Source organism: Coprococcus intestinalis, from assembly GCF_023656595.1.
In the GTDB taxonomy this organism is placed as follows: domain Bacteria; phylum Bacillota; class Clostridia; order Lachnospirales; family Lachnospiraceae; genus Coprococcus_A; species Coprococcus_A intestinihominis.
Map to the genome: position 1 here is coordinate 1 of NZ_JAMOKJ010000004.1, position 57671 is coordinate 57671.

At 43.7% G+C, this 57671-nt stretch carries 53 protein-coding genes and 1 other RNA gene (1 of these 54 running past the window's edge); 13 read left to right on the forward strand and 41 right to left on the reverse strand.

Features of this window, described 5'->3' with window-relative positions; all coding sequences use genetic code 11:
* Window positions 1-181: 181 nt before the first annotated feature.
* Window positions 182-934 (reverse strand): tRNA lysidine(34) synthetase, encoded by a 753-nt coding sequence (locus NBH03_RS04130; protein WP_250797422.1) that lies wholly within the window; start codon window positions 932-934, stop codon window positions 182-184.
* A gap of 433 nt (window positions 935-1367) precedes the next feature.
* On the opposite strand from NBH03_RS04130, the gene NBH03_RS04135 reads away from it, so the two are divergent.
* Window positions 1368-2420 (forward strand): tyrosine-type recombinase/integrase, encoded by a 1053-nt coding sequence (locus tag NBH03_RS04135; RefSeq protein ID WP_250797434.1) that lies wholly within the window; start codon window positions 1368-1370, stop codon window positions 2418-2420.
* Window positions 2421-2435: 15 nt separating this feature from the next.
* On the opposite strand, the gene NBH03_RS04140 is transcribed toward NBH03_RS04135, so the two are convergent.
* The 3 genes from NBH03_RS04140 to NBH03_RS04150 all read right to left on the reverse strand — a co-directional run bounded on the left by NBH03_RS04140 (window position 2436) and on the right by NBH03_RS04150 (window position 5039).
* On the reverse strand, window positions 2436-2906 hold the full coding sequence (locus NBH03_RS04140; RefSeq protein ID WP_250797435.1) for an HD domain-containing protein: 471 nt from the start codon (window positions 2904-2906) through the stop codon (window positions 2436-2438).
* A 94-nt stretch (window positions 2907-3000) separates the two neighbouring features.
* Complete coding sequence (locus NBH03_RS04145; protein WP_250797436.1) at window positions 3001-4368, reverse strand: sensor histidine kinase; 1368 nt, start codon at window positions 4366-4368, stop codon at window positions 3001-3003.
* A complete protein-coding gene (locus NBH03_RS04150; protein WP_250797438.1) occupies window positions 4365-5039 on the reverse strand; it encodes a response regulator transcription factor in 675 nt (224 codons plus the stop codon). The genes NBH03_RS04145 and NBH03_RS04150 overlap by 4 nt, the downstream gene beginning before the upstream one ends.
* A 150-nt stretch (window positions 5040-5189) precedes the next feature.
* On the opposite strand from NBH03_RS04150, the gene NBH03_RS04155 reads away from it, so the two are divergent.
* The 3 genes from NBH03_RS04155 to NBH03_RS04165 all read left to right on the forward strand — a co-directional run bounded on the left by NBH03_RS04155 (window position 5190) and on the right by NBH03_RS04165 (window position 8629).
* Window positions 5190-5876 carry a polyphosphate polymerase domain-containing protein gene (locus NBH03_RS04155; protein WP_331476057.1) on the forward strand — a complete coding sequence of 229 codons (687 nt, stop codon included), beginning with the start codon at window positions 5190-5192 and terminating at the stop codon, window positions 5874-5876.
* Window positions 5877-5954: 78 nt separating this feature from the next.
* Window positions 5955-6647 carry a DUF4956 domain-containing protein gene (locus NBH03_RS04160; RefSeq protein WP_250797445.1) on the forward strand — a complete coding sequence of 231 codons (693 nt, stop codon included), beginning with the start codon at window positions 5955-5957 and terminating at the stop codon, window positions 6645-6647.
* A gap of 83 nt (window positions 6648-6730) precedes the next feature.
* On the forward strand, window positions 6731-8629 hold the full coding sequence (locus NBH03_RS04165; protein WP_250797447.1) for a carbohydrate-binding domain-containing protein: 1899 nt from the start codon (window positions 6731-6733) through the stop codon (window positions 8627-8629).
* An 18-nt stretch (window positions 8630-8647) separates the two neighbouring features.
* On the opposite strand, the gene xerD is transcribed toward NBH03_RS04165, so the two are convergent.
* The 9 genes from xerD to NBH03_RS04210 all read right to left on the reverse strand — a co-directional run bounded on the left by xerD (window position 8648) and on the right by NBH03_RS04210 (window position 17364).
* Entirely contained in the window at window positions 8648-9532 is an 885-nt protein-coding gene (xerD, locus tag NBH03_RS04170; protein ID WP_250797448.1) for a site-specific tyrosine recombinase XerD, read from the reverse strand.
* 292 nt (window positions 9533-9824) lie between these two features.
* Entirely contained in the window at window positions 9825-10322 is a 498-nt protein-coding gene (locus NBH03_RS04175) for a hypothetical protein (protein ID WP_015514215.1), read from the reverse strand.
* A gap of 126 nt (window positions 10323-10448) precedes the next feature.
* The gene (proC, locus tag NBH03_RS04180; RefSeq protein WP_250797450.1) at window positions 10449-11243 is read right to left on the reverse strand and encodes a pyrroline-5-carboxylate reductase; all 795 of its coding nucleotides are present in this window, start codon (window positions 11241-11243) and stop codon (window positions 10449-10451) included.
* A gap of 15 nt (window positions 11244-11258) precedes the next feature.
* Window positions 11259-11987: a YebC/PmpR family DNA-binding transcriptional regulator gene (locus tag NBH03_RS04185; protein WP_015514217.1), complete on the reverse strand. Its 729-nt coding sequence runs from the start codon at window positions 11985-11987 to the stop codon at window positions 11259-11261.
* A gap of 65 nt (window positions 11988-12052) precedes the next feature.
* Window positions 12053-13357 (reverse strand): hemolysin family protein, encoded by a 1305-nt coding sequence (locus NBH03_RS04190; protein ID WP_215689315.1) that lies wholly within the window; start codon window positions 13355-13357, stop codon window positions 12053-12055.
* 100 nt (window positions 13358-13457) lie between these two features.
* The gene (locus NBH03_RS04195) at window positions 13458-13805 is read right to left on the reverse strand and encodes a type II toxin-antitoxin system PemK/MazF family toxin (RefSeq protein WP_117526902.1); all 348 of its coding nucleotides are present in this window, start codon (window positions 13803-13805) and stop codon (window positions 13458-13460) included.
* A gap of 85 nt (window positions 13806-13890) precedes the next feature.
* Window positions 13891-15069, reverse strand: coding sequence for an alanine racemase (gene alr, locus NBH03_RS04200; protein ID WP_117540105.1), 1179 nt, complete (start codon window positions 15067-15069; stop codon window positions 13891-13893).
* 27 nt (window positions 15070-15096) lie between these two features.
* Window positions 15097-16620, reverse strand: a complete 1524-nt coding sequence (locus tag NBH03_RS04205) for an NAD(P)H-hydrate dehydratase (RefSeq protein WP_250797451.1) — start codon at window positions 16618-16620, stop codon at window positions 15097-15099.
* Between the two features lie 81 nt (window positions 16621-16701).
* Complete coding sequence (locus tag NBH03_RS04210; RefSeq protein WP_208728615.1) at window positions 16702-17364, reverse strand: redox-sensing transcriptional repressor Rex; 663 nt, start codon at window positions 17362-17364, stop codon at window positions 16702-16704.
* A gap of 278 nt (window positions 17365-17642) precedes the next feature.
* On the opposite strand from NBH03_RS04210, the gene NBH03_RS04215 reads away from it, so the two are divergent.
* Window positions 17643-19580 carry an ABC-F family ATP-binding cassette domain-containing protein gene (locus tag NBH03_RS04215; RefSeq protein WP_250797453.1) on the forward strand — a complete coding sequence of 646 codons (1938 nt, stop codon included), beginning with the start codon at window positions 17643-17645 and terminating at the stop codon, window positions 19578-19580.
* Here NBH03_RS04215 and NBH03_RS04220 read toward each other — a convergent pair.
* From NBH03_RS04220 to mnmM, 5 genes are all read right to left on the reverse strand, one after another.
* Complete coding sequence (locus NBH03_RS04220) at window positions 19577-20494, reverse strand: S8 family peptidase (RefSeq protein WP_250797459.1); 918 nt, start codon at window positions 20492-20494, stop codon at window positions 19577-19579. The genes NBH03_RS04215 and NBH03_RS04220 overlap by 4 nt on opposite strands.
* A gap of 170 nt (window positions 20495-20664) precedes the next feature.
* Window positions 20665-22410, reverse strand: coding sequence for a pyruvate kinase (pyk, locus tag NBH03_RS04225; RefSeq protein WP_215689311.1), 1746 nt, complete (start codon window positions 22408-22410; stop codon window positions 20665-20667).
* A gap of 51 nt (window positions 22411-22461) precedes the next feature.
* Window positions 22462-23370 (reverse strand): sugar phosphate nucleotidyltransferase, encoded by a 909-nt coding sequence (locus tag NBH03_RS04230; RefSeq protein WP_117540093.1) that lies wholly within the window; start codon window positions 23368-23370, stop codon window positions 22462-22464.
* A gap of 117 nt (window positions 23371-23487) precedes the next feature.
* On the reverse strand, window positions 23488-23721 hold the full coding sequence (locus tag NBH03_RS04235; protein WP_117526912.1) for a helix-turn-helix transcriptional regulator: 234 nt from the start codon (window positions 23719-23721) through the stop codon (window positions 23488-23490).
* A 133-nt stretch (window positions 23722-23854) separates the two neighbouring features.
* The gene (gene mnmM, locus NBH03_RS04240; RefSeq protein ID WP_250797464.1) at window positions 23855-24442 is read right to left on the reverse strand and encodes a tRNA 5-(aminomethyl)-2-thiouridylate-methyltransferase MnmM; all 588 of its coding nucleotides are present in this window, start codon (window positions 24440-24442) and stop codon (window positions 23855-23857) included.
* A gap of 75 nt (window positions 24443-24517) precedes the next feature.
* On the opposite strand from mnmM, the gene NBH03_RS04245 reads away from it, so the two are divergent.
* A complete protein-coding gene (locus tag NBH03_RS04245) occupies window positions 24518-24754 on the forward strand; it encodes a hypothetical protein (RefSeq protein ID WP_015514227.1) in 237 nt (78 codons plus the stop codon).
* Window positions 24755-24845: 91 nt separating this feature from the next.
* Here NBH03_RS04245 and NBH03_RS04250 read toward each other — a convergent pair whose 3' ends face one another.
* Complete coding sequence (locus NBH03_RS04250; protein ID WP_015514228.1) at window positions 24846-25028, reverse strand: hypothetical protein; 183 nt, start codon at window positions 25026-25028, stop codon at window positions 24846-24848.
* Window positions 25029-25166: 138 nt separating this feature from the next.
* Between NBH03_RS04250 and NBH03_RS04255 the strand changes: the two genes are divergently transcribed.
* Both NBH03_RS04255 and NBH03_RS04260 read left to right on the forward strand, forming a co-directional pair.
* Complete coding sequence (locus NBH03_RS04255; RefSeq protein WP_250797466.1) at window positions 25167-25691, forward strand: hypothetical protein; 525 nt, start codon at window positions 25167-25169, stop codon at window positions 25689-25691.
* A gap of 13 nt (window positions 25692-25704) precedes the next feature.
* A complete protein-coding gene (locus tag NBH03_RS04260) occupies window positions 25705-25986 on the forward strand; it encodes a hypothetical protein (RefSeq protein ID WP_015514229.1) in 282 nt (93 codons plus the stop codon).
* A gap of 124 nt (window positions 25987-26110) precedes the next feature.
* Here the strand turns inward: NBH03_RS04260 and leuS are convergent, their stop codons facing one another.
* The 3 genes from leuS to fusA form a co-directional block, all read right to left on the reverse strand.
* Window positions 26111-28510, reverse strand: a complete 2400-nt coding sequence (gene leuS / locus NBH03_RS04265) for a leucine--tRNA ligase (RefSeq protein WP_117526917.1) — start codon at window positions 28508-28510, stop codon at window positions 26111-26113.
* Window positions 28511-28603: 93 nt separating this feature from the next.
* Window positions 28604-29134, reverse strand: coding sequence for a hypothetical protein (locus NBH03_RS04270; protein ID WP_227081130.1), 531 nt, complete (start codon window positions 29132-29134; stop codon window positions 28604-28606).
* 210 nt (window positions 29135-29344) lie between these two features.
* Complete coding sequence (fusA, locus tag NBH03_RS04275) at window positions 29345-31450, reverse strand: elongation factor G (RefSeq protein WP_117526921.1); 2106 nt, start codon at window positions 31448-31450, stop codon at window positions 29345-29347.
* Between the two features lie 284 nt (window positions 31451-31734).
* Between fusA and NBH03_RS04280 the strand changes: the two genes are divergently transcribed.
* On the forward strand, window positions 31735-32832 hold the full coding sequence (locus tag NBH03_RS04280; protein ID WP_250797472.1) for a prephenate dehydrogenase: 1098 nt from the start codon (window positions 31735-31737) through the stop codon (window positions 32830-32832).
* A 48-nt stretch (window positions 32833-32880) separates the two neighbouring features.
* Here the strand turns inward: NBH03_RS04280 and NBH03_RS04285 are convergent, their stop codons facing one another.
* The 11 genes from NBH03_RS04285 to pheS all read right to left on the reverse strand — a co-directional run bounded on the left by NBH03_RS04285 (window position 32881) and on the right by pheS (window position 44439).
* Window positions 32881-33462, reverse strand: coding sequence for a TetR/AcrR family transcriptional regulator C-terminal domain-containing protein (locus tag NBH03_RS04285; RefSeq protein WP_250797478.1), 582 nt, complete (start codon window positions 33460-33462; stop codon window positions 32881-32883).
* A 211-nt stretch (window positions 33463-33673) separates the two neighbouring features.
* On the reverse strand, window positions 33674-35080 hold the full coding sequence (locus NBH03_RS04290) for a radical SAM/SPASM domain-containing protein (protein WP_250797483.1): 1407 nt from the start codon (window positions 35078-35080) through the stop codon (window positions 33674-33676).
* 17 nt (window positions 35081-35097) lie between these two features.
* On the reverse strand, window positions 35098-35670 hold the full coding sequence (locus NBH03_RS04295) for a manganese efflux pump MntP (protein WP_250797484.1): 573 nt from the start codon (window positions 35668-35670) through the stop codon (window positions 35098-35100).
* Window positions 35671-35820: 150 nt separating this feature from the next.
* Window positions 35821-37377, reverse strand: coding sequence for an ABC-F family ATP-binding cassette domain-containing protein (locus tag NBH03_RS04300; RefSeq protein ID WP_250797485.1), 1557 nt, complete (start codon window positions 37375-37377; stop codon window positions 35821-35823).
* Between the two features lie 29 nt (window positions 37378-37406).
* Window positions 37407-37907 carry an SEC-C metal-binding domain-containing protein gene (locus NBH03_RS04305; protein WP_117526929.1) on the reverse strand — a complete coding sequence of 167 codons (501 nt, stop codon included), beginning with the start codon at window positions 37905-37907 and terminating at the stop codon, window positions 37407-37409.
* A 135-nt stretch (window positions 37908-38042) separates the two neighbouring features.
* Window positions 38043-38474 carry a hypothetical protein gene (locus tag NBH03_RS04310; RefSeq protein ID WP_331476046.1) on the reverse strand — a complete coding sequence of 144 codons (432 nt, stop codon included), beginning with the start codon at window positions 38472-38474 and terminating at the stop codon, window positions 38043-38045.
* Window positions 38423-38668 (reverse strand): hypothetical protein, encoded by a 246-nt coding sequence (locus tag NBH03_RS16190; RefSeq protein ID WP_442872332.1) that lies wholly within the window; start codon window positions 38666-38668, stop codon window positions 38423-38425. Before NBH03_RS16190 ends, NBH03_RS04310 begins: the two co-directional genes overlap by 52 nt.
* 66 nt (window positions 38669-38734) lie before the next feature.
* Entirely contained in the window at window positions 38735-39667 is a 933-nt protein-coding gene (locus tag NBH03_RS04315; RefSeq protein WP_015514239.1) for a hypothetical protein, read from the reverse strand.
* 259 nt (window positions 39668-39926) lie between these two features.
* Complete coding sequence (gene queA, locus NBH03_RS04320; RefSeq protein WP_117526933.1) at window positions 39927-40952, reverse strand: tRNA preQ1(34) S-adenosylmethionine ribosyltransferase-isomerase QueA; 1026 nt, start codon at window positions 40950-40952, stop codon at window positions 39927-39929.
* A 13-nt stretch (window positions 40953-40965) separates the two neighbouring features.
* Complete coding sequence (gene pheT, locus NBH03_RS04325) at window positions 40966-43398, reverse strand: phenylalanine--tRNA ligase subunit beta (protein WP_250797486.1); 2433 nt, start codon at window positions 43396-43398, stop codon at window positions 40966-40968.
* 21 nt (window positions 43399-43419) lie between these two features.
* The gene (pheS, locus tag NBH03_RS04330) at window positions 43420-44439 is read right to left on the reverse strand and encodes a phenylalanine--tRNA ligase subunit alpha (RefSeq protein ID WP_015514280.1); all 1020 of its coding nucleotides are present in this window, start codon (window positions 44437-44439) and stop codon (window positions 43420-43422) included.
* 526 nt (window positions 44440-44965) lie between these two features.
* Here pheS and NBH03_RS04335 point away from each other — a divergent pair.
* A complete protein-coding gene (locus NBH03_RS04335) occupies window positions 44966-45814 on the forward strand; it encodes a YihY/virulence factor BrkB family protein (protein WP_250797488.1) in 849 nt (282 codons plus the stop codon).
* A 39-nt stretch (window positions 45815-45853) separates the two neighbouring features.
* On the opposite strand, the gene NBH03_RS04340 is transcribed toward NBH03_RS04335, so the two are convergent.
* Together NBH03_RS04340 and ssrS are read right to left on the reverse strand one after the other, a co-directional pair.
* The gene (locus tag NBH03_RS04340) at window positions 45854-47869 is read right to left on the reverse strand and encodes a SpoIID/LytB domain-containing protein (RefSeq protein ID WP_250797492.1); all 2016 of its coding nucleotides are present in this window, start codon (window positions 47867-47869) and stop codon (window positions 45854-45856) included.
* A gap of 153 nt (window positions 47870-48022) precedes the next feature.
* A non-coding RNA gene (ssrS, locus tag NBH03_RS04345) (6S RNA) lies at window positions 48023-48205 on the reverse strand.
* A 126-nt stretch (window positions 48206-48331) separates the two neighbouring features.
* On the opposite strand from ssrS, the gene NBH03_RS04350 reads away from it, so the two are divergent.
* Window positions 48332-49159, forward strand: a complete 828-nt coding sequence (locus tag NBH03_RS04350; protein ID WP_215689303.1) for a glycerophosphodiester phosphodiesterase — start codon at window positions 48332-48334, stop codon at window positions 49157-49159.
* Between the two features lie 80 nt (window positions 49160-49239).
* Here NBH03_RS04350 and thrC read toward each other — a convergent pair whose 3' ends face one another.
* Window positions 49240-50727: a threonine synthase gene (thrC, locus tag NBH03_RS04355; protein WP_250797496.1), complete on the reverse strand. Its 1488-nt coding sequence runs from the start codon at window positions 50725-50727 to the stop codon at window positions 49240-49242.
* Between the two features lie 172 nt (window positions 50728-50899).
* Here thrC and NBH03_RS04360 point away from each other — a divergent pair, with 172 nt between their 5' ends.
* On the forward strand, window positions 50900-51544 hold the full coding sequence (locus NBH03_RS04360) for a TIGR01906 family membrane protein (protein ID WP_250797497.1): 645 nt from the start codon (window positions 50900-50902) through the stop codon (window positions 51542-51544).
* 78 nt (window positions 51545-51622) lie between these two features.
* Window positions 51623-52207 (forward strand): cytidylate kinase-like family protein, encoded by a 585-nt coding sequence (locus NBH03_RS04365; protein WP_250797500.1) that lies wholly within the window; start codon window positions 51623-51625, stop codon window positions 52205-52207.
* 111 nt (window positions 52208-52318) lie between these two features.
* Here the strand turns inward: NBH03_RS04365 and NBH03_RS04370 are convergent, their stop codons facing one another.
* The 5 genes from NBH03_RS04370 to NBH03_RS04390 all read right to left on the reverse strand — a co-directional run.
* Window positions 52319-54262, reverse strand: a complete 1944-nt coding sequence (locus NBH03_RS04370; RefSeq protein ID WP_250797503.1) for a hypothetical protein — start codon at window positions 54260-54262, stop codon at window positions 52319-52321.
* Window positions 54263-54300: 38 nt separating this feature from the next.
* A complete protein-coding gene (gene pgsA / locus NBH03_RS04375; protein ID WP_015514288.1) occupies window positions 54301-54846 on the reverse strand; it encodes a CDP-diacylglycerol--glycerol-3-phosphate 3-phosphatidyltransferase in 546 nt (181 codons plus the stop codon).
* Entirely contained in the window at window positions 54830-56170 is a 1341-nt protein-coding gene (rimO, locus tag NBH03_RS04380) for a 30S ribosomal protein S12 methylthiotransferase RimO (protein WP_250797903.1), read from the reverse strand. Before rimO ends, pgsA begins: the two co-directional genes overlap by 17 nt.
* A gap of 29 nt (window positions 56171-56199) precedes the next feature.
* The gene (gene folD / locus NBH03_RS04385) at window positions 56200-57054 is read right to left on the reverse strand and encodes a bifunctional methylenetetrahydrofolate dehydrogenase/methenyltetrahydrofolate cyclohydrolase FolD (RefSeq protein WP_250797509.1); all 855 of its coding nucleotides are present in this window, start codon (window positions 57052-57054) and stop codon (window positions 56200-56202) included.
* A gap of 136 nt (window positions 57055-57190) precedes the next feature.
* Window positions 57191-57671, reverse strand: partial view of a formate--tetrahydrofolate ligase gene (locus NBH03_RS04390; RefSeq protein WP_117526958.1) — the final stretch only. The gene runs 1190 nt beyond the window's last position; only the last 481 of its 1671 coding nucleotides appear in the window; its start codon lies off the right edge, out of view; the stop codon is at window positions 57191-57193.

Here is a 57671-nt window from a genome sequence, read left to right on the forward strand (position 1 = left end):
GATTATTACACTGAAAGGTGTGTTACATGTTAAGTTGATTGAACCGCCGTGTACCGAACGGTACGCACGGTGGTGTGAGAGGTCGAAAATTCCTCATCAAGAGGAATTTTCTCCTACTCGATTACTTTCTGTAGGAAACCGGACGGCTGTGTATGCATTCGGAAGGTTATGTATTGAATGATCAATGTTCCGGACTGTGATAACGCGGATTTGGCATTGACTGCGGCCAGTCGGAGATATTGCCGTTCAGAATCGCGGTGAACATTTTATCGATCGCTCCCGGATTTTCTCGGTTGATCTGATGCATCAGATTTTTGGTATATTCGCGGCGGGTATGGCCATTGGCGGGACATGGACTTTTGGCGACAGGAAGATTTTGTTTTCGGGCAAAGCCGATGATATCCGGTTCGGTCATGTACAGCAGTGGACGGATAACCGTCAGGCCGGTTCGTTCGAGTTTTGTAACCGGAGGGAATGCATAGAAGTGGCCCTCGTAGATGAGAGACATCAGCATGGTTTCTACCAGGTCATCGCGATGATGTCCGTAGGCGATTTTATTGCAGCCGAGTTCCAGTGCCTTATTGTTCAGCGCACCCTTGCGCATTTTGGCACATAGCGAACAGGGGTTCTTTTCGTGACGTTGGTCGAAGATAATCGGGCCGATTTCTGTGGATACAATGGTATAAGGAATATTTAATTCATTACATAAACTTTTAACGGCATCCATATTGAAGTTACCGAGACCAAGGTCAACAGTTATAGCTTCAAGTTCAAAATGCTTTGGATAAAAGCGCTGAAGGCCTTTTAAGGCATATAACATAGTTAAACTGTCTTTGCCACCGGATACGCCGATGGCGATTTTGTCACCTTCATCGATCATTTTCCAGGTATCAATGGCCCGGCGTGTATAGCTGTATAATTGCTGCAGTTTCATAGTTTTAGATTGTTCCTTTCAATTGAGAGTACATGATGCCATATGGTGAATCATAGCAGTATGTGACAATTCATATTTAATGTATTTATAATGACAGCATTATTCTGTACATTGCATTTTACCGATTCTTTGATTATACACAGCTAAAACAACCTTGTCAAAGACAAATAGAAGTGACAGATATCATGTCGCAAAATCAATATTTTACGACATGATATTGCCTTTTAAAGGAGTTTAAGGTATAATGACTTTATTCAATCCAAAAAAGACGTTTTGATTGACATAATATTTTTATGGTAAACTGTTTTATATCTATTGCAATTATTTGCATGTTTTGAACAGTTTCATATTTGTGTACTGCTTCTTTGACTGTATAGCGCAGGCAGAATAATTTTAATGAATTATAGTGAGTAAATTTTTGGAGGTTTAACGGATGGCTGAATTATCATATAAGGATCAACAGGATTTAAAGAACATTGAAAAGATTCGTGAACATTTACAGATTTTGCCAAGATTCTGCGGTGAATACTTCAGATCTCTGGAAATCCGTAAAAGCACAAATACCCGTAAGAACTACGCTTATGATCTGGGTGTATTTTTTTATTTTCTTAAGACCAATAATCCCTATTTTAAGGATAAAGACATATATACGCTGCCTATTGAGGTCCTTGATATGATCACGGCTATGGATGTTGAGGAATATCTTTCTTATCTTGAATCTTATACAAAGGATGGCAAATTGTATACAAACCGTGAGGAAGGCAAGGCGAGAAAACTTTCATCACTGAAGTCTTTCTATGACTATTATTTCAAGAAGAACCTGATTAGGACCAATCCGCCTCGTCAGGTAGATGTGCCAAAAATCAAGAATAAGAATATTATCCGTCTGGATCCGAATGAAATTGCGCAGCTCCTGGATGAGGCGGAATCCGGTGAGAAATTATCCGGACGCCAGCTGGCGTCCCATGAGAAAACAAAAGTTCGGGATGTGGCAATTCTGACATTGCTTTTGGGAACAGGCATTCGTGTGTCAGAGTGTGTCGGTTTGAATCTTGAGGATGTGGATTTTAATAATGGTGCCATTCGAATCATTCGAAAAGGTGGTAATGAGGCGTTGATATACTTTGGTGATGAGGTCAGTCAGGCGCTGGAGGCTTATATGAACGGACCGAGAAAGACAGCCGAGCCTGCTGCCGGACACGAAGAAGCGCTCTTTATTTCTTTAAATAAGACACGTATTACAACTCGGTCTGTTGAGCGGCTGGTGAAGAAATATTCAAGACTTGTCACCACAGTTAAAAAAATAACCCCTCATAAGCTTCGAAGCACCTTCGGTACAGCGCTTTATCAGGAAACGGGGGATATTTATCTTGTGGCGGATACCCTTGGACATAAGGATGTCAACACCACCAAGAAACATTATGCAGCCATCGATGAACATAGACGCCGGATGGCTGCTAATGTTGTCAAACTCAGGGAAAGCTGAGTTTGATACAGGATGTTAAGAATTGCTCCTATCTGACAGATGCGATTTTTTAGTTGTCAGAAACGGGAACATCTCTTCCACTGCGCAGACTTTATCGGCCAGGCAGACAAGCCAGGCCTCTCTGGATGCAGGAATTTGGGTGATATTCAGAGGCCACATATGGCTTCTGATAATCTCCTTTTCCAGATTGTTCAGAGGATAAACTTTCTCAGCATTTCTGATGGCAATGCTGGCATGCCGTGTTCCATGATGCCATGGCCCGAGATGCTCGTCCTTTATGTCATACAGATAATAGTCATGAAACATACAAGCTACAGCCAGCGCTTTTTCATTGACTGTGATATGCCATTTCTCTGCTAATTGATAGCTCATAACAGCGACATGTCTGCAATGCTCATAGGTTGTTGTGAACCGATGTTGTTTGAATTTTTTTAGCTGCTGCAGACAGTCTTTATGCAGCAGTTCATTTAAAATGTCCCAGTACATATAATCACTTCTTTTTACTAATCTACTAACTAATAGAATTAAAAATGTCCGATCGTTTGGTAGCAGAAGTCTTCATCGAAACAGATAGTCATTATTAGGATGTTCTGCCGGAGCGGATCGGCAGCAATACGGACAATTGAATCTTGTGGTCATTCACTGCGGCGGCGGATATTTTTCCTTTATGCATTTGTACAACCGCCTGAGCGATGGATAAACCAATGCCGTAACCGCCGGTTTCAGAGTTTCTGGAAGTATCCATGCGGTAAAATCTGTCAAACAGATGTGTCAGTTGTTCCCTATTAAGCGCGTCTCTGGTTGTATTCACGACAAGCAGCCGGATATATTTGCCTTTTTTTTCGAGATTTAACTGAATGTAGCCGTTTTCATCGGAATATTTCAATGCATTATCAAGGAGAATGGAAGTCAGCCTGCGGATATTGTTTTCGTCCCCGTAAAAAGACAACATGGGTTGTATCTTCAGTGTAAGCTGTTTGGATTCTGTTCGAGCAAGCGCCTGAAAAGAGGCGGCAGTTTCACTGATCACTTCTGACAGTGGAAAATCGATCATCTGCGTCTGATTCTCTCCCTCTTCCATTTTGGCCAGATAGATGAGATCCTTTGTCAATTTGCTGAGACGTTCCGTCTGGATACGAATATCATCAATCCATTCATTGGGACCTGTATCCATTTCCAGGACTTCCGTATCTGCATTGATAATGGTAATCGGTGTTTTGATTTCGTGACCGGCATCCGTAATAAAACGTTTTTGTTTTTCATAGTTTTCGGAAAAAGGCTTGATGATATGCTTGGACAGTAAAATCATCAGTCCAAGTACCATCATCAGTCCAAGGCCGGATACGCCGCAGCTGATAAGCAGGACATTGCGAAAACTGTTAAGGCTTCTGCTGCAATCCAGGAAAATGATGCGGGTGTGGCTGTCACTGTCTGTTTCTGTCCGAAGATAACGATAAGCACTGAAAAAGCCTGTTCTCTTGCCGGACTGTAAGATCTCTTTCGCATACTCTCCTGCTTCTGAACTGTTTACAGCGGCAATTTTGCCTGTGTCTGTTGAGAGAACTGTTCCGTTTTCATCCAGAAGAACCGAGAAAAAACGGGATTCATAGGGAAGTTCCGGGGACTGCAGACGGGGATTGTTATTTCCCTTTGGAGGCTCTGCCTGTGTCACGTCGGATGCATTCTCTATTGAATCGGATTCACTGCCAGGGCCATTCGGCGAAAAAACGGGCGCTGTAGCTTCAGGGGATTGTTTGGTAATATCCGTCTGTGTGTTCTGTTGAGGAAACCGGCCGTTGTTGTCCTGAAGAATCGTCAGAATTCCGTCCGCATCTTGTACAATGCCGTGATAATTCAAAATGTTCACGATGCCAATGATTATGGTGATGACGATAAACAGAGATATCATGGCGGCTGAAATCAGTTTAAAACGCAGTTTTCGAATCATTGGATCTCCTCCAGCCTGTATCCGGCGTTGCGGATGGCACGTATACGGACGGAAGCATTCAGTGCAGTCAGCTTCTTGCGCAGGTAAGAAATATAGACCCATATGACACTCGGGTCTGCATCACTCTCGTATCCCCATATCTTTTCAAAAAGACGGTCAGATGAAATAACCTGTCCGGGGTTGGCCATTAAAAGTTCAAGCAGCTGAAATTCCTTATTGGTCAGCTGATATGAGCCTGAAGGTGAAGATAATTCAAAGGAAGTCTGATTAAGTGACAGATTGCCGAAAGACAGGGAGGATGTATTCTGCGTCATTTGTGTACGGGTCATGGCTCTGATGCGCGCCAGTAATTCCGGTGCAGCGAAAGGCTTTGTCAGATAATCATTGGCTCCGCTGTCCAGACCGAGAACGCGGTCATCGATTTCAGCCTTGGCGGTCAGCATCAAAACAGGTGTGTTGATGCCCTGACGACGTATTTCTTTTAGGACAGTCAGGCCGTCTTTTTTTGGCATCATAATGTCAAGAATGGCGCCGTCATAAGTACCGCATTCAAGGTAAGCAAGGGCTTCCTCACCGTCATAGACAGCATCCACTTCATAATGATTATTTTTCAAAATGGCGGTAATGGCCCTGGAGAGGGATTTTTCATCTTCTGCAAAAAGTAACCGCATGATGTTTATCTCCTTCATTTCTTTTTCTCAATGATAGGTCATTTGAGCGGGAATGTCAAATTATTTTCTTTTTTTAGTTTCATTTAAGGTTCGCACTGTACAATAATGTCATCTTAAAAAACGGAGGCGTTGATATTATTGAAAAATCAGATGATATTTAAAAGATATGAAATCAAATACCTGTTGACGTCAGAACAAAGACTGTCTATTCAGGAGGCAATGAAACCTTATATGCAGCTGGATGATTTTGGACATTCGGTGATCAGGAATATCTATTTTGATACAGATAACTACAGACTGGTCCGTCGCTCCATAGAAAAACCTGTTTATAAAGAAAAACTCAGAATGCGCAGTTACCGGAAAGCCGGGCAAAATGACAATGTATTTCTGGAACTGAAGAAAAAGTATCAGTCTGTTGTTTATAAACGAAGAATTCTGCTGCCGCAGAATGAAGCTTTTGGTCTGATTAACAATCCATCCGACATTCAAACAGATTCCCAGATTGAAAAGGAAATCATGTATTTTTGTGACTATTATCAGTCACTGAGGCCGGTGGTCTACATTTCTTATGAGCGTGAAGCCTATTACGCTACGAATGGCAGTGATTTTCGTGTTACTTTTGATGAACAGATTTTGAGCCGGACAGATAGGCTTTCCCTGGATGAAGAACCAGGTGGTCAGCCTATTCTGGCAAAAGGGATGTCGATTATGGAGATTAAAACACCGGGCGGTATGCCTTTGTGGATGACACAGTGTCTGACAAAGCAGCATCTTTACAAAATATCCTACTCTAAATATGGAACAGCTTATCAGCAAATGCTGATGGCAGCAGTGTAAAGAATTTCTGCCTGTAATAATTTCAGCAGTACATAAAAAATAAAAAAACAAAATAGCATTTTCAGGAGGATTTAATAAGTGGGAACATTATTTAGTGGAATTTTTGACAGTGAACTGGTGAGTGTGATCTCCTTTTCGGATTTTATGCTCTGTATGATGTGTGCGCTTGTTGTAGGGTTGATTCTGGCAGGAATGTATATGTATAAGAATCGATATACAAAAAGTTTTGTGGCAACCCTTGCACTGCTGCCGGCTATTGTGTGTGCAGTCATTATGATGGTGAATGGCAATGTAGGAACAGGGGTTGCAGTCGCTGGTGCTTTCAGCCTGGTCCGTTTTCGTTCCGTACCCGGCAGTGCCAGAGAAATCGGTGCCCTCTTTCTTGCCATGGGTTCCGGCATGATTGCCGGTATGGGATATCTGGCTTATGCGGTATTATTTGCAGTGCTCCTTGGCGGCATGAGCCTGATCTATAATAGAATAGATTTTGGTGAAAGAAAAAATGCGGCAAAATATAAAACTCTTCATGTCACGATACCAGAGGATTTAGACTATACGGGTGTATTTGATGAAATTTTTGCAGATTATGCTGAAAAATGGGAACTTGTCAATGTGAAAACAACAAACATGGGAAGTTTATATAAGCTGACATATAAGCTGACCATGCGAAATACAGATAAAGAAAAAGAAATGATAGATAGAATCCGCTGCCGTAACGGCAATCTGGAAATTAATGTTTCCAGACAGGATACAGTTGCTGCCGAACTATAGAAAGCGTGATAAACGAATGAAGTATTAGAGATGAATGTTTTAAATATAAGAAATGGTGAAAGAATTTAAACAAGGAGAAATATATGAAACGTGGAATGAGGAAAACAGCGGCGGCTTGCTGCATTGCATTGCTGCTGCTCTCCGGTTGTGGGAAAACAGCAGGAAACGTCAATTCAGATACAGCTGATTCTTCGGCGGTGACAGAACAGTCGGGTTCTGAAGAATCAGCGGTTAGTCAGAGTGATACAGATATAGACAGTATGTTTACGGACAGGGATAAAGAGGTAGGTTATGATGAGGAGAAATGTGTGGCTATCACTTTGTCAGATGATGGCAGCAGCTGTGACAATACATCAGTTGCCATAGATGGCCAGACAATAACCATCACAGAAGAAGGCACTTATCTTCTCTCCGGCTCTCTGTCCAATGGCTCAGTGGTTGTTGCAACAGATGAAAATGTAAAAGTTCGTCTGATATTCAACGGTGTTGTCATTAATAATGACAGTTCAGCGGCTATTTATGTTCAATCGGCAGATAAGGTTTTTATCACTCTTGCGCCAGACAGTGAGAATATGCTCAGTAATGGCGGTACATATGAAGCTGTTGATGATAATAATATTGACAGCGTGATATTTTCAAAATCAGATTTAACACTAAATGGCAGCGGCAGCCTGACGGTTACGGCTAAGGCGGGGCATGGTATTGTTTCAAAAGATGATTTAGTAATTACAGGCGGTACTTATGCTATCACAGCGGCTAGTCAGGGGCTTTCGGGCAAAGACAGCATTCGTATTCTGGATGGCGATTTTACGATTGCATCAGGTAAAGATGCACTCTATTCGGAGAATGAAGACAATGCGGAAAAAGGATTTGTCTATATTGCAGGTGGTAATTTTAATTTGACAGCATCCGGGGATGGCATCAGTGCATCAGGAAATATGACGCTGCTGGATGGCATGTATACCATGACAACAGGCGGAGGCAGTGAAAATGGCAAGGACCATCAGGAAGGCGGACCAGGAGGTTCAGGCGGCCTGGGCGGCATGGATAACCCTGGCGACGACATGATGACTTCTGGAGAACGTCCGAAGGAAAACCGTGGAGAAATGTCGGACAACGATCAGATGACGCCGCCGTCAGATGATCAGCAGCCATCGGGACAGATGATGGAGCAACCGGACAGATCGGATGAAGAAACTGAAACAGATGAAGAAATTGAAACAGAAGAAACAACCGGTACAAAAGGTATCAAAGCCAAAGGCAATTTAATTATCTCCGGAGGTACATATACGATTAACGCGGCTGATGATGGCATACATTCAAACAGCAATATCACAATCAATGGTGGTACATTGGCGATTGCATCCGGAGATGATGGTGTCCACGCGGACGGTCAGGTGATAGTAAATGACGGCACGATTGCTATATCAGAAAGTTATGAAGGTATTGAAGGTAATGAAAAGATTCTGATTGTCGGCGGCCAGATTACACTTACATCCAGTGATGACGGTTTCAATGGTGATACGATTGAAATCAGCGGCGGCCATACGGAAATAGATGCAGAAGGTGATGGTATTGATGCTAACGGAATCCTGACGGTTTCCGGCGGTGAAACTTATGTTTCCGGACCTACAGGTGATGGCAACGGTGCCCTTGATTATGAAACCGATGCAGTCATTACAGGCGGTATTTTAGTTGCAGCAGGTTCTTCAGGCATGGCGGTGAATTTTGGTAATAATTCGACGCAGGGGTCTGTTCTGGTGAACATGGATCGTCAGGAGGCAGGAACAGATATCGTTCTGACAGATGCATCAGGAACAGAGCTGATAAACTGGCAGACTTCTAAGGAATACACTTCCGTTGTGGTTAGCTGTCCTGGAATTGCTCAGGGTGAAAGTTATACATTGAAAGCCGGAACATCCAAGACAACGGTTACTATGGATAGTTTGATTTATGGTACAGGTAATACTATGGGAAGATAAAAATACGCACCCGGGAGTCTAGGCTCTTGGGTGCGTATGGCTGTATATATCCCGGATTCTTCCGGTGTTCATCTTAAGGTAAATCTGTGTCGTAGAAATATCGGAATGACCGAGCATTTCCTGAACGGAACGCAGATCAGCACCATTTTCAAGAAGGTGCGCAGCAAAAGAATGACGCAGCGTATGCGGTGTGATATCTGATTCAATGCCGGCCTTTGCAGCGTATTGTTTCAAAATCTTCCAAAATCCCTGCCGGCTCATTGGCTGCCCGCTGTAGTTTGGAAAGAGAATCGCGCTGCTGTCATCGGAAATCATGGCGGGACGTGCCTGCTTCAAATACTGACGCAGGGAAATGCGAGCAACACTGCCAATGGGAATGATGCGCTCTCTTCCACGCTCGGAACAGCGAATATAACCGGCCTGTACATTGATGTCATCAATTGTCAGGGAAACGAGCTCACTGACCCGGATGCCTGTTGCATACATCAACTCCAACATAGCCTTGTCACGAAGCTCCTTGTTATTGCGCCCAGCAGGCTGTTCCAGAAGCCTTGTTACTTCGGCAACAGTTAATACCTCCGGGGCCTTTTTCTCGATTTTCGGGGCCTTAAGCCTTGCTGCAGGGTTGCCCTGATGGTTCTCATATCGTTCAAGATAATCAAAAAAAGATTTCAGAGCGGCAATATTTCTTGAAATGGTGGATGTGGCAAACTGTTTCTGTTCCATCATGAGAATATAAGCATTCATGGTCGTCTCATTCACATCGGTCAGATCGACAACAACCTGAGCGTCAAGAAAAGCCGCGAACTTCTCAAGATCCCGCTTGTAGGATAAAATGGTATTGCGGGAGGATTTCCTGACCGCTTCAAGATAATGTATAAAATTGTCTAATTGTTGTTCCATTGCTTTGCCGCCTCTTTAGTTTCTTAATAATATGAGTATGATACCAGGGTCAAAAGGTCAGAAGGACGATGCAAGCTTGCTTGCAAAAGGATTTTTGACCTCTTGACCCGCCAAAAACATGAGTAAGTAGCCATTTTTCAAAGAAAAATGAGCGGATTACGAATGTTTTTGAGGATTGCGAGAGTGCAAAGCACGTAGCAATCTGGTATCAAAGGGGTCAAAATACTTTTTGACCCCAACATCATGAGTATTATTATAGTCAAATGTGAACAAAAAATCAAATTATTTTTTGTTATAAAAGTAATTGAATACCATATTGCAGTAAAACGGGATTAAAAGCCCATTCTACTGCAGTGCCGATTGTCCAGAGCAATAAACCGATAACGAGAAGTCGTTTGTTAATGGGCAGCAGATGATCCGTAAAACCGGCAGTCATGCGCCAGGTCGCATAAAGAGCCGGGACATAAAAACAGACCTGAGGCAGGAGTCGGAAAATACACAAGATCAGGCCGGTGATACCGTATTCAAAAGCTGATAAAAGTCCCACAGTACCATAAATAAAACCGATATACCAGAAATACAGATGACAGAAGATTTTTCTTCTGGTTTTGAATGTCAGTGCAATAAGCAAATAAAAAGGAATACACCGGCATAGAAAAAGATAAATAAAAAATCCGCTGTCTGTTGTGAAATCCAGGATAAAGCGGTCATAATCTGACTGGCAGAAAAATGTTGAAGGAGAACTGCCCTGTGTCATCAGCAATAAAACAATTGATAGCAGTATGCCCATGGTCAGATCCAAAAGCCATGGATGATAAAATAAATACGAACGAATAAAAATCCCCCCTGATTCAGCATAGTATATGCAAAATTCAGAGGGGATATGTGCATTGGCTCAAAATTCATGTAAATGGGACTACATATTTCTGCAGCGGTCACAGACAGCAGAAACTGCCTCGATCAAGCTGCTTCTGAAGCCGGAAGCTTCAAGTGCAGCAACAGCAGCAATGGTCGTTCCGCCCGGGGAGCAGACTTTGTCTTTGAGGACACCTGGATGCTCCCCTGTTTCAAGAACCATCTTGGCGGAGCCTAAAACAGCCTGGGCAACAAATGTGTAGGCTTTGTCCCAAGGCATGCCGTATTTTACAACACCATCAGCTAATGCTTCAATCATCATATAGATAAAAGCCGGTGAACTTCCGCTGGCTGCGGTAACAGCATCCATAAGATTCTCAGGAACGGTTTCAGTCTTTCCGAAAGAAGTAAAGAACTGCATTAATTCCTGGCGTTCCGTATCTGAAAAAACATCCTCAGACCAGGAAAGACCTGTCATGCCCTCACCTACCATTGCCGGCGTATTTGGCATGGCACGGATAATACGCGCAGATGCACCGAGTGACTGCTTCAAATCTGCAATTGTATAGCTTGGCGCCAGAGAAATGATAATTCGTGAGTCATCAAGTACTGGCTGTATCTCTTTTAAAACACCGTCATAAAACTGTGGTTTGACAGCAAGAATAATGTATCTGGACTGTTCGGCGCATGCGCGGTTGCTGTCAATCCAAACAGCGCCGGTTTCCAGTGACAAAGCTTTGCCTTTGACAGCATCTTTTCTTGAGAAAGCAAGGGTGCTGGCGGGAAAAACAGACAGACATCCCTTGAGCATTGCTGATCCCATATTACCCATGCCGATAAAACCAAACTGATACATTGTCTTACGCCTTTCTTATTCGTCCCAGTTATGATATACGTTCTGAACGTCGTCGTCTTCATCAAGAAGATCAAGAATACGGTTCATTTTCTTAATATCATCTTCGTTTGTCAAAGTAGCCCATGTCTGAGGAACCATTGTTACCTCGGCCTCAGCCATTGGAATGCCTTCTTTCTCAAGGGCATCACGTACAGCGCTGAAATCATCAGGATCTGTAATGATCTCATAAGAATCTTCTTCATCACTGAAATCTTCAGCACCTGCATCAAGGGCGATCATCATCAGATCATCAGCATCCATATCGCATTCTTCCTTGTCAATGATGATCTGGCCTTTCTTGTCAAACATGAAAGATACACAGCCACTTGTACCAATGGAACCGCCGCCCTTTGTGAAAGCACTTCTTACATTGGCAGCTGTACGGTTGCGGTTGTCAGTCAGTGTCTCTACGATAATGGCAACGCCGCTTGGGCCATAGCCTTCATATGTATTATTCTCATAGTTAACAGAACCAAGGTCGCCTGCAGCCTTCTTGATACCACGTTCGATTGTATCGTTCGGCATGTTGTTGGCTTTCGCCTTGGCAATAACATCACGCAGTCTGCTGTTATTGTTCGGGTCTGAACCGCCCTCTTTAACAGCTACAGCCAATTCACGGCCAATAATTGTGAAAATCTTACCTTTAGCAGCATCATTCTTTTCTTTTTTATGCTTAATATTCGCAAATTTCGAATGTCCTGACATAATTACACTCCTATCTCGTACTAATAATATCAACCTATTTATTCTATCATTTGTTTCAGCAAGAATCAACCCGTAATTTTGGTAACCTTTACAAGGCTGATGGCGTTATCTTTGACATTCATGACTTTAAATGTATAGCCATCGATATCAATGCTGGCAAATTCATTATTCTGCGGAATATGTTCCAACTTGGAAATCAGAAGGCCGTTCAGTGTTTCAAAATTATCATCAAATGTAATGCCAAGAGTACGGGTGATGTCTTCTAGTGGGGTCAGGCCTTTCATCAGATAGGCACCGCCGATAATCTGGATGTTGTCTTCATCGGGATCATATTCATCAAGGATATTACCGACGATTTCTTCAAGAATATCTTCCATGGCTACAAGTCCGCAGGACTGACCGTATTCATCCACAACAATAGCCATATGCATCTTTTTAGCCTGCATTTCACGGAAAAGCGAATTGATATTCTGGGTATCCGGTACAAATACCGGCTTACGCATAACTTCTTTGATGGAGGTATCCGTTTCACCGCTGACAATCAGACGCATGACATCCTTTAAGTGGAGAATACCGATAATATTGTCTGTATCATTCTCAAAAACCGGATAACGGGAGTAGCGTTCCCGGGCCATGATTTCTGCGGCTTCGCTGAGGGAAAGACTGCAGTCCACGGCACAGATATGACGTCTGTGCGTCATAATATCAGAGACTTCCTTGTCATCGAACTTGAAAATGTTGCTGATCATCTCAGCTTCACTGGCTTCAATTACGCCCTGCTCATGACCTTCGCTGACCATCATGATGATCTCCTCTTCTGTCACATTCTCCTCAATATCCTTCGGATTAATGCCGGCAAGGCGGACAAGAAGGCCGACAGAGCCATTGATGAGTGCAACAAAAGGTCTGCAGAGCGTACTGATCAGTGTCACGATACGAATGGCGGAATAAGCCCATTTCTCAGCATACTTAAAAGCCAGACGTTTTGGAAAAAGAATGCCGAAAACAGTGACAAAATAAATAATAATCAGACAGACGAGCAGGTGACTGATAACTGCAGCAGGCCAATACATCAACCGTGCCTGGGTCATCAGGAGAAATGTCAGGTCCGTAAAGAAAGGCCGTGCAACAAATGCGCCGGCGATAATCGTCACGGCTGCACCGATCAGATCAATGGTACTCATAAAGGCAGCAGGCTGTCCGACAAAACGCAGAATCCTGGCAGCACGGCTGTCGCCTTCCTCTTTCTTCTTGGTTAAAACGGACTCATTGACAGCGGAAACAGCTACTTCTGTTCCGGTAAAAGCTGCATCAATTAACAATAAAATAATAAATATGACGATCCGTATAATGGGGTGTCCATCGTCCATGAAAATAATCTCTCCTTTTTGTAGTGTTTTATAAAAATATATCAGATTTGAAGTTGTTCGTCAAATAAAAAAGCTGTCCCTTTAAGAGACAGCCCCGGAATTATGTATCCAGTTCAAGACTGATGCTTAATGCACGGTCTACTTTTTTGAGAATTTCATTGTCCAGATGACAGACTTTTTCTTTCAGGCGTTTCTTGTCAATGGTACGTACCTGTTCAAGGAGAACAACGGAATTCTTGATAAGCCTGTACTTTTCAGCATCCAGTTCCACATGGGTAGGCAGCTTGGCCTTATTCATCCGTGATGTTATGGCAGCACAGATGACAGTCGGGCTGTGGCGGTTGCCGGTGTCATTCTGAATAATGAGTACTGGCCGTACCCCGCCCTGTTCTGAACCGATCACCGGCCGGAGATCAGCATAATAGATATCGCCTCTTTTAATAATCACGCATATCACACTCCTGATAAACTATAAGGCTATTATTCCCGTTTATCGGAAGTGTATTCATCAGGACTGCGAAAATCTCTGATTATCACCGAAGATAATTCACGATATCGACAACTTCACCGTCACGATAGTAAACACGCGGTACACGGCGATTGATATCGCATACAAATTCGTAATTAAAGGAATTGTTGATGGCGGCAACTTCTTCTACAGGAATGGATTCGCTGCCTTGAGAGCCCACAAGAACGACTTCATCGCCTTGTTTGATCTCATAATCAGCATCTGTAACGTCAACCATCAGCTGATCCATACAGATACGGCCGATGATCGGCCAGGACTGACTGCCAATCAAAACGCGGCCTTTATTGGATAATGCTCTTGGATAGCCATCGCCGTATCCAATGGAAACAGTAGCAATTTTGGTTGGACGCTGACAGACATAAGTAGCTCCATATCCGACGGTGGTGCCCGGTTCCACGGTCTTTACATAGATGACATGGCTCTTCAGCCGCATCACAGGTTCCAGTTTGATAACTTCTCTGTCAACTTCATCAGAAGGATACAGACCGTAGATAATAATGCCGGCACGGGCCATATTCATGCGCATGCCAGGGTATTTGATAATGGCTGCACTATTTGCACAATGTTTGATCGGAATATGAACGCCGTTTTTCTCAAGACGGTCGATGACGTTGTCAAAACGTTTCAGTTGTTTAAATGTCATATGATCATCTTCGCAGTCTGCACAGGCAAAATGTGTGAAAATACCGTCGATACGGATATTCTTAAGCAGAGAATTGATCATAACAATACCCTGAACAGTGGCCTCGATACTCTCAGCATCGGATTTGAAGCCGATTCTGCTCATTCCTGTATCCAGTTTAATATGCACATCGGCAACTGTGTGCATGGCGTTTGCAACAGCATCAAAATCTTTGGCCATGCTGTATGTAAAAATAGCAGGCATGATATGATGGGTGATCATATCTGCATACTGTTCTTTGGCAACAAAACCGAGAACAAGGATTGGCTGGATAATACCGTTATTTCGCAGTTCAATACCCTCATCAACAGTTGCAACAGCAAAACCGTAAGCGCCCATTGCAGCTAATTCACGGGCAAGGACAATAGAGCCATGGCCGTAGGCGTTTGTTTTGATGACACACATAAGCTTGGTATCACCGAGAACAGCCTGAATTTCCTGGATATTATGTTTCAGTGCGTCTAAATTAATCTCGGCGCAGGCACGATAAGTGTTTTTCATATTTTCCTCCAAATTAAGCATTGCTTTTTAGTCTAAAGTGATCTCTTTCAATAATTCGGGGATAGCATTTAAAACATCAGAAGCTGTCATTGAATGAAATCCTTTGTTGAAAGCTGCCGTATCTCCCGCGCATCCATGAAGATAGACACCCAGACGGGCGGCTTCGGATAATGGCATGTGCTGGGCACAAAGCCCGGCAATGATTCCTGTAAGAATATCACCGCTTCCGCCTGTTGCCATGCCATTATTGCCTGATAAATTGATATATATTGTTTCGGAATTATCAATAATCATTGTTCTTGTATCTTTCGCAATACATATTACACCATATTCACGCGTAAATGTTTCACAAACTTGTACCAGATTTTCTTTAAGATATTGGATATTATGGCCAGTTAATCGTGAAAGTTCCTTCATATGAGGCGTAATGACCGTTGGAACCGTGGATTTTGACAGCCACTCCATGTTTTTTGACAGGATATTCAGTCCGTCAGCATCAATGATCAGAGGAATCTTGATATCCGAGGCTGTTACTGTTCTGACAATATTTTCGGAAGCAGCATTTTGACCAAGCCCCGGTCCAAGTATAATGGCCTGATAATTGTTCAGCTGATCGGAAAGCGCTGAAAGGTCAGGGGCTGTATCAGGATAAGTTTTCAAAACAGCTTCAGGCAAAAGCTGCTGAAGAATACAGCGATTACTCTCCGGAGTATAAAGTGTGACAAGCCCTGCCCCCATTCTGTATGCAGCAAGTGCGGAAAAATAAGCAGCGCCCGCCATATTCTTGCTGCCTGCGATAACCAGCACATGACCGTAAGTTCCTTTGTGAGAGTCTGCATATCGTTTTGGAAGTCGTTTGTAATCTTCTTTGGTATAGGTGATGTATTGCAGACCTATGGTTTTTGCAGCTGCCGGATCAAAACCGATATCCCGGCAGATGACTTTGCCGGCACAGGATGCACCGGGATAAAGAACAAGTCCCTTTTTGATATAGCCGAAGGTGACGGTTCTGTCTGCATGGACAGCGGTTCCCATGATCTGACCACTGTCGGTATGGATACCGGAGGGGGTATCTACAGCAATGACTTTGCTGCCGTTTTCGGATGCACTGTTGACGGCGGTGATCCAGTCCTTATAAGTGCCTGTCACAGGACGGTCAAGGCCGATACCAAAGATGGCATCGATGATTATATTATATGCGTCAAGGTCCGTGTCATTGCTGATCGGGACTGACAAATTCTCGGCAATAGACAACTGTTTCTGACAATCCGGTGACATCTTTTCTCTTCGGCCTGCGAAGAAAATCGTGACATCATATCCTCTGCTGTGAAGAATTCGGGCGGCAGCGATGCCGTCACCGCCATTGTTGCCGCTGCCACATACAGCTGCGATCCGGACGGCAGGAAGCTTCAGTTGTGCAGCCACTTGTGCAGTCTCTTCAGCAATGGTCAGGGAAGCCCGTTCCATAAGGACAAGAGATGGAATGCCGGTGTGTTCAATTGTATACGTATCAATGGCTTTGGCCTGTCTGCCTGTGACAAGATATTCCATAGTGCTTATCTCCTTTTAAACAGAAAATTAGCTGAAGAGCCAACCATTGACGCTTCAGCTAAAAAATCAGTATCCAGTTCATTAATCATCCATATAGGAATGATAGCTGTATTTCTCTTTGCCGCGGTTGCGGAAGTTATAAGATAATGTCATCAGACTCTCGTCAAGATGGACATTCTTCACACAGACGTCATCTGACACATGCAGATCTGTTGGCGCAAAGTTCCAGATTGCGCGGATACCCCATTCTTCCAGCTGGCTGGCGAGCGTACGCGCATTCTTCTTCGGAACGGTCAGCGTTGCAACGTGAATCTCATGGGTCTTGATAAATTCTTCCAGCTCGTCCACCATTTTGATCTCTATGCCATGTACAGCGAGACCTTCAAGACGTGGGTTGGCATCAAAAATACCGATAACCTTAAAACCGATACGGTCAAAGTCATAGTTAGCTAATGCCTGACCAAGATTGCCGGCACCGATAATGATCATATTCTGGATTGTGTTCAATCCGAGAATCTTCCCGATTTCTTCGAAGAGATATTCGACGTTATAACCGTAGCCCTGCTGCCCGAATCCACCGAAATTGTTAAGATCCTGGCGGATCTGTGAAGCCGTCACTTTCATTCGGATACTTAATTCCTTTGACGAAATTCTAACAACATTATTCTCTAGTAATTCGCCCAAATATCTGTAATATCGTGGTAATCTACGGATTACTGCTGATGATATACCTCTTTCTGACATTTCAATCACTCCTGTTTTCTATATTTCGTATACGTATCTTCATTCTAACCATTTATACAGATAGAGATATGTACAAAAAATCTGATAATAAATTCACAATAGTCGATGCTATACATGTTTATTATAACGGAATGATATTTTATTGTCAATCAATGTTTTATTATAAACGTATGAATAAATGTAATAAACGTATTCCGTATTGTTTAATTCAAAGCTTGAAACAATTTCCATGAAACGTTATAATGAAAAGTAAAGTTTAAAAACAGGAGGAGTTTCATATGATACTATCTTGCCAGCAGATTAGTCTGGCCTTTGGAACAGAGGTTATTCTTGACAAGATTTCATTCCATATAGAAGAACATGAGAAAACAGCCATTGTCGGCATTAATGGTGCCGGAAAATCCACGTTGCTGAAGATTATTATGGGCGAACTGACACCGGATTCCGGTGAAGTGATTATCAGCAGAGGTAAGACCATTGGTTACCTGGCCCAGCATCAGGATATCCATTCAGAGGCAACAATTTATGAGGAAATGATGAAGGTCCGTGAGAATGTTGTGCGGATTTATGACAAGCTCCGTCAGCTTGAATTGGATATGAAGCATGCAGATGAGGATAAACTGCCAGAGATGTATGCAGCCTATGATCGCCTGAACCATGCCTTTGAGCAGGAAAATGGATATGCCCTTCAGAGTGAAGTGACCGGCGTATTAAAGGGACTGGGTTTTACTGAGGAGGATTTTAATAAGAAGGTATCTTCTCTCTCGGGAGGACAGAAAACGCGAATTTCCCTGGGATGTCTGCTTTTGACGAAACCGGATATTATTCTGCTGGATGAACCGACGAATCATTTGGATATGAAGGCGATTGCCTGGTTGGAGACATTTTTGCAGAATTATAAGGGTGCTGTGATCATTGTTGCCCATGACCGGTATTTTCTGGATCGTATTGTTACCAAGGTTGTTGAGATTGAGAACCATAAGGCGAGAATGTACAGCGGCAACTACTCTGCTTTTGCGGAGAAGAAAGCACAGATCCGGGATGCTGAATTGAAGGCCTGGATGAATCAGCAGCAGGAAATTAAACATCAGGAGGAAGTAATCGCCAAGCTGAAATCCTTTAATCGCGAGAAATCCATTAAACGTGCCGAGAGTCGCGAGAAGATGCTTGAGAAGACCGAACGTCTTGAAAAGCCTCAGGAAGTCAATGCCTATATGCATTTGTCCCTGATACCGGATGTGCAGAGCGGTAATGATGTGCTTCACATTGAAGGCCTGAGCAAAGCCTTTGGGGAGCAGCGTCTTTTCTCTAATATCGATATTGATATTAAACGTTCAGAAAAGGTGGCACTGATCGGGGATAATGGCACCGGCAAGACAACGATCCTGAAGATTATCAATCAGGTTATTCCTGCTGATAAAGGTCTTGTCCATTTGGGCAGTAATGTCCATATTGGTTATTATGATCAGGAACATCAGGTTCTGGATATGAATAAGACGATTTTTGATGAGATTTCCGATACATGGCCGTCTATGACCCATACCCGTATTCGTAATGTATTGGCGGCGTTTCTTTTTACAGGCGACGATGTATTTAAATATATCCGTGACTTGAGCGGCGGTGAACGCGGGCGTGTTTCTCTGGCCAAGCTGATGCTCTCTGATGCCAATCTTCTGATTCTCGATGAACCAACTAACCATTTGGATATTATGTCCAGAGAGATTCTTGAGAATGCACTGCGCTCCTACAGCGGTACAGTTCTTTTTGTTTCGCATGACCGATATTTTATCAACCAGGTTGCAACAAGAATTCTGGAATTGTCGGAAAACGGTCTGGCGAATTATAACGGCAATTATGATTATTATGTTGAGAAACAGCTGAATCCCTCTGCAACAGAGTCTTCCGGTGAATCCGTTGCCTCAGAGACAGTGACGACGGAGACTGTCAGTACAGCCAAAATGGACTATAAACAGCAGAAAGAACTGCAGGCAAAGGAAAGAAAACGTAAGAACCAGCTGAAGAAAACAATGGAGCGGATCGATGCCATTGATGCCAGATTAAAGGAACTGGATGAACTCCTTGTTCAGGAAGATGTTTATACCAATGTCAGCCGTCTTATGGAGATCAACAAAGAAAAAGAAGCTTTGGATGAAGAACAGCTGACATTAATGGAATTATGGGAAGAGCTGGAGGGCGACGATGACAGCCTGGATTAATGACTGCCGCACCTGCCGTCCAGACATTCCGGGATGTGAAAGAATCCCCAGCCCTGATAGGATTTTGGGTAATTCAGAGGTCGGGCGCTTTTTAAAAGACAGCGCTTGACCTCTTTGTTTGTTAAATCCGGATATTTATTAAGTATCAGGGCGATTCCTCCGCTGACAACCGGGGAGGCCATGGAAGTGCCGCTGCGGATGGCATAAGGATGAGCAGGCAGATGACCGCAGGAGCAGATTCTGAAACCAGGAGCGAGAATTTCAGGTTTACAGATGCAGGTACGCGTTGGTCCCCTTCCGGAAAAGAGACAGCTGCTTGAGGGGTGTTCCGGGACCGTAATTTCATGCGTGGCACCGACGGTAATAATCTTTTTGCTTGTTCCGGGGGATGTGACACTTCCGGAGGCCGGACCGTTATTGCCGGCTGCCGCAACGACAGTCAGTCCTCTGTCCCAGGCATATTCGGCGGCATCTATGAGCATTCGGCTCTCTGTTGTCTCCTCTCCGGCTTTGGCACCAATGGAGATATTCAGGATGTGAATGTGAAAACGGGAACGGTTTCTGACGGTCCATTCAATGGCACGACAGACGGTTTCAGCGGTGCCGTTTCCTTTACTATCCAGAATTTTCAGGATGATCAGATGGGCCCTGGGAGCCATGCCCATATATTTCCCTTCAGATAAATAGCCGCTGCCAGCGATAATTCCGGCAATATGCGTACCGTGTCCATTGTCATCATAAGGTGTCTGGCGATGGTTGACAAAATCACGGAATGCCGTAATGCGGCTGCCATGATTCATAAAATCCGGATGGGGATAGATACCGCTGTCTAAAACAGCAATGCCAATACCGGAACCATAGAGATTTTGTTTATATGCGGAATCGGTGCCTGTACGCTGTCGAACGATATTCAATATGAACCCCTTTTAGATAGAAAGAACCGTTTATTTATCATATTCATAAAGCTGAAAAAGTAGACAAAAAATAATCCTGCAGGCAGCACCAAGGCCGATTGCAGGATTATTTTTTGTCTGTATGGTTATGTGACGGATCTGCAGCAGCTACAGAGGATCAAAACCGTCTGTTATTTGTTTGCGTAAACAATGCCTTTCTTACTGTCCACAGTTACGAAAGCGCCCTGTTTCAGGATTTCTGTTGCATTCTTAGCTTCAAGAAGAACTGGAATATCAAGGCTCATGCCTACGACTGCTGCATGGGATGAAAGACCGCCTTTTTCAACAATGAGGGCAGATGCTGTACGAAGTTGCGGCATCATCTCATTATTGGTTTCTTCAATAACAATGATATCACCCGGTTTGTAGTTATGGAGCAGTTCGCTGGCTGTCTTGCATACACAGAGATTGCCAGAAACAACCTTGTCGTTGATGCTCTTGCCCTTCATCAGGACATGGCCGACAACATGGACTTTGATAAGGTTTGTTGTACCGGAAACACCAAGAGGTACACCGGCTGTGATAACAACAACTTCACCCTGCTGAACAATGCCTGTTTTCTCAGCAGTATCAACGGCCAGGTCAAAGAGCTGATCTGTGTTCTCCTCAAGCTGGCACATCATGATCGGTGTTACACCCCAGGAAAGGTTCAGCTGACGATAAGCCTTTTTATTCATGACACAAGCAACAACAGCACATTCCGGACGATACTTGGAAACCATGCGTGCGGTGAAGCCGGATTTCGTAACACTGATGATGGCAGATGCATTCAAATCCATTGCTGTTGTACAGCAGGCATGGGAAATGGCATTTGTGATATCAGGGTTTACAAGTGTTGTTCTCTCTTTAAAACGCTTGCGGTAGTTGATGGAAGCTTCTGTACTTTCAGCAATCTTCACCATTGTCTGAACGGCTTCGATCGGATAAAGACCTGCAGCTGTTTCGCCGGAAAGCATGATGGCACTTGTACCGTCATAGATGGCATTGGCAACGTCTGTGGCTTCTGCACGCGTCGGGCGAGGGTTCTTCATCATGGAATCAAGCATCTGTGTAGCTGTGATAACAACTTTGCCGGCTTCGTAAACTTTCTTGATGATCATCTTCTGCAGTACAGGTACATCCTCAAATGGAATTTCAACACCCATATCACCACGAGCTACCATGATACCATCTGATACACGGATAATCTCATCAATGTTCTGAACACCCTGCATATTCTCAATCTTGGAGATGATCTTGATATCTGTTCCGTTATGATCCTCGAGAATCTTGCGGATATCAAGAACGTCCTGCGCGTTTCTTACGAAGGATGCTGCAATGAAATCATAATCGTTTTCTACTGCAAAAACGATATCATCATAGTCTTTCTGGCTGATATAAGGCATTGTCAGATGGCAGTCAGGTACATTGACGCCTTTGTTGTTGGATACAGCACCGTTGTTTAATGCGCGGCAGATGATATCTGTATCTGTTTTCTTGATAACAGATAATTCAATGAGACCATCATCGATCAGAATTCTGCCGCCAACCTGTACGTCGTTGATCAGATTCTTGTAGGTGATGCTGACGATATCCTGTGTACCTTCAATATCTCTTGTTGTCAGTGTGAATGTATCGCCTGTATGCAGTTCAATTCTGTCATTTTTAAACTTGCAGACACGGATTTCAGGACCCTTTGTGTCAAGCAGGGCTGCAACAGGAAGATTCAGTTCTTCTCTGACTTTCTTGATAATATTCAGTGTTGCAAGATGGGATGCATGATCACCATGGGAAAAATTCATACGTGCAACATCCATGCCGTTCAACATGAGCTGTCTGATTTTTTCTTCATTATTTGTTGCAGGACCGAGTGTACATACGATTTTTGTTTTTCTCATTACCATTTTTTCTCCTTTTGTTGTCATTCGATTTAGTAAAAACATGTAGATTTACATCTGATAGATGCCGCGCTGTTTTAAAGCGGCAATAGCGGCAACAACAGTTGCTTTGTCTTCTTTATAGGTGACGCCGTACCATTTGTCATTGGAGTGCAGAACCTGCACCGTTGCTTTATTGTCAGCAAGGAGGCTGCTTACAACGGATGGCAGGAAGTATTCTGCCTTAAGCGGATTCTTCGGCATTTCATTGGTGAGGAAATCTGAAAACTGTTTTTTAAGCTCTGCCATGAAGCTGGCAGAAAAGCCCCACATATTCATCGATACGCGTTCATCCGGTGAAATCGGAATCAGTGTCTGTCCGTCATCCTCGGAATAGGCAGCACCATCCGGTGTCATAACGATATAGGTGCGCTCACAGATGCCAGTCAGATAACCTTTTGAATCAACGGTGCAGACACCACGGGAAACATGTCCGTTCTCCGTTAATGTATTGCCAAGTCGATAGCCGACCATTGTGTATCTGTAGCGGCTGTCATCTTCATGGGTTGTCAGATAATCATAGATCATCTTGAAGGCTTCCGGACCATAATAGTCGTCTGCGTTAATAACGGCAAACGGGCCATCCAGGATATCGATACAGCTGAGAACAGCATGCCCGGTTCCCCATGGTTTTATGCGGCCTTCAGGCACCGTAAATCCATCAGGAATATTCTCAAGTTCCTGAAAAACATAAGCAACTTCCATAAGTCCCTCTGCTCTTTTGCCGATGGTCTCACGGAAAATCTGTTCGTTTTCTCGTTTAATAATAAAGATCACCTTTTCGAAGCCTGCGCGGACAGCATCATAAATGGAAAAATCAATGATGATATGTCCATCGGAATCGATGGGGTCAATCTGTTTCAACCCGCCATAACGGCTGCCCATGCCGGCTGCCATAATTACAAGTACAGGTTTCTTCATTTGTCAGTTCCCTCCCTGTATTAGTCTTTCCAATACTGCGACTAAATATCTTCAGAGCTATTTTATCATAACAAATCTGAAAATTCACCTACTTTGTGAAAAATTTTTCAATTCTGTTCAATAATAACTACGATTCGCCTTTTCTATGATGTTTATCAGTGGTTCATTTAGCATATCAGATAGAATCAGCAGTGATCCCATTGACGGTTTGCATACTTTTGTTTCCCATAAATGGATTGTATTGGTACTTACGCCGAGACGATCTGCCAGCTCCTGCTGTGTAATATTATTTCTGACACGATATGATTTCAATGAATAGCCCAGTTCTGTCATTTGACTGTCAATAATCATTGCGTTTCCTCCCTCATCTTCATTCTTTCTGTTGTTGTCCTTTGATTGAAGTCACCTCATCCATGGATTTTGCGGTAAACCTATTCTATCACAGAAGGAATAAAAAACATGTCGAAATAAAATAAGTATTCTATTAAATTTTCCTATTGTCTTTCAGCTTTTTAATCAAATATAAAACAGGAGGCGTGTTTTTTCGATTAAAAGAATCAATCTTCATGACCGAAAAGTATTTTGGAGGCAGATTGTGGAGAAATTCTTCTACAGCCGCTTTCTCTTCTGCACCGCCGGGATGGCCGTAATAAGATAAAACAGCACCGCCGCCATCTGTCTCCGTTATGGAAAGTGCAGCTTCAATTGCTTCCAGTGTCGAGGTACCTTTTGTTATAACGGTGGGATCACCATCCGGCAGGTAACCGAGATTAAAGACAAAAAATCGGATTGGATGATCAATATACTGTTTTAAATGGCTGTGGGAATCAAGGATCAGGCGGGCCGGAGTCAGCAGGTGTTCTTCTGCCAGAAGCGCCTCTGTTCGTGAAAGTGCTTCCGGCTGAATGTCGAAGCTGTAAACAGTGCCTGTATCTCCGGTAAGACGGCACATATACGCGGTATCATGTCCGTTGCCCATGGTGCAGTCGCAGACGGTATCACCGGGACGGATCTGTTCATCCATGCACTGATGGATGATGTCAATCATTTTTAAACGGGTTATTTCAAACATTTTATGTACTCCTTAGGAACGGGGACAATCTTTGCCCCATAAGATATATCAAACATGGATGTGGAGGCTAAAATCATGAGTGATTTAGCTGCAACAGGATGCTGCAATGACTGCGGCTGCAACGGGTTAACAAATAATAACGGAAATGGCTGCGGAGGCGGCAATAACTGGATCTGGATCCTGATTCTTCTTTGCTGCTGCAACGGCAGCAATGGCTGTGGCTGCGGAGGCTGCGGTAATGACAGCTGCGGATGCGGCAATAATAACTGGATCTGGATTCTGATTCTTCTCTGCTGCTGCTGCAATAACTAAAAATTAAAGCCGGATGACCTGTTTCAAGGGGCCCTTTTGGGGCCTCTTTTGTATAACCAATGATCTTTTTATGCAGGTGTGGAAATATGCCTCAGTTCCTTTGCTGCGGCAGATATCCGTGCCTGGCGGCGCAGTGTTTATCTATTTCGTAAATCGTGTTCTCATCTTCAACAATGAAAGTTTCGCTGTCCTGTCGGATAATTTTGGAATGCGGATGCATAGACGTTTCCTCATTGTGAAAAGGATACCCGGATACGGATTTTTGTTTGTCCATCTGATATCATACTCCTTTTTCTGTTCTAATACAATATATGATTGGGAAGGGTTTCCTGTCAGACATATCTGTACAGCAGGCATATTTCAGATGAAGTGATCATAGAATATAAAGAATTCATTTGCCTGGGAGTGGTCTGTGATAGATACAGAAAAAATTCCTTTGACAGAAGCAGATACAGCTGCCTATGATTCAACAGCCCAGATATTGAAAGCGGCAATGGCCTATGTCAATCCATCCATTGGGAGAATGATGGCGGTTATGGCAAAATCCATAGAACTGCGGCATATGATGCAGTATTTAGATCAGGGAGGTGTCAGTGCCTGCGGTGTGAACAACCGCGCAATTCCGCCGGAAGAAGTTATCCGGGATTTGAGAAAGTATTGCGGGGCAAAGGAAAAAGAGCAGCTGGACCGTTGTCTGAATATGATGAATATGGCAAAAATGTATGATATGTACAGAAATTTTTCCGGATCCGGGGATCTTTCAGCCATGGCATCTATGATGGCATCCGCGTCAGGCGCAGACAGCGGTGAGTCAACGAATAGGGATGGCAATACCTGCTCTGCCAGCGACACTGATTATCTCAGGAAAATGCAGTCAATGCTCACACCAGAGCAGATCCAGCTGATCCGTCATATGAATGGACAGCAGAATACATAAAGGAGGCAGCAGTATGACACGAGTAGATTGGGCCAGTCATCCGGCCGTCAGAAAAATTGATATCCGAAAATTATCAGTGCTTATGGCGCTGATAAATCAGTCTGAGGGGAAAAGTTTTTCAGAAATGATTCCATCTATTATTGAGGCGAATAAACATCTGACAGCCATGGGGCTTGCGTTTACCAATGATGAGATAAAATTGATCTTTGATGTAATGAAAAAAGATATGTCTGAGGAGGAAATGAAGCAATTCAATAAGCTGAGGAGCCTGATGAATCTGCCGACGTGGCTTTAAAAGGCTGGTGCAGCTCGAAAGATTTTGAAATAGTTCGATCGACAAGAAAATAGGACTTAAAATAAGCAATACAATTTAGACGCTTATTTTAAGTCCTATATATTAGAACTACACTAGCGGTTGTTTATTTCACGATCAGGTTCAGAATCTTGCCTGGTTTATAGATAACTTTGACAATGTTCTTGCCTGCGGTGATGTTGGCAATCTTAGGCAGTGCCATGGCTTTGGCTACGGCTGTTTCTTCATCATCATCTAATGAGAGTTCAACTGCATCCTTTGGCTTACCGTTGACCTGAACACCGATTTCGACTGTTTCGTCTACCATCTTGGATTCATCATAAACCGGCCATTCGGAAACGGACAGGAAACCTTCGCCGCCAAGCATCTCCCAGAGTTCCTCTGTGATATGCGGTGCGAATGGTGAAAGCAGCTTCAGGAATGTGACATACTGCTCTTTGCCAACCGTCGTCGCAGATTCGAAATCGTTCAGCAGTGCCATCAGTGTAGCGATGGCTGTGTTGTACTTCATATCTTCAATGTCGTCGCTGACCTTCTTGATGGCCTTGTGGAGCGGATTGTCAAGGCTGTGGAGATTCTCGTCCGTAACCTTCTCAAAGATACGATAAACACGGTCAAGGAAACGCTTGCAGCCGCGGACAGAGTTTTCATTCCAAGGTGTAGAGGCGCCGTAATCACCCATGAAGAGGATGTAAGTACGGAGTGTATCTGCACCGTATTTGTCTGCAACATCCAGAGGATCCACAACGTTGCCTTTGGATTTGCTCATCTTGGTACCGTCAGGTCCGAGGATCAGGCCCTGTGCGGAACGTTTTGCGTATGGTTCAGGTGTGTTGACAACACCGATATCATACAGGAAACGATGCCAGAAACGGGAATAGATCATATGTCTTGTAACATGTTCCATACCGCCGTTGTACCAGTCAACAGGCATCCAGTATTTCAGCTTCTTCGGATCTGCCAGTGCTTCTGTGTTGTGAGGATCGATATAACGCAGGAAATACCATGAAGAACCGGCCCACTGAGGCATTGTATCTGTCTCACGTTTGGCATCCCCGCCGCACTTCGGACACTTGCAGTTCACAAAACTGTCAATCTTGGCCAGTGGAGATTCACCGTCTTCACCAGGCTGGAAATGCTCTACCTTCGGCAGACGAAGCGGTAACTCTTCGTATGGTACACCTACCATACCGCATTTCGGACAGTGAACAATCGGAATCGGTTCACCCCAGTATCTCTGACGGTTGAAGGCCCAGTCTTTCATCTTGTACTGAACACCCTTCTCGCCGATACCCTTTTCTTCAAGGACTTCGATCATCTTCTCAATAGAATCCTTCTTGTTGGTATAGCCATTTAAGAAATCAGAGTTGATCATCTCACCATCGCCGGTATATGCTTCTGTGTCAATATCGCCGCCTTTGATAACAGGGATGATCTCTTCACCAAATTTCTTGGCGAAATCATAGTCACGCTGGTCATGGGCAGGAACAGCCATGATAGCACCTGTACCATAACCCATCATAACATAATCTGCAATGAATAACGGCACTTTCTTGCCGCTGACAGGGTTAACTGCCATAAGGCCGTCAATCTTGACCCCAGTTTTGTCTTTATTAATCTCGATACGTTCAAATTCGCTCTTCTTCGCGCATTCTTCACGGTAAGCTTCAATCTGATCCATATTCCTGATCTGATCAGCATACTTGTCGATCAGAGGGTGTTCCGGTGCGATAACCATAAATGTCACTCCGAAAAGTGTATCCGGGCGTGTTGTATAAACGCGGAGACTCTCCTGTTCATTATCCAGCTTGAAGTTCACAAATGCACCTGTGGACTTGCCGATCCAGTGCTGCTGCTGCTGCTTGATATTGTCAGGGTAATCGACTTCGTTCAAGCCTTCAAGCAGTTTATCTGCATATTTCGTAATACGAAGATACCATACTTCCTTAGATTTCTGGATAACATCACTGTGGCAGATATCACATTTGCCGCCCTGGCTGTCTTCATTGGAAAGGACAACTTTACAGGATGGACAGTAGTTAACCAGAGTCTTGTCTCGGTAAGCGAGACCTTTTTCAAAAAGCTTCAGGAAAATCCACTGTGTCCACTTGTAGTAGTCTTCCTGAGTTGTATCAATAACACGATCCCAGTCAAAGGAGAAGCCCATACGCTTCATCTGATTGGAAAAACGTTCAATGTTCTGATCGGTAACAATTCTTGGATGTGTATTAGTCTTGATGGCGTAGTTCTCTGCCGGAAGGCCGAATGCATCGAAACCGATTGGGAAAAGAACATTATATCCCTGCATACGACGCTTACGGGATACAACTTCAAGACCTGAATAAGCCTTGATATGGCCGACATGCATGCCGGCACCACTAGGGTAAGGAAATTCTACAAGTCCGTAGAACTTCGGCTTGTCACTGTTGTCTTTGGCAGCAAAGAGGTCAGCATCGGCCCATTTCTTCTGCCATTTTGATTCAATTTTCGCGAAATCGTACTTCATAACGCTTTGTATGTTCCTCCTTAAAGGGAAAATATCCCATAATAGTTAAACTATTTTTAATTCTATCATAATGTAATTGAAAGTCAATGGTAACTATTCAGTTTCACCGGCTGTGTTCTCTGCTTCTTCGGAAGACAGATCGGTGTTCTCTGGCTGAAGAGTTTCAGCCGGAAGTGTGGAGATAAGGTTCAAAAGCTTCTCCAGTCGTACAATAGAGTCCTTCGGTGTGATCTTCGCGCAGAAGAAAGCAATAATGGCCAGTGCAAAGAGCAAGATTGCCTGCTGCCATAAATGCTGCGACAACATGACGATGCCGCCGATACCCATTGCTGCAACCATAAACCAGAGAAAGAAAATGGCGGATTTCATCTTACCGATGACGCCGCTGATCTTACTGCCTGTACCATCCGGTTCAATAGTTCCCATAAAACGTGTTGACAGATAGACGGTATCATAATCGCTGTGGAAAAAGACCATCAGCTGATTCTTCTCATGCGTACCGAAAAAGCATCGCTCACCACTGTAGGCACCCTTGTTCTTAGAAGTAAATTCTACAATTTTGCTGTCCCACAGGCGGAGCCATGTTTCGGGATCGTGATCACTGTGTATTTCAAATGGTTTCATATGAGAAACAACCTCCCTTTTTGTTGATTGTCTGAGTCGAACAATCCAAATAATTGTAACATATGTTGGGTAACATTACAAGTAGCTGCCCATTCCGGCATACAATGCATTTAGTTGTCATAGAAAGAAATAAAAAATTTGATCATATAAGAAAAGCAGCCCAGATATGTGGACTGCCTTTCCGAAAATGTCTGATATCAAATTGAATGATTACTCTTCTGCTTCGTTGGCATTCTCTGCAATGACACGTTCCTGAACATCTGATGGTGCCTGTTCATAGCGGTCAAACATGTAAGAATAAACACCTCTGCCGCCTGTCATAGAACGAAGATTGGTGGAGTAGCCGTATAATTCGGATAATGGAATATCTGCAACAACTTCTGTCTTGCCGTTGCCGACAGGGTTCATACCAAGGACACGGCCTCTTCGTTTGTTCAGATCGCCCATAATATCACCTGTGTAACTGTCAGGAACAACAACGCTCAATGAAGCGATTGGTTCAAGAAGAACCGGTGTTGCTTTCATGAAGGCAGACTTGAAGGCCTGTCTTGCAGCTGTCTTGAAGGCCATTTCTGAGGAGTCAACCGGATGATAGGAACCATCAAATAATGTGGCTTTCACCCCGACAACCGGATAACCGGCCATAGGGCCTTTACCAATGGATTCCTGAATACCCTTCTCAACTGCAGGGAAGTAATTCTTCGGTACAGCACCGCCGACAACGCGTTCTGCGAATACATAAGGGGTCTCAAGATCGCCGGATGGCTCAAATTCCATAGCAACATCACCATATTGGCCGTGACCGCCGGACTGTTTCTTGTATTTCTCACGAACTTCCACTTTCTTGCGGATCGTCTCGCGATATGGTACACGCGGTTTGGAGAGGGTAATCTCCACTTTGTACTTGGCTGCCAATTTGCTGACAACAACATCCAGATGCTGATCACCCATACCGTACATCAGGAGCTGACGGTTTTCCTTGTCATTAAAAGTCTTCAATGTACAGTCTTCTTCCATCATCTTCTGCAGTGCCTGGGAAATCTTATCAACATCGGCTTTGTTCTTGGCTGCATAACGTTTGTATGTATAAGGGGCACTGAGTTCAAACTTATCAAAAACAAGCGGATCGCTCTTCAGTGAAAGGGTATCGCCGGTTTCGGTGTTGGTCAGTTTGGCGATGGCACCGATATCGCCGGCTTTGAGTTCAGGTACTTCAATGGCTTCTTTGCCTCGAAGAACATAGAGACGGTTCATCTTCTCTTCTGTTTCACGTTCATAGTTATAAATCACGGAATCCGCTTTCAATTCACCGGAGCATACCTTAATTAATGAGTAACGACCGATGAAAGGATCTACGATGGTCTTAAATACATAGGCCGAGAATGGACGTCTGGAGTCATAATCCACATTGTATTCCTTGTCAGTTCTAGGATCTTTACCAAAAATCTTGACTGTATCACGGATTGGTGACGGAAGGAATTCAACACATGTCTTCACGAGATTCTCAATGCTGATATTGTAAAGGCCGGAACCGCACTGAACCGGAACAACATTGCCGTCATTGACATTCTGTCTGAGGGCATCGATAATCTCATCAATTGTGAATTCGCCGCCTTCGAAATAACGATCCATGAATTCTTCACTTGTCTCAGCAACCGCCTCAAGGAGTGCTTCGCGGCAAGGTTCTAATTCTGCCTGAAGTGCATCAGACAGATGCATATCTTCTATCGCAATGTCTTCGAACTTATTGCCGTCGTCTGTGCATTTGCGTCCCAGCATCTTAACAACATTCACATAGCCGGTGAACTTTCCGTCTTCCTTGACAGGCAGATGGAAAGGAGCAATCTTCTTGCCGTATAATGCACGAAGGTCTTCTACGATCTTCGCATAATCTGCATTGTCATCATCAATATCTGTTATAAAGAATACTCTCGGAATATCATACTTCTCACAGAATTCCCATGCACGTTCTGTGCCTGCTTCTACACCAGCTTTACCGGAAATAACGATGATCGCGCCGTCTGCAACGGATAATGCTTCTTCAACTTCACCAACAAAATCGAGATAACCCGGCGTATCAAGAAGATTGATCTTCCAGAATCGCCATTCAATTGGAACGATGGATGTGCTGATTGAAAACTTTCTCTTGATCTCTTCTTTATCATAATCGCTGATAGTATTGCCATCAACCACTTTGCCCATACGTGATGTAACACCTGTTACATTCGCCATTGCTTCAACAAGTGTTGTCTTTCCGCAGCCGCCGTGTCCCAGAACTGCTACGTTACGAATATCCTGTGTCTTATAAACCTTCATGTCCAGTCCTCCAATACGATTTGATACATAGGTTAAACTTCTGGTGAATACATGATCTATTGAAGAAAACCCATGTCTATATTCTACTAAAAAGATGATGATTTTTCAAGTATTTTATCGATATTTAACAATAAATTCTGAAAATTATTTTCTGATAGTTGGAATATTTGAACTAGACAGATAAAATTTACTGCTTTAAAGTCATAAATCATTGACTTTTATATAGGTAAGTGTTAGACTGATAAAAGCTTAACTTAATTTTATCATACAAAAGGGGAAATATTATGTCTGACAAAACAATCGGGTTTATCGGTCTCGGGCTTATTGGCGGTTCCATTGCCAAGGCCCTTCGTCGTGTACATCCTGAATATAGATTAATTGCATACAATCGCTCCAGAAGCAGTCTTGTGGAGGCGATGTCTGATGGGACGATCAATCAGGCAACGGATGTGATCGATGCTTCATTTGCAGAGTGTGATTTTATTTTTCTGTGCATGCCGGTTTCTGTGAATATCCAGTGTCTGAAGAAGTTAAAGGATCTTGTGCCGGATACCTGTGTGATTACAGATGTGGGCAGCGTTAAATCCACAATTCATGAGGCGGTCAGAGAACTGGGAATGGAGACGCGTTTTATCGGCGGGCATCCCATGGCCGGATCAGAGAAGACAGGCTATACAAGTGCAACAGACCGGCTTCTAGAGAATGCTTACTATATTATAACGCCTACTGCCCTTTCCAATCCTGACAAGGTGGCGGAAATGCGTCAGCTTGTAACAGATACAGGTGCAGTTCCAATCGTACTGAATTGTGAGGAGCATGATTATGCAACGGCTGCGATCAGTCATCTTCCCCATGTTATTGCCTACACACTGGTGAATCTTGTCCGGACATCTGATAGCAGGGAGGGGCTGATGCGTCAGCTGGCAGCAGGCGGTTTCAAGGATATCACCCGTATCGCCTCATCGTCCCCGGATATGTGGGAATCCATTTGTCTTGAGAACCAGGGGCAGCTTTTGAAGGTGATTGATGCCTATAAGGCTTCATTGGAAGATATATCAGAGGCTATCAGAGAGAATCGGGGAGACAAACTGCATTGTTTCTTTGAAGAGGCCAAGGATTACCGCGACAGTATGCCGATGAAGATGAAAGGCAGTATTGAGCCGGCCTATGAGATATATGTGGATCTGATCGATGAATCTGGTGCGATCGCAACGATTGCAACTATACTGGCTTCCAATCGTATCAGTATTAAGAACATCGGCATTATCCATAACCGGGAATTCCAGGAAGGTGTTTTGCGTATAGAATTCTATGAACAGGATGCCGTGGAGAAAGCAACAGTACTGCTGTCCAAATATTCCTATATTATCCATACACGATAGACAGAAAAAGTTCTGGATTCTGCAGCATAAGAAAACCCTGCTGAAAAACTAATTTTCAGCAGGGTTTTCTGTTGGATCAATAAAATCCTGTATTCTGTGACTCAGGAGATAGGCATAGGCTTCTACCATATTCTCGGCGGTACATTGTTGATTATTGCTTTGAATCCACCTCTGAAGAAGGTTGGATAATGAGTTGGCATAAAAAGCAGCAACAAGTTCAGCCGTCACTAAAGGATTGTTCGTCTGGTTCTCTATATAGATTTCGCTCATCTCTGACAGGAAAAGATTATGCAGAGAATTCCTGATAATGTCCGTGAAGGCATTCTGACCTGTAATCTCAAAGGCTTTCCTGTAAAAAGCACAATCGTTCTTCATACATACAAATAACAGTTTTAAACCTTCTGTATACATCTTCTGCTCAAACATTGCGCGAACTTTTTCTATAATATATTCATTAAAAATCCATTCAACGACTTCGTATTTGTCGCAGAAATAATTATAAAAAGTCGGTCTGATGACGCCGGCTTCGTCTGTGATCATCTTGATTGTGATTTTCTCAAAGGGATGATTGCGCATAAGTACTTTCAGACTTTCGCCGATCAGCGCCTTGGTCATCTTTTTTCTTTCCATTCAAAATTTCCCTCCAGGCTGCATGCTCAATTGCAACAATATTAGAAAGTATAACACAAAAAGAAAAAAATGCAAATATAATTTACATATTCTAGTAATAGCAATCATTGATTTCAGAATATTAACATGCAAATTAATATGTGATATTTGAAACAGATGAATTGCAGACGATAAAAAGGGAACTGCTTCGGCAGTCCCCTCTAAAGAGTAATTATTTTTTGTAATTTGTGTACTGTGGTGTTTTGTGGGTTTCTTCAACCCAGATCTTATCGGCATGACCCTTCCATTCTTCAGCGTAATTCTTGCATTTACTGCAGAGATGTTCAACGGTTTCAGGAGATTCCATATTTGTCTGGTGAGCACCTGTTTCATGAACCATCTTCTGAAGGAATTCCGGATTCTCAAGCATCGGGCATGGACGCAGATGGTTGTTGTTGAATGGCTGACCGTTATGATAAGCCATAAACAATGGGCTCTGGAGAATCTCAAGAATGGAGTTCTCATGAATGTTTGTATTGGAGAAGTGGATGAATACACAAGGTTCTGCATCACCTGCAGAGTTAATGTGGAAGTAGTTACGTCCGCCTGCAATACATCCGCCGACATATTCGCCGTCATTCTGGAAATCCATTGGGAAAAATCCGATATCACACTGTGGAGAACGGATCTCACGGATACGTTTGATCATGTATTCACGCTGTTCCATTGTAGGCATCAGGTCAAGAACTGCATTGTTGCCCACTGGCATGTAGTGGAAATAGAATCCAAAACGTGCTCCTTTTTCGGAGATCATTCTTAAGAATTCATCACTTGTAACTGCCTCAATATTGGCACGTGTGTAGCAGATGGATGTACCGAAAATGATACCGTATTTCTTCAGCAGATCCATGGCTTTCATGACAGCTGCATAATGACCGTCACCACGGCGGGCATCATTTGTCTCAGGTGTACCTTCGATGGAAAGCTGGAAAGTAATATTGCCGAGACGAACCACTTCTTTACAGAAATCTTCATCGATCAATGTAGAGTTTGTGTAGATTGAAAGCTCAACATCGTTATGCTTCTCTGCAAGACGAAGAATGTCGGCCTTACGTACAAGCGGTTCACCGCCTGTCATCATATACAGATATACGCCAAGTTCTTTGCCTTCTGTGATGATCTTATCCATATCATCGAAGCTCAGATTAGCCTTGTGACCGTATGTACCGGACCAGCATCCCTGACAATGCATATTGCAGGCGGATGTCGGATCAAAGAGAATCAGCCACGGAATATTGCAGTGGTAGATTTCACGGTTCTTACGGATCATCTTTGTGCCGCGGAAGAAAGCTTCAAAACCAAGATTCAATGCAGCCATTTTGGCAACATGAGGATCTGTTTCATCCAATACACGATTGATGAATTTAATCCATCTGTTATCAGGATCTTTGATAGCTGTTCTAACCTTATCGTAATCTTCTTTGGAAAATCCATTGCCCCAGAACTGTTCTGCCCAGTCTACTAATTCAAGAAATCCTTTTTCTCTGTCTTTGTCTACCATCGCAAGGACTTTGTCGATGATAACACTGGCAGCTGCACGCTGCGCTTTATGTGAAATTTTGTCTAATGTTGTATTCATATTTCAATCCTCCTGATTTATGCTAAATATTTTAATACGACATCCATGGCAGAAATCAACAGCAAAATACCGCCAATGCCGTATGCCTTTGTCTTTTGCTCATATCCAAGCCGCATGCCGGTGTACAGCCCGAGTATAACCATAACGGCTGTAATGATCAGTATACTCAGAGCTACAATATAGAACCTCGCCTTTAAGAGGCCAAATCCCATACCGGCAAAAAGTGCGTCAAGGCTGGTGAAGAATGCAGCAACACAGAGCTGTTTGTAATTAACATCGCTCAGTCGTTCGAGAATACCTTCATTTTTCCAGGCTTTGTATAACATGTATACGCCAATAACCGTAAAAATGATGACTGAAATAAATTCACCTACATAGCTGACATTTTTGGCGATGTCTGCCAGATAAGGAATTAATGTGACCGTATGACCGATGGAAACGGCAACCACCTGCCAGGCACAAAAAAACAGACTCATTTTCAGAAGCTTTGTCTTTTCAATCTTTAAAAGAACGGCTCCCTGACACACAACAACAGCGTAGACATCTAAAGACAATCCGATGGAAATGATAAGTATCTCTATAAGACTCATACCGGACCTCCAGCCCATTTATTTATTTTCTGTATACTTTAGCATGTCTGCTAGCAATTAGTACTATAAAAGAAAATGAGCTGAAAGTACAGATTCACAAAAAGGCAAATGTTCAAAAAGAAGCTACAAAAGAATTAAAATGTCGTATTTTTAGAATATTTTAGTTGTCCAACGGGTGCAATCCCAGACATCTGTAGCGAGACCGTCATAAAAGTCCGGTTCGTGGCAGACCATCAGGATGCTGCCGTTATAATCTATCAATGCACGCTTCAACTCATCTTTGGCATCTGTATCCAGATGGTTGGTAGGCTCATCAAGGAGAAGAACATTGGTCTCTCTGTTGATCAGCTTGCAGAGACGGACCTTTGCCTGCTCGCCGCCGCTTAAGACACGCACCTGGCTTTCGATGTGCTTGGTTGTCAGACCGCATTTGGCCAGTGCTGACCGTACTTCATACTGACTGAAGGATGGAAATTCATCCCAGAGTGTTTCAATGCAGGTTTTTGTGCCGTCACCGGTCATCTCCTGCTCAAAATAACCAATGTTCAGATAATCTCCCTGTTCTACCGTGCCGCTGATGGAAGGAATCAGGCCGAGAATACTTTTAAGCAGCGTTGTCTTGCCGATACCGTTGGCACCGGTAAGGACGATCTTCTGCCCGCGTTCCATTTCAAGATTCAATGGTGTAGATAGTGGCTCATTATAGCCGATGACCAGATCCTTTGTCTGGAAAATGTAACGGCTTGGTGTGCGGGAAAGCTTAAAATTGAATTCAGGCTTTGGCTTCTCGGAGGCAAGTTCGATCACATCCATTTTGTCAAGTTTCTTCTGTCTGGACATCGCCATATTGCGGGTAGCAACGCGTGCTTTATTTCTGGCTACGAAATCTTTCAGCTGGGCGATTTCCTTCTGCTGCTTGTTGTAAGCTGCTTCCAGCTGTGCTTTCTTCATGGCATAGACTTCCTGGAACTGGTCGTAATTTCCCACATAACGATCCAGACGCTGATTCTCCATATGATAAATCAAATTGACCACGGAGTTCAGAAATGGAATATCGTGGGAAATAAGAATGAAAGCATTCTCATAGTCATTCAGGTAACGTTTCAGCCATTCAATATGGTCGACATCCAGATAGTTGGTAGGCTCATCCAAAAGCAGGATGTCCGGTTTTTCAAGGAGAAGCTTGGCCAGCAGGACTTTGGTACGCTGGCCGCCGCTTAGATTAGTGACATCCCTGTCAAGGCCAATGTCTGTCAGACCAAGAGCCCGGGCTACTTCATCCACCTTGCTGTCAATCATGTAAAAATCATGCATCATGAGAAGATCCTGAATGGTGCCGAGTTCCTCCATGGCTGTATCCATCTCATCCGGGGACATCTCGCCCATGTTGTCGCAGATGTGATTCATCTTCTCTTCCATTTCAAAGAGAAAGTCAAAAGCGGATGTCAGTACTTCACGTACAGTCATGCCTTTCTCAAGCACGGTATGCTGGTCAAGATAACCGACACGGACGTTTTTGGCCCATTCGATTTTGCCTTCGTCAGGCATCAGTGTGCCTGTAATAATACTCATAAAAGTGGACTTACCTTCACCGTTGGCGCCGATAAGTCCAATATGTTCTCCCGCCAGCATCCGGAAAGAGACATCCTGAAAGATGGCTCTGTCTCCGAATCCGTGGGATAAATGTTCAACATTTAAGATACTCATAAAAACCTCTGTTCAGACTTAAGCAGTGATTAACGTCCACAGCACTGTTTGTACTTCTTGCCGCTTCCGCATGGGCATGGATCATTACGTCCGATCTTCTTGCCTTTAACAACAGTCATAGATTTCTTCTGGGCTTTGTAGAGCTCTTTTCTGCGTTCTTCTGTCAGAAGTGCATCCCATTGAGGCAGGTTGTAAAGCCAATCAGCCTTTGCAGCTACCATGTTGTAGTACAGCTTCTCAAGGTCGATATCAACAGTCACTTCTGATTCAGCAACGATGGTATCAACAGGGTTTGGTGTCTTTAAGCTTTCATTGATACCATCAAGGAAACCGCCGAAACGGACAACATCCATACCGTATTTCTCAGCCAGTTCTGCAACAGTGCCCTTCTCAACTTCTACAGGTTCTGTCAGCATCTTTTCATAGACAGCCTTCTCCTGCATATAGTAATCTGTCCAGAACTTCTGTGCTGTTGCCTGATCTGTATTGTACTGGTTTGCAAGTACTTCCCAATCTTCCATTAAACTCATGTTATTCACCTTATCCTTTATTTTATAAAATTTAATGACAATTTCTGTATTCTGCCTCTGAAAAAGAAACAGGACACACCTTATCAAATTATAAAAGATGAGTCCTGTTTTGTCAAATCATTTATGTGCAGGATATTATCTGAAATTATTATTTTCCGCTGCAGCATAAACGGCATCAAAGAAATATTCCTGGGAATTGAGGGGAGCGTTCTCTTCCGGTGTCAAACAGACATAGGTGCCGTCCGGCTGCTGCTCTCTTGCTTTGACATTATAAATCCGGGCGCGTGCCTCTGTCCTGAAAATATAGATTCTTGAATGCTCAAGAAAACGTCCCACAATGTTGATGATCCGGATATTGTCTGTAAGATCTTCAATGCCGGACCGCAGACAGCAGATGCCGCGGATCACCATGTCAATTTTTACACCAGCTTCAGATGCTTCGATCAGTTTCGCAATGATTTTTTTATCTGTCAGGGAATTAATCTTGATGCCGATATAACCTTCCTGACCGGATTTTACCATGGCAATTTCATTGTCGTCATTTCTAGTACGGGTTTCTGGAGACATTTAGGAGCCATAAGGAGATGCTTAGTCTTGTCAACAACCGTGCCCAGGGATAAAGCCTGAAAGATTCGTGAGGCCTCCATACCGATTTCAGGTCTGGCTGTGATCAGAGAGAGATCCGTATAGAGACGGGCTGTTTTTTCATTATGGAAAATACATGCAGGAACTATCTTTTTTGGATGTAATTGATGTAAAATTTATGTAATCTTGGCAAAAAAATGCCGATGACAGTCAAATCCCGTCATCGGCATGGTGTATGTTGATTATTCTACAAGGACGTCTTCAATCTCTGATTGAAGTGTCTCTTTCAGGTGCTGTTCCTCATCCAGCATGCGTTCCAGTTCTTCGAGAACGGACTCAATCTCGGTTTTAATCCCTTGAACCTGTTCTTTGGATTGCTTGATACGCTTTTGAACAGCCAGATCTGCAAAGATGCCATCAAAAAAGTAATCTGCAAAACGCAGGAAATCATCTGTGTTGACATGAACATCTGTCTGAACGGAGATATCAGTCAATTCTGTGTTGAAGTGTCTGAGATCCATCTGGAGTTCGGTAATATAGCTCTGGGCATCGTCCAGGTTGCCGTGTTTGGCTGCTGTGCTGAGTAAACCGCCGCCGAGGATATCCCATGTGCCCCATGCTTCTGCATTATCAAGCTTGCTAAGTACACAATCTGTTGTAAAAGCGGCTTTCTGTCCTGCTGAAATAGCTTCCTGAAGTTCTTTGATACGGCTGCTGCAGGCGGATATCTGTTCATCGAGATGGAGCAATCTGTCCGCTTTGTCTGAATTCCTGAGACGAATCTCGTCCTCTCTTGCCTTCAACAATTTATTGTAGGTTGCTTCGCATCCCTTCAGATAATCCAGTTCCTTGACATATGTATGGATATGATACTGAATGGCCTTTAATTCCTGATTCGCGGCTTCGTACTTCACGGAAGCTGCATAAGCTTCCTTCTGTTCCTTTGTCATCTTCTCGTCGATTTTTCCGATGAGACTGTAAAAAAGAGCTGTCAGACCTCTGTCTTCCAGCCGGTCCACATCCTTCTGCTCATCTTCCTTCTCCTGTCGCAGTTCTTCAACCTTTTCCTTCTGCTCTTTTTCCTGAACATACAAATTGTCAAGCATGGATGTCAGATGTGCCTTTCTGCCAATCTGTTCTCTGAGTTTCTGAAGCTGTTCCCTGTCTACGTCCATATATAATCCTTTCCTTTTTGTAGTATATGAAATAATATCCTGATACCATGTTATCTCTATGGCATCATACCGCTCCATTATAACACTTTATGATACGGGTTGTCTATGAATTTTCGGTTTTATCCGGGAATCGGAAATAAAAAGTACATTACCTGCATAGGACATGCAGTGTAATGCACTTGAAAAATTATTGTAACTGTTCAGAGTCAACCTCCAAAATGCTACGCATTATGTCGGGGTGGCTCTGAACAGTTACAGATTATTTTATAAACATCGCATCCCCGAAGCTGAAGAAACGATAACGCTCCTGAACAGCTGTCTCGTAGGCATGCATAATATGTTCTTTGCCTGCCAGTGCAGAGACGAGCATTAGAAGTGTTGATTCCGGAAGGTGGAAATTGGTAATGAGCGCATCAATGCATTTGAATTTGTAGCCCGGATAGATGAAAATTTCCGTCCATCCTCCTGCAGCATGCATGGTGCCGTCTTCATCCGCCACGGATTCCAGTGTACGTGTGCTGGTGGTACCAACGGCGATGACTCTGCCACCGCGTTTTTTTGTATCATTGATGATATCAGCGGCTTCCTGAGTGACCTGATAATACTCAGAATGCATATGGTGCTGTGTCACATCCTCTACCTTAACAGGACGGAATGTGCCCAGGCCCACATGAAGGGTCACACGGGCGATGCGGATGCCTTTGGCTTCAATGGCCGCCAGAAGTTCCGGTGTAAAATGCAGTCCGGCTGTGGGTGCAGCGGCACTGCCTTCATGTTTGGCATAGACTGTCTGGTAACGGTTTTTGTCCTGAAGCTTGTGGGTGATATATGGCGGCAGCGGCATTTCACCTAACTGGTCAAGGATTTCTTCAAAAATACCTTCGTATTCAAAATGGATCAGACGGTTGCCCTCTTCCACCACATCAATGACTTCTGCTTTCAGACGCCCGTCACCAAATGTCAGGCGGGTACCCGGTTTTGCTTTTTTGCCCGGACGAACCAGTGTCTCCCAGACATCATTTTCTCTTCGCTTCAATAAGAGAATTTCAATGTGGGCACCGGTATCCTCTTTCACACCATAGAGTCTTGCCGGAATGACCTTTGTATCATTGATAACAAGACAGTCTTCAGGGTTTAAATAATCAATAATATCCTTGAAGATATGATGGCTGATATTACCGCTTTCGCGGTCAAGCACCATGAGTCTGGAGCTTGACCGGTCTTCTAACGGATCCTGTGCGATCAGTTCTTCAGGAAGATCGTAATAAAAATCACTTGTTTTCATTGTCTGTTAGCCTCTATTTTCTCAGTTCGATGCCAAGGTCTTCAAGGCCGGCAATAATCTTGTCCATAGCTGCTGTAATATCTTTTTCTTCCAGTGTTCTGTCGTTTGCTCTGAAAGTGATGGAGTAAGCAACGGACTTGTAACCCGGTTTGATCTGTGAACCTTCGTAGATATCAAACAGATGGTAGCTTTCAAGATGATGACCGCCCTTTTCGCGGATGACTTTTTCAATCTGACCAACAAGAATGTCTTTCTTAACCACCATACTGATATCGCGGTTTACAGCAGGATGTTTGGCAATGCCCTTGAAATGACGGTCAAATGTTGCCATTTCTGTAATGACAGGCATATCAAGAACCGCAATGTAAGCACGTGTCTTCATGTCATAGTTTTCGCATACTTCCGGATGAACTTCACCCATGTAGCCGATGACTTTACCCTGGTAAATGATGTTGGCCTGGCGACCCGGATGCAGAAAGTTCTTGCCGGCATTTGGATCATAATCAACGATATCATGCATACCTGCTCTTTCAAGGAATTCCTCCACAACACCTTTCATTGTGAAGAAATCGCCTTCACCGTAGAAACCGAGTGTAAACTGAACACGTTCATCAGCGTATTCTGTCAGTGGCAGTGATTTAGGCAGATAAATCTTTGCCATTTCGTATAATTTTACATCTTTGTTGCGGCGGTTGAAGTTTCTTGCCAGAGAAACAAGCATGCCGTTTAAAGGTGTTGTTTTCATGATACTGTAATCTTCACCCTGTGGGTTGGCAATAGTGATTGCCTGACGCAGCGGATCATCAGCATCAAGGCGGAGTTTGTCAAATACCTTCGGGCTTTCAAAGGAGAAAGTCATACCTTCGGAGAATCCGCAGAATTCAGCAGTTTCCTTGGCAACATCTTCGACTCTGTGCTTGAAGGAAACTTTACCGCTGGTGGATTCGCCGCTTGGCAGTGTAGAAGGAATATTGGAGTAGCCATAGAATCTTGCAACTTCCTCAGCAAGGTCTGCTGTGCCCAGAAGATCCTGTCTGAATGTCGGAATAATCATGACATTTCTGTCAGCATCGTATTCAAGTTCCAGTGACTTGAAGTAATCAAGCATCTGTTCAGCAGATAAATCAGTACCAAGTAGACGGTTAATTCTCTCAGGCTGGAAAGGAATTTCATGAGGCTCTTTGACTTTGCCGTAAACGTCTACCATACCGCCGACAACTTCGCCGCAGCCCAGCACTTCGATCAACTGGCAGGCACGGTCGATGGCTGCACTGGCATTATTCGGATCCAGACCCTTTTCGAATTTGCTCTGGGCATCGGTACGCATACCGAGTTTCTTGCCGGAGAGACGGATATTGGTGCCGTCAAAGCAGGCTGCTTCAAATAAAATAGCATCTACGTCATCTGTAATCATGGAATTTTCGCCGCCCATGATACCTGCGATACCAACTGGTTTCTCTGCATCACAAATCATCAGCATAGAGCTGTCCAGTGTTCTCTCCTGGCCATCCAGAGTAACAAATTTCTCGTTGTCTTCGGCACGGCGGACAATGATCTTCTGGCCTGCGATGGTAGAAAGGTCATAGGCATGCATCGGCTGACCGTATTCTTCCATGACATAGTTGGTAATATCGACGATATTGTTGATCGGACGGATGCCCTGAGCAGCCAGACGACGCTGCATCCATTCAGGAGATGGTCCAACCTTGATATTCTTAACCACACGGGCTGTGTAGCGCGGGCACAGTTCTGTATCATTGACTTCAACGCTGATAAAATCGTTGACATCCTCATCGTTGCCTGTTGGTTCTACAACCGGCGGACAGAATGGTTTGCCGAATGTAACAGCAGCTTCTCTTGCAATACCGAGAATACTGAAGCAGTCTACACGGTTGGATGTGATCTCGTATTCAATAACAGCGTCATCTAAGCCCAGAGCCTTGATTGCGTCATCTCCCGGTTTGATATCGTCTCTGTTCTTAAAGATATAGATACCGTTTTCAGGGGCATCCGGATACATATCGCGGCTGGAACCCAGTTCTTCGATGGAACACATCATACCGTTACTTGGTACACCGCGGAGTTTGCCCTTTTTGATCTTGATGCCCTCTTCCGGAGGGGTGCTGCCGTCATGACCGCCGGCAACTTTTCCGCCTGCAAGGACAACCGGAACAACAGCGCCTTCAAAAACGTTTGGTGCACCTGTGACGATCTGTACAGGTTCTTCCTGACCAACATTCACCTGGCAGATGACCAGTTTGTCGGCATCAGGATGCTTTTCGATTTTTAAAATCTGTCCGATAACAATATTCTCGAGATTCTTGTCTAATTCGACATAATATTCGCCCTTTGAACCGGATAATGTCATAGCATCCAGATATTCCTGAGGTGTCAGATTCTCAATACCCGGTACAAGGTCTTTAATCCATTTTAATGATGTTCTCATAATCTATTTTCCTCCTGCTGCTTAGAACTGTTTCAGAAATCTGATGTCATTTTCATAGAGATGATGCATGTCATCAATTTCGTATTTGAGCATGGCGATACGCTCAAGGCCGACACCGAATGCAAAGCCCTGATATTCTTCAGGATCAATGCCGCACATTTCAAATACATGCGGATGCACCATACCGCAGCCAAGGATTTCAATCCAGCCTTCACCTTTACACATTCTGCAGCCTTTGCCACCGCATTTGAAGCATGTGACATCCATTTCGGCACTTGGTTCTGTGAATGGGAAATGATGCGGTCTGAACTTGACCTTTGTATCTTCGCCGAAAAGCTGTTTCGCAAATTCAGCCAGTGTGCCTTTCAGATCGGCAAATGTGACATTCTTGTCAACGACAAGGCCTTCAATCTGGTGGAAGTTCGGTGAATGCGTAGCATCCAGTTCATCGGCACGGAATACACGGCCCGGTGCGATCATACGGATCGGCAGCGGCTGAGTTTCCATGGTATGGATCTGTGTACCGGATGTCTGTGTACGAAGCAGCAGATCCTTGGTGATGTAGAATGTATCCTGTTCATCTTTGGCAGGATGATTGGCAGGAATGTTCAAAGCCTCAAAGTTGTAGTAGTCAAACTCAATTTCAGGTCCTTCTACAACTTCATAACCCATACCTGTAAAGATACGTTCAACTTCTTCCTGGGCAATGCTGTTTGGGTGGCGGTGACCCAGATGGTTCTTCTTTGCCGGAAGTGTAACATCGATGACTTCGGATTTGAGCTGAAGTTCTCTGGCTTTTGCAGCAAGATCTTTCTTCATCGTATCAAGAGAATTCTCGATTTCCTGACGGGCTTCATTGACCATCTGGCCGAATGCCGGACGTTCTTCAGGCGGGATATCTCTCATGGATTTCATAATGGCTGTCAGTTCGCCTTTTTTACCTAAAAAGGAAACACGGATATCATTCAGTGCATCCATACCACCGGCAGCTTTGATCTGGGCGATGGCTTCATTTCTAATTTTTTGCAGTCTGTCCTTCATTGTACGACTCGTATGAAAAAATCATACGCTCCTTTCTTTGACTAATCTTATTTTGACTGTGGATGTGGTTTGCAGGCAGGTATGTATTCGTGCGCAAAAGTGCATAAAAAAAGCCCCTTTATGAAAAAATAAAGGGACGAATTCATTCCGCGGTACCACCCTGCTTCCCCGTTCAAATCGAAGTTATTCAAAAATGACATATAACGGGGCACTTGGAGATGCTTAACGGGCATCGGCGATATCTCCTACTTGGTATATGGTTCAGAGATACAGCTCCTGTGGGAAATTCAGTCATCATCAGAACTTGAGGCAGCTTTCAGCCAATGGCTTCCTCTCTCTGTAAGGAAATGATAACCTGATACAGATATGCATATACTATACATGATCTGCAGCACATTCACAGCTTTTGTTCATGTTTTATTTTAACATATTCAAAAAGCTTGTCAATAGGTCATCTTCACAGTTGTTAATTTTTGTAATCTATGATAAGATGAAGCCGTGTGACGTTTTAACGAGGGGGGAATCTATGCATACAATTTTGCGTTGGATCAAGGGATTTTTGAAGAAAAATACAGAAGATTATCTGGGAGCTTATGCTTCACAGGCGGCCTTTTTTATTGTGCTCTCTGCATTTCCATTCTGTATTTTTTTGCTGACTCTTCTGCGGTATTCACCGTTGACCTATGAAGATCTGTTGAATATTCTCCAGATGTTATCGCCGAAGATGGCCAATGATGTCATTCGCTTGGTTATGAAGGAAGTTTATGAGCAGTCTACGATTGCGATTACATCGTTTACGATCATCTTTGTTCTCTGGTCGGCAGGACGAGGGATTTTGTCTATTACCAGGGGAATTAACGAGATTTATCATATCAATGAAACACGAAATTATTTTTATATCCGTTTCATTTCAGCAGTTTATACATTGTGGCTGGCTGTAGCATTGATCGTGACCCTCGGACTTCTGGTATTTGGCAATGTTCTTTATCGCAAGGTGATCAAACTTCTGCCGGTGCTGCATGATTTTGCTGCCTTTGTCATCAGTATCCGTATGTTGATCATTTTCGGACTGCTGACGATGTTTTTCATCTTTGTTTACAAGGTGCTGCCGAATAAGAAGACACCGCTGCTGTATGTGCTGCCGGGAGCAATATCCTGTTCCATCGGATGGATGATCACTTCCAGCATTTTTGCTATTTATTTCAATTATTCCCATAGTTTTATCTATATGTACGGCAGTCTGGCGGGCATCATGATGATCATGCTCTGGCTGTACACCTGTATGTATCAGCTTTTCCTGGGGGCAGAACTCAACAATCTGCTGCATCCCGAATCTATTTCAGGGGACACAGCAGAAGACGTTTTTAAATATTAAGGCATTCATCGGGACCCGTCTGCAGGTTCCTTTGATGTTTCATTCGAGGGTATTGACATTTTCTATGTTGATACCCTCGAAAAAGTATGTCAGAATTTCTCTATAATCATATCCCTTTTCTGCCAGTGTGTCGGCACCATTCTGGCTTAGACCGGCTCCGTGGCCGAAGCCACCGCCATAAATTTTATAGCCGGTGATTTGTTCTCCATCATTGATTTCTTCAAGAAAAAAATATCCGCTTGGCAGAAGAGACATGCCGTTTCTGGTACTTTTGTCCTGTAGAATAACGGCTGTATCCGAGGACGGGACAAGCAGACATCGGATATTGTATTCACCGCTGACAGTCAATTCCTGATTCCTGCCGGTCAGTTTTATTTTCTGCAGCACCCCGCTTTCGGCTCGTTTGACAATTTTGATCTGCGAAATGTCATCCGGGTCAATGGTGCCATCTGAAGACAAAACCGTGAAACGTTTGGGGTCTGCGGACATTCTCTTTGCAAAGGATTCGGCAATATTGGACCGGATGTGTGCCATAGAAAGCTCCGTTTGCCATCGAAACCAGGGATCAGATGATTCAAGATAAGTATTTTCTGCCGGTTGAAAGATAAAGTTTCTGAAAGCTTCTTCTGAGGAAAGTGCAGGTATTCCCGGAGGCTCTGTTTCCAGACGTTCTGTCATATGGGTATCCTGTGAGGCTGTATCCGGATAACCCCATATATCATCACTGCTTGAGAGACTCCCGCATGAAGAGGAAAAATATTTGGCGGTTACGATCTTCTGCCGGCTGGATAAAACTTCGCCGGCAGTGGCATCAACAGCCAGATCTGTCTGAGTATCTGTTCCCTGATTCATATAGACCTGGCAGGATGTACTGTCATTCAGGTCAGCAAAATCATATTTAGGGTTTTTCACAGCAGACAGAGCATAACTTCGTGCACAGACAGCCTGTGCCTTTAATGCTTCTAAATGATAGGAAGCCGGCATTTCGGAAGGTACGACACCTTTTAAATAGGTTTCTGTCGGAAGAATATTGATCAGAAAGAGCGCGTCTTTTGAACGCATAATCTGCAGCCGGCCACTGTAGGAAGGATTGCCGCAGCTTCTGTTAATGCTGAGAATGGTCATGCAGTGATGATTTTCAGGAACAGCTTCAGCTGTTTCGCCATCCTCCGAAAAATCATCTGCATTCAGTTCGACAACTTCATCTGCCGGATATTGAATGACCTTGTTATGAAAAGTCAGTTGCCATGCAGCATCAGAAGTCAGCCGAAGGTTTTTATGTGCCTCGGATGAGAAGTCATCATTCATAATACAGACCCGGATGTCAGGAGCAGATGCTGCAGGAAGGGGGTCATTCTGAGAAAATGATTCGGAGGGGGCTTCTGCGGCCTTTGTGTTGTCCGTATCAACAGATGTAGAAGCTGTGATGATTTCTGCCTGCTGATGATTGGCAGGAACGGCCATTAACAGCTGATCCTGATAAATATAGGCGGTAACGGTTTGGTCAAGATATTTTTCGAGAGCAAGTCCTTCACAGCTGTATATGCCGCTGTCAGTTTTTACCTGCCATCTGTCTAATGTATCAGATGCAGATGGAACAGCCAGAATCTTTTGTTCTTTTTTTATTAGTTTTATATCTATGTCCTGTTCTGCGAGTAACCGGTCAAAAAATTGCAGCCATTTTTCAAGCGGCATAGGCTTCCGTTTTTGAAATACAGGAATTGAAAGCGAAATGTCAAAAAAATCAGCAATATTTGAGGCCTCCTCCCATGTCAGGTAATCAATAGGATGAAATAGATCACCGTCTTTTTTCATGATGCCCTCTGCCAGAACTGTCGTGATTTCATCGGCATACCATAAAGTGCTGTCAACATCAATAAGCGGTTCGACACTCTTTGCCCTGTCCTTATTCATGTCACATACGGTCCATGCCAGCATGCGTGCCGTTTGGGCACGTGTAATACCTTCTGTAAAAGATTGTCTGTGACTCTGTCGGTAAAATAAAAAAAGAGTCATCGCTGCCAGAAGCAGGATGACCGGTTGGATTCTTTTCATACGGGTCTCCTGTCCTTGATTGCGGTATCAAACACTATTAATCTATGTTCAGGAAGACCGGATTATGATAAATATTTGAAAATACTAGGGTAAAAAGGTCAGAAAGCCGATGCATATCGATAACGCTATTCCCTGGAAAATGCGAAAAAAAAAGAAACCTCCAAAGTGCCGATGTCCGCATTTTTGACTCCTAGCCTTAAGCCAGGTGGGTAACCTGGTCCACTTTTCTGTCTTCCGCTGCCATTGCGGGCGGCCTGACATATTGTGGAACACGCAGTTTCCCAGTCAAAAAAATGTAGGTTCAAAATTGCGAACTGTCGCACACCCCAGATAAGTTTCTTCATGAGTGTATTATACATGATTCATTTCGTTATTTCAAGAGGAAATTCAAGTCAAAGCCTATTGTCAAATAAAAGGGGTTGACGTTATAATAAAGACGGTAAGAAAAGAGGTAATGGATTTATGTTGAAAAAATTTGTACGAACAATGGCTTATATCGGCGGCATCGTGACAGGATTTTATTTATTTGCAAGTGCGCCCGGTATTCATAAAAAGAAGAAATGGCAACATCTTACCGGATGGGATTATGCGCATCGCGGTTTATATGACAATGAGCACGGCATCCCGGAGAATTCCATGGCGGCATTTCGTCGGGCAGTGGATAAAGGCTATGGCATTGAACTGGATGTTCATTTGACGGCGGATAACCAGCTGGTAGTCTTTCATGATGATACATTAACAAGGATGTGCGGAATGAATAAAAAGATTTCGAGCTTTTTATATTCGGATCTGATGCAGCTGCGTCTTCTTGGTACTGAGGAAGGTATTCCGCTTTTCAAAGATGTTCTTGAGTTGATAGATGGCAAAGTGCCGTTGATTATTGAATTGAAGGTAGACGGAAGCAATCAGAATCTGCTTTGCCCGCTGGTCTGGCAGCTGTTGTCCAGGTATAAGGGGGATTACTGTATAGAGTCCTTCCATCCTTTTGTCCTCCAGTGGTTTAAACGTCATGAGCCGCAGGTGGTACGCGGCCAGTTATCCTGCAATTTCTTCAAGGAAAATCCTCATTGTGATATCGTGCTTTTCTTGATGTCGAATCTGATGACGAATTTCTTTACACATCCGGACTTTATTGCCTATAAATATCTTGATCTTGACAATCCGGCGGTTATCTATAACCGGAAGCTGTTCCACATTATGACGGTTGTCTGGACGATACCAGGCAAACCAACCTATGATCGGTTCAAGAACAAAGTTGATGTCATGATATTTGAGGGCTTCGAACCCTAAAGAGTCGATTGAATTTCAGAAGGGGCTTCAGAAATAAATAAGAGCTTCGCATCCTGTTAATGCGAAGCTCTATTTGTTTACTAGATACCCAGGAATTTTTTGACTGTGGCTTCCATTTCGGTCTTATCGCATACGGTTGTATGGCGAACAGGTGCTGTACGAATCTCTGTAACAGCTGCAGGTTCAGCAACATTGGAAACGGCTGTAAGCTGATCAACCAATTCAAATTCAGAATACTGGCTGACATCACCTTTGATAGCTGTCATGACGCTGCGGGCAAACTTAAATGGACTTGCAGTGGAAGCAATAACGGTTGGTGTTGTATCATGGGTCTCAGTCACGTACTTCTTGTATACAGAAGCAGCTACTGCAGTATGGGTATCGATGACATAACCTGTTTTGGCATACAGATCATGGATGACCTTTGCTGTCTCCTCTTCTGTTGCATAATTACCATAGAAATCCTTGAGATTCTCACGCATTGCAGGTGTGATATTATAGACACCGGTTTCTGATAAGGACTTCATCAGCTGATTATCTTTGGCAGCATCCTGACCGGCAATCTGATAGATCAGACGTTCAAGGTTGCTTGAAATAAGAATATCCATGGATGGAGAGGTTGTAACGTGGAATTCTCTGTTACGGTCATAAGTACCTGTGGCAAAGAAGTCATAAAGAACTTTGTTGGTATTGGATGCGCAAATCAGTTTGGCAATCGGAACTCCCATATTTTTTGCATAGTAAGCGGCAAGAATATTGCCGAAGTTGCCTGTTGGGACATCAACATTGATCGGATCGCCGTTTTTGATCTCGCCATTATGTACCAGTGCCGCATAGGCATAAACATAATAAACAATCTGAGGAACAAGTCTTCCGATGTTGATGGAGTTGGCGGATGAGAACTGATAGCCGGCAGCGTTCAATTCCCTGTTCAGTGTTTCACAGCCAAACATCTTCTTCACACCTGTCTGAGCATCATCAAAATTGCCGTGAATACCGACAACAAATGTATTATCACCCTTCTGTGTCACCATCTGTTTCTCCTGAACAGGGCTGACACCATCCTTTGGATAGAATACGATAATCTTTGTGCCGGGAACATCTGCAAAACCTGTCAGTGCGGCTTTGCCTGTATCACCGGATGTTGCTGTCAGAATAACAATTTCGTTCTTGACATTGTTCTTGCGTGCAGCAGTTGTCATCAGATAAGGAAGAATGGATAATGCCATATCTTTGAAAGCGATGGTCTTTCCATGGAAAAGTTCAAGATAATAGGCATCGTCAGCCTTGACTAACGGTGCGATAACTTCTGTATCGAACTTCTGATCATATGCACTGTTGATGCAGTGTTTCAATTCTTCTTCTGTGAAATCAGTAAGGAAAAGCTTCATGACTTCATAAGCCACTTCCTGGTAACTCATATCTGCTAATCGATCAATGGATACGTCCAATTTCGGAAAAGATGTCGGAACAAAAAGACCGCCGTCTTCGGCAAGTCCCTTTAAAATTGCATAGGATGCAGTTACAGTTTTATCAGCACTTCGGGTGCTTTTATATAATAATTCCATATTTCCTCCTTTTGCCCGCTTACAAATGTCTTCTTTGGGCACACATTCAGTCTCTTTTGCGAATTATAACATATCCATATTCCGGTGACAATATGAAAAATGTATTTTTGGCGGTGCCGATCCACTTTTTTGCGATAATGTGGTATACTGATGACGGAAGGAGGTGCCTCTGATGCATCAATTTTATTCATTATGCTCACAGATCATCGGCGGCATTGTTGTATGTCTGCTGATTATTTCTTTTTCTGTGACATTGACGTTGAATTTCAGACCGCTTTATTATGCAGATATACAGAATCTGCACATAACGGAATTATCAGGCAGGGAAGAAAAAGACATCCGCAGCAATTACGATGCGCTGATTGATTATAACAGTCTGTTCAATCACCAGCCGCTGAAATTTCCAACCTGTGCAATGTCCGAATCAGGCAGAATTCATTTTGAGGAAGTTAAGAAAATATTTGATTTCTTTGGGTGGCTTTTTGTAGGAACTTTGCTGTTGACGGCTGCTGCAGCTTTCTATTTTATCAAAAAGCATGCGTGGCTCTGGCTTCGTATTGCAGGAATACTCTGTATTGCTCTGCCGGCTTTTCTTGGTCTCATGGTTGCTGTCAATTGGGATTATGTCTTTGTTACTTTTCATCAGCTTGTTTTTAATAATGATTATTGGTTATTTGACTCTTCCACGGATCCGATTATTGATATTTTGCCGGATGGATATTTTATGCATTGTGCCATCATGATTTTTGTTCTTGTCTTTGTCGGCAGTTTTTTATGTTTTATATTTTCTCATTTATTAAAACGACGTTCCGGTTGAATTTCAGGAAGTATATATGGTATAATAAGAGTACCAAGAAGGAAGGTATCTACTATTTAGAGGGGATAGGTGAAACATATGGGTGATAAGAAGGTTATTATTACATTAGGGCGTGAATGCGGCAGCGGCGGTCATGAAATCGGTGAGAAGCTGTCGAAGAAGCTTGGTATTGCATTCTACGATAAGAATCTGATTGAGCTGGCAGCGAAACACAGTGGTTTGGATCTGAATGTATTAGGAGCAACGGATGAGAAGGCACCGAGTCCTTTTATTTCACCATATGCACCGACGATTGCGGATCAGCTGTACAGGGCGCAGAGCGATGTGATCCGTGATCTTTCAGAGAAGGAATCCTTTGTTATTGTTGGACGCTGTTCCAACAGTGTACTGGAAGATAGAGAAGATGTCCTGAATGTTTTTGTTTATGCACCGCTGAGAAACCGTGTCCATCGTGTCATGGAAAGGCATTTAATCGATTCTGAAGATAAGGCCCGCAAGGAAGTGCTGCGGACAGATAAGATCCGTCGTACATATTATCAGTACTATTCAGAATACCGTTGGGGCGAACACGAGAGCTATGATCTTATGATCGACAGTTCTGTATTTGGCATTGATGGTAGCGTTGATGTGATTGTGGATGCGATCAATAGAAAGTTCAGATAGACATTCCGAAGGAAATTCCGTCGAAGTGAATAAGTTTATATGACAAAGAGGCTGCTTTTGGCAGCCCCTTTTTAGGTTTTAGTTCCTTGGATAATAAAGTAAAGTGCATGATTAATAGATGCGGAATATCAGTCTGATGGTCATTAGTACAAAGCAGACAATCGCAACAATCAGTGCAGTCAGTCTGCGCAGATGTTTTCCTTTGAACAGCTCTGAACCTGAAATATCAATCTTTTTGTTGGATACCAGATTGATAATATGCTCAATATTCAGCAGCAAGATAACGACAATACATATAAGGGAAGCAATCCATAATGCAAAAATAAGAATGCCCTCCAGATTGTTTTTCTCTGCTGTAGATTTGACAGATAACACTTTATTAAATGTACTGCAGGTAAGCGTTGGTCCGTCAGCTGCGGCATCTTCAAAGGTATTGTTCTCGGTAAAGGCAGCTTTGAATCCTTTTGAATAACTTAACTTGTAGTGAATACCATTTTTGATCTGGGATCCCTTGAGAAATCCGGACAGATTCAGCGTATCCTCATAGGTACAGTGGATATTCCATGGATTCTTATGCTTCTCGGTACCGCCGGTAAACAGAGAATTTGTCAGTTCACCACTGTTGTTCTTATTGTCGTCAGATATATCAGATTCCCCGAGAACAGCCCGGGTCATTTTGGTCAGTTCATCCGCCGATTCTGCTGAAAGGACAATACTGTAGTTCGTATTGCTCAGTACATTTTCTGTATTGACAGTCATCTGATCCGGCCATTGCTCCGCTGCATTATTTAAGCGGTCTTCAATACTGCTGCCGATCAGATTGACGGCATCGGATGAAAGGTGAAATTCAAAGGTACGCTGGATGTTCGTATCGCTGTGGATGTCAGTTGTAATATCTACTTCATCAATATCGACGGCAAATCCCAGTACGGTTGTCACCTCATCTGCGGATGCGACGGTCATGGTTATTTCACAGGTATCGCTGCTGTAGGTGGATGATTCATCTTTCAAATAACCATAGGTGCTGCTGCAGCTTTCAACAGTGTATTCCGGAGATACATCCAGAATATAGGACATGGTCGTCCCTTCAGCTGTAAAATCCAGAAAATAACTGCCGTCATAATACTGTTTGATGGATTTCTTGGCAGAAAGGGATTCGGTATCTCCTTCTGTGGACACTTCAAAGACGGTATTATTGGTGTGCAGCGCTTTATTGACATTGGTAATGTAATTCTGAAGGGTGGCGGATTCAAAGGAGATCGTGTACGTTCTGGAACTGTCACCATCCTGATAGGTCATGGAAGCATTGTCTGGTACAAGGCCATCCATCAATGTCTTTAATCGGGTTCCGAGGGCGGCAACGACTTTGTTGCTGACGACATAGGTAATTCTGGCATCAACGGACTGGTCATCTGACAACTGAGCGGCAACGGAAACATTGTCAAAGGCATTGGACTTGATGGTAGAAATCTTGATATAGTCCTGCATTTCCATTGTTTCTCCGTTGAAAACAACTTCTGTTTTGCCGAGCTGGAAAATATCCTGGATGTTTTTGCCTTCCATAGCAGGGTATTCCTTGCTGATGGCATCCGCCAGCCAGTAAAACAGATCCATAGATGTGAAATTCTCTTCTATTGTATAGCCGTTTTTCAAAATAGAATGCGAATAATCAAAGTTGATGACAGGGGTGATGGCTGAATCTGTTGTGTTGCCGCTACAGATGGTTTCAATCTTCTTCTGATATTCATTCCTTGAAGCAAAGTCGATGATCATCTGAATCCGAACGCCGCCGTCTTCATTCTCGGTGGCTGTACAGTACATATCACCCGGCGTATACTGATTGATCATGTCTTCAAGCGCTGTCAGACTGCCGCCGAAGGCATACTTGTATGCGGCGGCGGGAATATCTGCTGTCATCTCACGGCTGCCGTTGAAGGTCGTATCCACAGTCAGTGTTGTGTTGATATCAATGTGACTGAGTTTTCCTGAACAGCCTGCCAGCATCAGTACAAGTAATGCACTGATGATAAAAAGAAATCGTTTCACTATTTTCACAGTTTCTATCACTCCTCTTCCACTGTGCAGGGGCCCGGTTACATTTTGCCAGCAAGGACAGACTTGTTGTGGATCAGATAATCAATCAATGAGATCACGGTCAGTGCCAGCGACAGATAAATCATGATCTGCTCGATCATATGAACGGCTGCTCCGCCAAAATTCGGGATCATGAAAATGATCGTGATCATTGTGACGGCCGTTTTATATTTGCCCCATATACCGGCTGCAATGACTGTACCGCCTTCAGCAGCAACAAGACGGAAGCCGCTGATAATAAATTCTCTGGCAATGATAATAAGAACAACCCATGTCGGCATACGATGCATATCCACAAAACAGATCAGTGCAGAGCAGACAAGCAGTTTATCTGCCAAGGGATCCATAAACTTGCCGAAATTGGTGATCAGATTATACTTTCGGGCTATCTTGCCGTCAAGCATATCCGTCAGGCTGGCAACGATAAATATAATCAAGGCAATATAAGGTGAAAATGAACCAATCCAGTCTGCACCAAGCAGAAAGAATACAAAGAAAGGAACAAGGATAACTCTTAAAACAGTCAGTTTATTCGGTAAATTCATAAATCACATCTCCTACCAGATCGTAATCCTGTGCATCTGTTATCTTAACTTTGACAATATCGCCGGAGATCATATCTTCTTCAGCATGAACAAAAACGTAACCATCCACATCAGGTGCATCTCTGTAAGTACGTCCGATATAGACATCCTCCTCCGGCAGACGTCCTTCAATCAGGACATCCACTGTCTTTCCGACCATTTCTTCGGATTTATCAAAGGCAATGGCCTGCTGAGCCATCATCAATGCATCACGGCGTGTCTCTTTGACAGCTTCATCAATTTGATCCGGCATCTGAGCGGCCGGTGTCCCTTCTTCTTCTGAATAAGTAAATACACCGAGGCGATCAAAACGCATATCTTTGACGAACTGCAGCACTTCCTGATGATCTGCTTCTGTTTCGCCCGGGAAACCGGCGATCAGCGTTGTTCGGAGGGCAATATCAGGGATTTCTTCTCTTAATTGTCCGATAATGCTTCTGAGTTCAGCCTGTGTTGTCCGTCTTCCCATCCGCTTTAAGACAGCATCACTGCCATGCTGAATCGGAAGATCAAGATAATGACAGATCTTCGGTTCCTCTTTGATGACCTGAATGAGTTCTTCATTAATCTCTTCAGGATAACAGTAGAGGACACGGATCCAGGAAAGACCTTCAATACGGCAGAGCCTTTTGAGGAGTTCCGGGAGCATTTTCTGTCCGTTGTAAAGATCTGTGCCGTAAACGGTTGTCTCCTGGGCAACGATATTCAGCTCCTTAACACCTTGGGCAGCCAGTGATTCGGCCTGTTTGATCAAATAATCCATAGAATGACTGCGGTAGGAACCACGAAGCTTTGGGATAATACAGTAAGTACAGTGCTTGTCACAGCCTTCGGCAATCTTCAGGTAACTGCTGTATCCGCCGGTTGTAATGATACGCTGAACATCCACTTCCGGCATGGCCTGAAGATCATCAAACTGTTTGACTTTCTGACCTTCTAAGACTTCAGCAACAACATCTGCGATATGCTGGTAGCTGGTTGTACCAATTACAGCATCTACTTCTTCAATCTCTGTCATGATCTCGTCTTTATAGCGTTCTGCCATGCATCCGGTGACAATCAGTGCCTTACATCTGCAGCTGTGTTTCATTTCAGCCATTTCAAGGATGGTCTGGATACTCTCCTCCTTGGCGTCATGGATGAAGCTGCATGTATTGACAACGATGATGTCTGCTTCTATTTCATCGTCCACCAGTGTAAAGCCGTGCGCCCGAAGAATGCCAAGCATGACTTCGGAATCCACAAGGTTTTTATCACAACCCAGGGAAACAAAAAAGATTGTCAGGTTATTGGAATTTGTATTACTCATAAATATTATCTCTCCGTTTTCTGGAGGCGTACAGCCTCTACACAATTATACATCAGCATGGCGATGGTCATTGGTCCCACACCGCCCGGTACCGGTGTAATAGCGCTGACAAGATCCATGACATCATCACGGTCTACATCACCGCAGAGTTTGTTCTGTTCATTTCGGTGAATACCTACGTCAATAACAACCGCACCTTCTTTAATATAACCGCGATTGAAGAATTTCGGCTTGCCGATAGCAGCAACAAGAATATCTGCACGTTTGCAGACTTCCTTTAAGTCCTTTGTGTGGGAATGACAGATGGTTACTGTTGCATTTTCACGAAGGAGAAGAATGGCCATCGGTTTACCGACGATATTGCTTCTGCCCACAACAACACATTCTTTGCCGTCGATATCGATATTGCTGCGTTTAAGAAGCTGAATAATGCCGGCCGGTGTACAGGAGACAAAACCGTCTTCACCTGTGACAAGGGCACCTACATTGCGTGGATGGAAGCCGTCAACATCCTTTAACGGGTGAATAGCCTCGATAATGTGTTTCTCGTTGATATGAGCCGGTACAGGCAATTGAACAAGGATACCATTGACATCCTTTCTGTTGTTGAGCTCATCGATCAATGTCAATAATTCCATTTCTGTTGTACTCTCAGGCAATTCGTATGCCAGGGAGCGGATACCGATATAAGCACAGGCTTTCTTCTTGTTGCCGACATAGACAGAGGAAGCAGGATCGTTTCCAACCTGGATCACTGCCAATGTCACTTCTGTGCCTTTTTTCTTCATTTCTGCGATTTCGGTTTTTAATTCATCTTTTATCTGGGAGGAGATTTTCTTCCCGTCAATCAAAAAAGCCATTTTACCAAACCTCCAGAGTATTTATTTTAAAAGGGGATACCTGTTTTTCAGGTATCCCCTTTACTATATCACATAAAAAATTACTATACAAGCTGTCAACTTTCTTAAATTTGTTCCTGTGCGGTTGTATATCTGCTTAGAATAAGCCTGTGATAACACCGTCTGTGGTGACATCAATACCCTCAGCAGCCGGTTTCTTCGGTAAGCCAGGCATTGTCATAATAGCGCCTGTAATGGCAACGACAAATCCTGCACCTGCAGATACATAAACTTCACGGATATTGACATTGAAGTTTTCAGGTCTTCCCAGAAGCTTAGGATCATCGGATAATGAATACTGATTCTTCGCCATGCAGACAGGCACATCGCCAAATCCCATTTCTGTAATTTTCTTCAGTGCTTTTTCTGCAGCAGGTGCATAAGTAACGGTTGCTGCACCGTAAATCTCTTTGGCAACTGTTTCGATCTTCTCTTTCAGAGACAGGCTGTTCTCATAAAGTACTTCAAAATGACTCTCCTTATGCTCAAGGGTATCGAGTACCTTCTCAGCCAATGCGATGCCGCCCTTGCCGCCTTTCTCCCAGACTTCGGAAAGTGCAAATTCACAGCCTCTTTCT

Coding starts and splice junctions, on each gene's coding strand:
- fusA (WP_117526921.1), bottom strand. CDS start 31,450: ATGAAGGTTTATAAGACACAGGATATTCGTAACGTAGCAGTTCTGGGA.
- NBH03_RS04215 (WP_250797453.1), top strand. CDS start 17,643: ATGATACTATCTTGCCAGCAGATTAGTCTGGCCTTTGGAACAGAGGTT.
- proC (WP_250797450.1), bottom strand. CDS start 11,243: ATGTATCAGTTTGGTTTTATCGGCATGGGTAATATGGGATCAGCAATG.
- NBH03_RS04250 (WP_015514228.1), bottom strand. CDS start 25,028: ATGGACAAACAAAAATCCGTATCCGGGTATCCTTTTCACAATGAGGAA.
- pgsA (WP_015514288.1), bottom strand. CDS start 54,846: ATGAATTTACCGAATAAACTGACTGTTTTAAGAGTTATCCTTGTTCCT.
- NBH03_RS04280 (WP_250797472.1), top strand. CDS start 31,735: ATGTCTGACAAAACAATCGGGTTTATCGGTCTCGGGCTTATTGGCGGT.
- NBH03_RS04150 (WP_250797438.1), bottom strand. CDS start 5,039: ATGCGGTTACTTTTTGCAGAAGATGAAAAATCCCTCTCCAGGGCCATT.
- pheS (WP_015514280.1), bottom strand. CDS start 44,439: ATGAAGGACAGACTGCAAAAAATTAGAAATGAAGCCATCGCCCAGATC.
- NBH03_RS04190 (WP_215689315.1), bottom strand. CDS start 13,357: ATGGACGATGGACACCCCATTATACGGATCGTCATATTTATTATTTTA.
- NBH03_RS04130 (WP_250797422.1), bottom strand. CDS start 934: ATGAAACTGCAGCAATTATACAGCTATACACGCCGGGCCATTGATACC.
- NBH03_RS04350 (WP_215689303.1), top strand. CDS start 48,332: ATGTTGAAAAAATTTGTACGAACAATGGCTTATATCGGCGGCATCGTG.
- NBH03_RS04340 (WP_250797492.1), bottom strand. CDS start 47,869: ATGAAAAGAATCCAACCGGTCATCCTGCTTCTGGCAGCGATGACTCTT.
- NBH03_RS04165 (WP_250797447.1), top strand. CDS start 6,731: ATGAAACGTGGAATGAGGAAAACAGCGGCGGCTTGCTGCATTGCATTG.
- NBH03_RS04260 (WP_015514229.1), top strand. CDS start 25,705: ATGACACGAGTAGATTGGGCCAGTCATCCGGCCGTCAGAAAAATTGAT.
- NBH03_RS04335 (WP_250797488.1), top strand. CDS start 44,966: ATGCATACAATTTTGCGTTGGATCAAGGGATTTTTGAAGAAAAATACA.
- NBH03_RS04245 (WP_015514227.1), top strand. CDS start 24,518: ATGAGTGATTTAGCTGCAACAGGATGCTGCAATGACTGCGGCTGCAAC.
- xerD (WP_250797448.1), bottom strand. CDS start 9,532: ATGGAACAACAATTAGACAATTTTATACATTATCTTGAAGCGGTCAGG.
- NBH03_RS04315 (WP_015514239.1), bottom strand. CDS start 39,667: ATGGACGTAGACAGGGAACAGCTTCAGAAACTCAGAGAACAGATTGGC.
- thrC (WP_250797496.1), bottom strand. CDS start 50,727: ATGGAATTATTATATAAAAGCACCCGAAGTGCTGATAAAACTGTAACT.
- pyk (WP_215689311.1), bottom strand. CDS start 22,410: ATGAGAAAAACAAAAATCGTATGTACACTCGGTCCTGCAACAAATAAT.
- NBH03_RS04205 (WP_250797451.1), bottom strand. CDS start 16,620: ATGGAATATCTTGTCACAGGCAGACAGGCCAAAGCCATTGATACGTAT.
- NBH03_RS04210 (WP_208728615.1), bottom strand. CDS start 17,364: ATGTCAGAAAGAGGTATATCATCAGCAGTAATCCGTAGATTACCACGA.
- NBH03_RS04230 (WP_117540093.1), bottom strand. CDS start 23,370: ATGAAGAAACCTGTACTTGTAATTATGGCAGCCGGCATGGGCAGCCGT.
- NBH03_RS04140 (WP_250797435.1), bottom strand. CDS start 2,906: ATGTACTGGGACATTTTAAATGAACTGCTGCATAAAGACTGTCTGCAG.
- NBH03_RS04145 (WP_250797436.1), bottom strand. CDS start 4,368: ATGATTCGAAAACTGCGTTTTAAACTGATTTCAGCCGCCATGATATCT.
- NBH03_RS04310 (WP_331476046.1), bottom strand. CDS start 38,474: ATGTCTCCAGAAACCCGTACTAGAAATGACGACAATGAAATTGCCATG.
- NBH03_RS04185 (WP_015514217.1), bottom strand. CDS start 11,987: ATGTCAGGACATTCGAAATTTGCGAATATTAAGCATAAAAAAGAAAAG.
- NBH03_RS04235 (WP_117526912.1), bottom strand. CDS start 23,721: ATGATTATTGACAGTCAAATGACAGAACTGGGCTATTCATTGAAATCA.
- folD (WP_250797509.1), bottom strand. CDS start 57,054: ATGGCTTTTTTGATTGACGGGAAGAAAATCTCCTCCCAGATAAAAGAT.
- NBH03_RS04295 (WP_250797484.1), bottom strand. CDS start 35,670: ATGAGTCTTATAGAGATACTTATCATTTCCATCGGATTGTCTTTAGAT.
- NBH03_RS04270 (WP_227081130.1), bottom strand. CDS start 29,134: ATGAAACCATTTGAAATACACAGTGATCACGATCCCGAAACATGGCTC.
- NBH03_RS04285 (WP_250797478.1), bottom strand. CDS start 33,462: ATGGAAAGAAAAAAGATGACCAAGGCGCTGATCGGCGAAAGTCTGAAA.
- NBH03_RS04360 (WP_250797497.1), top strand. CDS start 50,900: ATGCATCAATTTTATTCATTATGCTCACAGATCATCGGCGGCATTGTT.
- leuS (WP_117526917.1), bottom strand. CDS start 28,510: ATGAAGTACGATTTCGCGAAAATTGAATCAAAATGGCAGAAGAAATGG.
- pheT (WP_250797486.1), bottom strand. CDS start 43,398: ATGAGAACATCATTAAAATGGATTAAAGACCTTGTACCGGGTATTGAG.
- NBH03_RS04365 (WP_250797500.1), top strand. CDS start 51,623: ATGGGTGATAAGAAGGTTATTATTACATTAGGGCGTGAATGCGGCAGC.
- NBH03_RS04305 (WP_117526929.1), bottom strand. CDS start 37,907: ATGAGTTTAATGGAAGATTGGGAAGTACTTGCAAACCAGTACAATACA.
- mnmM (WP_250797464.1), bottom strand. CDS start 24,442: ATGTTTGAAATAACCCGTTTAAAAATGATTGACATCATCCATCAGTGC.
- NBH03_RS04175 (WP_015514215.1), bottom strand. CDS start 10,322: ATGGGCATACTGCTATCAATTGTTTTATTGCTGATGACACAGGGCAGT.
- alr (WP_117540105.1), bottom strand. CDS start 15,069: ATGAAAAACACTTATCGTGCCTGCGCCGAGATTAATTTAGACGCACTG.
- NBH03_RS04135 (WP_250797434.1), top strand. CDS start 1,368: ATGGCTGAATTATCATATAAGGATCAACAGGATTTAAAGAACATTGAA.
- NBH03_RS04300 (WP_250797485.1), bottom strand. CDS start 37,377: ATGAGTATCTTAAATGTTGAACATTTATCCCACGGATTCGGAGACAGA.
- NBH03_RS04290 (WP_250797483.1), bottom strand. CDS start 35,080: ATGAATACAACATTAGACAAAATTTCACATAAAGCGCAGCGTGCAGCT.
- queA (WP_117526933.1), bottom strand. CDS start 40,952: ATGAAAACAAGTGATTTTTATTACGATCTTCCTGAAGAACTGATCGCA.
- NBH03_RS04155 (WP_331476057.1), top strand. CDS start 5,190: ATGATATTTAAAAGATATGAAATCAAATACCTGTTGACGTCAGAACAA.